General features: G+C 73.2%; 57 protein-coding genes, 1 tRNA gene, 1 pseudogene and 1 riboswitch (2 of these 60 cut by a window edge). Of the genes and pseudogenes, 25 read left to right on the top strand and 34 right to left on the bottom strand.

The genetic code is table 11. The features are described 5' to 3' along the window. Positions 1–426, top strand: partial view of a hypothetical protein gene (locus ABT345_RS28470; RefSeq protein WP_345079299.1) — the final stretch only. Its footprint begins 891 nt before the window's first position; only the last 426 of its 1,317 coding nucleotides appear in the window; its start codon lies beyond the left edge, outside the window; it ends in the stop codon at positions 424–426. Here the strand turns inward: ABT345_RS28470 and ABT345_RS28465 are convergent. Together ABT345_RS28465 and ABT345_RS28460 are read right to left on the bottom strand one after the other, a co-directional pair. Continuing rightward, positions 405–701: a hypothetical protein gene (locus ABT345_RS28465; protein ID WP_345079945.1), complete on the bottom strand. Its 297-nt coding sequence runs from the start codon at positions 699–701 to the stop codon at positions 405–407. The genes ABT345_RS28470 and ABT345_RS28465 overlap by 22 nt on opposite strands. Next, complete coding sequence (locus tag ABT345_RS28460; RefSeq protein WP_345079296.1) at positions 689–913, bottom strand: hypothetical protein; 225 nt, start codon at positions 911–913, stop codon at positions 689–691. The genes ABT345_RS28465 and ABT345_RS28460 overlap by 13 nt, the downstream gene beginning before the upstream one ends. 121 nt (positions 914–1,034) lie before the next feature. Between ABT345_RS28460 and ABT345_RS28455 the strand changes: the two genes are divergently transcribed. The 3 genes from ABT345_RS28455 (at position 1,035) to ABT345_RS28445 (ending at position 2,739) form a co-directional block, all read left to right on the top strand. After that, a complete protein-coding gene (locus ABT345_RS28455) occupies positions 1,035–1,868 on the top strand; it encodes a helix-turn-helix domain-containing protein (RefSeq protein WP_345079881.1) in 834 nt (277 codons plus the stop codon). After that, positions 1,858–2,151, top strand: coding sequence for a DUF397 domain-containing protein (locus ABT345_RS28450; RefSeq protein ID WP_345079293.1), 294 nt, complete (start codon positions 1,858–1,860; stop codon positions 2,149–2,151). The genes ABT345_RS28455 and ABT345_RS28450 overlap by 11 nt, the downstream gene beginning before the upstream one ends. A gap of 222 nt (positions 2,152–2,373) precedes the next feature. Then, complete coding sequence (locus ABT345_RS28445) at positions 2,374–2,739, top strand: hypothetical protein (RefSeq protein ID WP_345079290.1); 366 nt, start codon at positions 2,374–2,376, stop codon at positions 2,737–2,739. Positions 2,740–2,811: 72 nt separating this feature from the next. Here the strand turns inward: ABT345_RS28445 and ABT345_RS28440 are convergent, their stop codons facing one another. Together ABT345_RS28440 and ABT345_RS28435 are read right to left on the bottom strand one after the other, a co-directional pair. Next, the gene (locus tag ABT345_RS28440) at positions 2,812–3,384 is read right to left on the bottom strand and encodes a hypothetical protein (protein ID WP_345079287.1); all 573 of its coding nucleotides are present in this window, start codon (positions 3,382–3,384) and stop codon (positions 2,812–2,814) included. 79 nt (positions 3,385–3,463) lie between these two features. Beyond that, positions 3,464–4,411, bottom strand: a complete 948-nt coding sequence (locus ABT345_RS28435; RefSeq protein ID WP_345079284.1) for a helix-turn-helix domain-containing protein — start codon at positions 4,409–4,411, stop codon at positions 3,464–3,466. Positions 4,412–4,581: 170 nt separating this feature from the next. On the opposite strand from ABT345_RS28435, the gene ABT345_RS28430 reads away from it, so the two are divergent. Then, the gene (locus tag ABT345_RS28430; protein ID WP_345079281.1) at positions 4,582–6,342 is read left to right on the top strand and encodes an alpha/beta hydrolase; all 1,761 of its coding nucleotides are present in this window, start codon (positions 4,582–4,584) and stop codon (positions 6,340–6,342) included. A 165-nt stretch (positions 6,343–6,507) separates the two neighbouring features. Here the strand turns inward: ABT345_RS28430 and groL are convergent, their stop codons facing one another. From groL to thrC, 4 genes are all read right to left on the bottom strand, one after another. Then, positions 6,508–8,133 carry a chaperonin GroEL gene (gene groL, locus ABT345_RS28425; RefSeq protein ID WP_345079278.1) on the bottom strand — a complete coding sequence of 542 codons (1,626 nt, stop codon included), beginning with the start codon at positions 8,131–8,133 and terminating at the stop codon, positions 6,508–6,510. Between the two features lie 377 nt (positions 8,134–8,510). After that, positions 8,511–8,717 (bottom strand): cold-shock protein, encoded by a 207-nt coding sequence (locus tag ABT345_RS28420; protein WP_030285851.1) that lies wholly within the window; start codon positions 8,715–8,717, stop codon positions 8,511–8,513. A gap of 492 nt (positions 8,718–9,209) precedes the next feature. Next, a complete protein-coding gene (locus ABT345_RS28415; protein WP_345079273.1) occupies positions 9,210–9,488 on the bottom strand; it encodes a MoaD/ThiS family protein in 279 nt (92 codons plus the stop codon). 116 nt (positions 9,489–9,604) lie between these two features. Next, on the bottom strand, positions 9,605–10,921 hold the full coding sequence (gene thrC / locus ABT345_RS28410; RefSeq protein ID WP_345079270.1) for a threonine synthase: 1,317 nt from the start codon (positions 10,919–10,921) through the stop codon (positions 9,605–9,607). Continuing rightward, positions 10,915–11,063, bottom strand: a riboswitch (SAM riboswitch). Its footprint overlaps the gene before it by 7 nt. A 171-nt stretch (positions 11,064–11,234) precedes the next feature. On the opposite strand from thrC, the gene ABT345_RS28405 reads away from it, so the two are divergent. The 3 genes from ABT345_RS28405 (at position 11,235) to ABT345_RS28395 (ending at position 14,593) form a co-directional block, all read left to right on the top strand. Beyond that, on the top strand, positions 11,235–12,200 hold the full coding sequence (locus ABT345_RS28405) for a glucosyl-3-phosphoglycerate synthase (RefSeq protein ID WP_345079267.1): 966 nt from the start codon (positions 11,235–11,237) through the stop codon (positions 12,198–12,200). 94 nt (positions 12,201–12,294) lie between these two features. Then, positions 12,295–13,824, top strand: coding sequence for an alpha,alpha-trehalose-phosphate synthase (UDP-forming) (locus ABT345_RS28400; protein ID WP_345079264.1), 1,530 nt, complete (start codon positions 12,295–12,297; stop codon positions 13,822–13,824). 148 nt (positions 13,825–13,972) lie between these two features. Then, a complete protein-coding gene (locus ABT345_RS28395) occupies positions 13,973–14,593 on the top strand; it encodes a chloramphenicol phosphotransferase CPT family protein (RefSeq protein WP_345079261.1) in 621 nt (206 codons plus the stop codon). 83 nt (positions 14,594–14,676) lie between these two features. Here ABT345_RS28395 and otsB read toward each other — a convergent pair whose 3' ends face one another. From otsB to ABT345_RS28380, 3 genes are all read right to left on the bottom strand, one after another. After that, complete coding sequence (gene otsB / locus ABT345_RS28390) at positions 14,677–15,639, bottom strand: trehalose-phosphatase (RefSeq protein WP_345079258.1); 963 nt, start codon at positions 15,637–15,639, stop codon at positions 14,677–14,679. A 141-nt stretch (positions 15,640–15,780) separates the two neighbouring features. Further along, entirely contained in the window at positions 15,781–16,263 is a 483-nt protein-coding gene (locus tag ABT345_RS28385) for a DUF3263 domain-containing protein (protein WP_345079878.1), read from the bottom strand. A 110-nt stretch (positions 16,264–16,373) separates the two neighbouring features. Continuing rightward, positions 16,374–17,639: an extracellular solute-binding protein gene (locus ABT345_RS28380; RefSeq protein WP_345079255.1), complete on the bottom strand. Its 1,266-nt coding sequence runs from the start codon at positions 17,637–17,639 to the stop codon at positions 16,374–16,376. Between the two features lie 279 nt (positions 17,640–17,918). Between ABT345_RS28380 and ABT345_RS28375 the strand changes: the two genes are divergently transcribed. The 3 genes from ABT345_RS28375 to pfkB all read left to right on the top strand — a co-directional run bounded on the left by ABT345_RS28375 (position 17,919) and on the right by pfkB (position 21,245). Continuing rightward, positions 17,919–18,851: an ROK family protein gene (locus ABT345_RS28375; protein ID WP_345079252.1), complete on the top strand. Its 933-nt coding sequence runs from the start codon at positions 17,919–17,921 to the stop codon at positions 18,849–18,851. Further along, the gene (gene nagA / locus ABT345_RS28370) at positions 18,851–20,062 is read left to right on the top strand and encodes an N-acetylglucosamine-6-phosphate deacetylase (RefSeq protein ID WP_345079249.1); all 1,212 of its coding nucleotides are present in this window, start codon (positions 18,851–18,853) and stop codon (positions 20,060–20,062) included. The genes ABT345_RS28375 and nagA overlap by 1 nt, the downstream gene beginning before the upstream one ends. A 244-nt stretch (positions 20,063–20,306) precedes the next feature. Next, positions 20,307–21,245 carry a 1-phosphofructokinase gene (gene pfkB, locus ABT345_RS28365; protein ID WP_345079246.1) on the top strand — a complete coding sequence of 313 codons (939 nt, stop codon included), beginning with the start codon at positions 20,307–20,309 and terminating at the stop codon, positions 21,243–21,245. Between the two features lie 28 nt (positions 21,246–21,273). On the opposite strand, the gene ABT345_RS28360 is transcribed toward pfkB, so the two are convergent. Then, positions 21,274–22,167: a carbohydrate-binding protein gene (locus tag ABT345_RS28360; protein ID WP_345079243.1), complete on the bottom strand. Its 894-nt coding sequence runs from the start codon at positions 22,165–22,167 to the stop codon at positions 21,274–21,276. A gap of 223 nt (positions 22,168–22,390) precedes the next feature. Further along, the gene (gene cdgB, locus ABT345_RS28355) at positions 22,391–24,070 is read right to left on the bottom strand and encodes a diguanylate cyclase CdgB (protein ID WP_345079240.1); all 1,680 of its coding nucleotides are present in this window, start codon (positions 24,068–24,070) and stop codon (positions 22,391–22,393) included. 310 nt (positions 24,071–24,380) lie between these two features. On the opposite strand from cdgB, the gene ABT345_RS28350 reads away from it, so the two are divergent. Then, entirely contained in the window at positions 24,381–24,998 is a 618-nt protein-coding gene (locus ABT345_RS28350) for a flavin reductase family protein (RefSeq protein WP_345079237.1), read from the top strand. A gap of 60 nt (positions 24,999–25,058) precedes the next feature. Here ABT345_RS28350 and arfB read toward each other — a convergent pair whose 3' ends face one another. Continuing rightward, a complete protein-coding gene (gene arfB / locus ABT345_RS28345) occupies positions 25,059–25,487 on the bottom strand; it encodes an alternative ribosome rescue aminoacyl-tRNA hydrolase ArfB (RefSeq protein ID WP_030285880.1) in 429 nt (142 codons plus the stop codon). Positions 25,488–25,741: 254 nt separating this feature from the next. Here arfB and ABT345_RS28340 point away from each other — a divergent pair, with 254 nt between their 5' ends. The 3 genes from ABT345_RS28340 (at position 25,742) to ABT345_RS28330 (ending at position 27,851) form a co-directional block, all read left to right on the top strand. Continuing rightward, on the top strand, positions 25,742–26,317 hold the full coding sequence (locus tag ABT345_RS28340) for a TerD family protein (protein ID WP_345079232.1): 576 nt from the start codon (positions 25,742–25,744) through the stop codon (positions 26,315–26,317). A 121-nt stretch (positions 26,318–26,438) separates the two neighbouring features. Next, on the top strand, positions 26,439–27,119 hold the full coding sequence (locus tag ABT345_RS28335) for a GNAT family N-acetyltransferase (protein ID WP_345079229.1): 681 nt from the start codon (positions 26,439–26,441) through the stop codon (positions 27,117–27,119). Positions 27,120–27,353: 234 nt separating this feature from the next. Beyond that, positions 27,354–27,851 (top strand): hypothetical protein, encoded by a 498-nt coding sequence (locus ABT345_RS28330; protein ID WP_345079226.1) that lies wholly within the window; start codon positions 27,354–27,356, stop codon positions 27,849–27,851. A 170-nt stretch (positions 27,852–28,021) separates the two neighbouring features. On the opposite strand, the gene ABT345_RS28325 is transcribed toward ABT345_RS28330, so the two are convergent. From ABT345_RS28325 to ABT345_RS28305, 5 genes are all read right to left on the bottom strand, one after another. Then, complete coding sequence (locus ABT345_RS28325) at positions 28,022–28,588, bottom strand: nucleotidyltransferase domain-containing protein (protein ID WP_345079223.1); 567 nt, start codon at positions 28,586–28,588, stop codon at positions 28,022–28,024. 148 nt (positions 28,589–28,736) lie between these two features. Then, positions 28,737–29,405, bottom strand: a complete 669-nt coding sequence (locus ABT345_RS28320; RefSeq protein WP_345079220.1) for a pentapeptide repeat-containing protein — start codon at positions 29,403–29,405, stop codon at positions 28,737–28,739. Between the two features lie 258 nt (positions 29,406–29,663). Further along, positions 29,664–30,767, bottom strand: coding sequence for a M24 family metallopeptidase (locus ABT345_RS28315; protein ID WP_345079217.1), 1,104 nt, complete (start codon positions 30,765–30,767; stop codon positions 29,664–29,666). A gap of 124 nt (positions 30,768–30,891) precedes the next feature. Continuing rightward, positions 30,892–31,302: a VOC family protein gene (locus ABT345_RS28310; RefSeq protein WP_345079214.1), complete on the bottom strand. Its 411-nt coding sequence runs from the start codon at positions 31,300–31,302 to the stop codon at positions 30,892–30,894. Positions 31,303–31,411: 109 nt separating this feature from the next. Continuing rightward, a complete protein-coding gene (locus ABT345_RS28305) occupies positions 31,412–31,771 on the bottom strand; it encodes a helix-turn-helix domain-containing protein (RefSeq protein WP_386459649.1) in 360 nt (119 codons plus the stop codon). Between the two features lie 119 nt (positions 31,772–31,890). Between ABT345_RS28305 and ABT345_RS28300 the strand changes: the two genes are divergently transcribed. Continuing rightward, positions 31,891–32,733, top strand: coding sequence for a COG4705 family protein (locus ABT345_RS28300; RefSeq protein ID WP_345079209.1), 843 nt, complete (start codon positions 31,891–31,893; stop codon positions 32,731–32,733). 127 nt (positions 32,734–32,860) lie between these two features. Further along, entirely contained in the window at positions 32,861–33,748 is an 888-nt protein-coding gene (locus ABT345_RS28295) for a COG4705 family protein (RefSeq protein ID WP_345079206.1), read from the top strand. Between the two features lie 10 nt (positions 33,749–33,758). On the opposite strand, the gene ABT345_RS28290 is transcribed toward ABT345_RS28295, so the two are convergent. The 3 genes from ABT345_RS28290 to ABT345_RS28280 form a co-directional block, all read right to left on the bottom strand. Then, positions 33,759–35,174, bottom strand: coding sequence for a sensor histidine kinase (locus ABT345_RS28290; RefSeq protein ID WP_345079203.1), 1,416 nt, complete (start codon positions 35,172–35,174; stop codon positions 33,759–33,761). After that, a complete protein-coding gene (locus ABT345_RS28285; protein ID WP_345079200.1) occupies positions 35,171–35,836 on the bottom strand; it encodes a response regulator transcription factor in 666 nt (221 codons plus the stop codon). The genes ABT345_RS28290 and ABT345_RS28285 overlap by 4 nt, the downstream gene beginning before the upstream one ends. A 227-nt stretch (positions 35,837–36,063) precedes the next feature. Beyond that, on the bottom strand, positions 36,064–36,651 hold the full coding sequence (locus ABT345_RS28280) for a rhodanese-like domain-containing protein (protein WP_345079197.1): 588 nt from the start codon (positions 36,649–36,651) through the stop codon (positions 36,064–36,066). Positions 36,652–36,766: 115 nt separating this feature from the next. Here ABT345_RS28280 and ABT345_RS28275 point away from each other — a divergent pair, with 115 nt between their 5' ends. Then, complete coding sequence (locus ABT345_RS28275) at positions 36,767–37,054, top strand: metal-sensitive transcriptional regulator (RefSeq protein WP_345079194.1); 288 nt, start codon at positions 36,767–36,769, stop codon at positions 37,052–37,054. 111 nt (positions 37,055–37,165) lie between these two features. Here the strand turns inward: ABT345_RS28275 and ABT345_RS28270 are convergent, their stop codons facing one another. The 3 genes from ABT345_RS28270 to ABT345_RS28260 all read right to left on the bottom strand — a co-directional run bounded on the left by ABT345_RS28270 (position 37,166) and on the right by ABT345_RS28260 (position 40,769). Further along, positions 37,166–37,912 (bottom strand): sulfite exporter TauE/SafE family protein, encoded by a 747-nt coding sequence (locus ABT345_RS28270; RefSeq protein WP_345079191.1) that lies wholly within the window; start codon positions 37,910–37,912, stop codon positions 37,166–37,168. Positions 37,913–38,172: 260 nt separating this feature from the next. Beyond that, a complete protein-coding gene (locus ABT345_RS28265) occupies positions 38,173–39,546 on the bottom strand; it encodes a rhodanese-like domain-containing protein (RefSeq protein ID WP_345079188.1) in 1,374 nt (457 codons plus the stop codon). 674 nt (positions 39,547–40,220) lie between these two features. Further along, on the bottom strand, positions 40,221–40,769 hold the full coding sequence (locus ABT345_RS28260; RefSeq protein ID WP_345079185.1) for a GNAT family N-acetyltransferase: 549 nt from the start codon (positions 40,767–40,769) through the stop codon (positions 40,221–40,223). 240 nt (positions 40,770–41,009) lie between these two features. Here ABT345_RS28260 and ABT345_RS28255 point away from each other — a divergent pair, with 240 nt between their 5' ends. Beyond that, positions 41,010–41,321: a hypothetical protein gene (locus tag ABT345_RS28255; RefSeq protein WP_345079182.1), complete on the top strand. Its 312-nt coding sequence runs from the start codon at positions 41,010–41,012 to the stop codon at positions 41,319–41,321. Positions 41,322–41,522: 201 nt separating this feature from the next. After that, on the top strand, positions 41,523–42,572 hold the full coding sequence (locus ABT345_RS28250) for a methyltransferase (RefSeq protein ID WP_345079179.1): 1,050 nt from the start codon (positions 41,523–41,525) through the stop codon (positions 42,570–42,572). 34 nt (positions 42,573–42,606) lie between these two features. On the opposite strand, the gene ABT345_RS28245 is transcribed toward ABT345_RS28250, so the two are convergent. From ABT345_RS28245 to ABT345_RS28225, 5 genes are all read right to left on the bottom strand, one after another. Then, the gene (locus ABT345_RS28245) at positions 42,607–43,359 is read right to left on the bottom strand and encodes a tRNA-dependent cyclodipeptide synthase (protein ID WP_345079176.1); all 753 of its coding nucleotides are present in this window, start codon (positions 43,357–43,359) and stop codon (positions 42,607–42,609) included. Next, entirely contained in the window at positions 43,352–43,675 is a 324-nt protein-coding gene (locus tag ABT345_RS28240; protein WP_345079173.1) for a DUF6092 family protein, read from the bottom strand. The genes ABT345_RS28245 and ABT345_RS28240 overlap by 8 nt, the downstream gene beginning before the upstream one ends. Continuing rightward, positions 43,656–44,252, bottom strand: a complete 597-nt coding sequence (locus ABT345_RS28235) for a nitroreductase family protein (protein ID WP_345079170.1) — start codon at positions 44,250–44,252, stop codon at positions 43,656–43,658. Before ABT345_RS28235 ends, ABT345_RS28240 begins: the two co-directional genes overlap by 20 nt. A 962-nt stretch (positions 44,253–45,214) precedes the next feature. Further along, entirely contained in the window at positions 45,215–45,580 is a 366-nt protein-coding gene (locus tag ABT345_RS28230; RefSeq protein ID WP_345079167.1) for a hypothetical protein, read from the bottom strand. Positions 45,581–46,154: 574 nt separating this feature from the next. After that, a complete protein-coding gene (locus ABT345_RS28225; protein WP_345079164.1) occupies positions 46,155–46,340 on the bottom strand; it encodes a hypothetical protein in 186 nt (61 codons plus the stop codon). 79 nt (positions 46,341–46,419) lie between these two features. Here ABT345_RS28225 and ABT345_RS28220 point away from each other — a divergent pair. Next, a pseudogene (locus tag ABT345_RS28220) lies at positions 46,420–46,995 on the top strand (tyrosine-type recombinase/integrase); the annotation flags it as partial. An 87-nt stretch (positions 46,996–47,082) separates the two neighbouring features. Here ABT345_RS28220 and ABT345_RS28215 read toward each other — a convergent pair. Then, positions 47,083–47,156, bottom strand: a tRNA-Thr gene (locus ABT345_RS28215). A gap of 172 nt (positions 47,157–47,328) precedes the next feature. Between ABT345_RS28215 and ABT345_RS28210 the strand changes: the two genes are divergently transcribed. The 4 genes from ABT345_RS28210 (at position 47,329) to ABT345_RS28195 (ending at position 50,975) form a co-directional block, all read left to right on the top strand. Continuing rightward, positions 47,329–48,465 (top strand): ABC transporter ATP-binding protein, encoded by a 1,137-nt coding sequence (locus ABT345_RS28210; protein WP_345079161.1) that lies wholly within the window; start codon positions 47,329–47,331, stop codon positions 48,463–48,465. A gap of 234 nt (positions 48,466–48,699) precedes the next feature. Beyond that, positions 48,700–49,116 carry a hypothetical protein gene (locus tag ABT345_RS28205; RefSeq protein ID WP_345079158.1) on the top strand — a complete coding sequence of 139 codons (417 nt, stop codon included), beginning with the start codon at positions 48,700–48,702 and terminating at the stop codon, positions 49,114–49,116. A gap of 30 nt (positions 49,117–49,146) precedes the next feature. Next, positions 49,147–49,875 (top strand): nucleotidyltransferase family protein, encoded by a 729-nt coding sequence (locus tag ABT345_RS28200; protein WP_345079155.1) that lies wholly within the window; start codon positions 49,147–49,149, stop codon positions 49,873–49,875. 110 nt (positions 49,876–49,985) lie between these two features. After that, a complete protein-coding gene (locus ABT345_RS28195; RefSeq protein WP_345079152.1) occupies positions 49,986–50,975 on the top strand; it encodes an alpha/beta fold hydrolase in 990 nt (329 codons plus the stop codon). Between the two features lie 178 nt (positions 50,976–51,153). Here ABT345_RS28195 and ABT345_RS28190 read toward each other — a convergent pair whose 3' ends face one another. From ABT345_RS28190 to cysS, 3 genes are all read right to left on the bottom strand, one after another. Then, positions 51,154–52,746 (bottom strand): DoxX family protein, encoded by a 1,593-nt coding sequence (locus tag ABT345_RS28190; protein ID WP_345079149.1) that lies wholly within the window; start codon positions 52,744–52,746, stop codon positions 51,154–51,156. 204 nt (positions 52,747–52,950) lie between these two features. After that, positions 52,951–53,907, bottom strand: a complete 957-nt coding sequence (rlmB, locus tag ABT345_RS28185) for a 23S rRNA (guanosine(2251)-2'-O)-methyltransferase RlmB (protein ID WP_345079146.1) — start codon at positions 53,905–53,907, stop codon at positions 52,951–52,953. 186 nt (positions 53,908–54,093) lie between these two features. Next, on the bottom strand, positions 54,094–54,751 hold the 3' end of the coding sequence (gene cysS, locus ABT345_RS28180) for a cysteine--tRNA ligase (protein ID WP_345079143.1). The gene runs 734 nt beyond the window's last position; only the last 658 of its 1,392 coding nucleotides appear in the window; its start codon lies beyond the right edge, outside the window; its stop codon occupies positions 54,094–54,096.

Here is a 54,751-nt window from a genome sequence, read left to right as displayed (position 1 = left end):
GGCGAACCGCTGCTGGCCCGCTTCATGCGGCTCTACGCCTGGCAGGCGTTCCTGCTGCTCTTCGCCGCCGCCCACTTCATGGTCACGGCGCTCACCGACGCCCTGCCGCGCACCGCCCGCGCCGCCCTCGCCGGGCTGTGCGGCTACACGGCGGGCGCCATCGGATTCGGCGCGGTCACCGGCGCGGTCGCCGCCCTCTGGGCCTCCCCCACCCGCAGCCTGACGCTGGACCAGATCCTCTGCCTGCTCCTCCCGCCCACCGGCCTCAACCATGCCCTCTACGCCGCCCCGTTCGCCGCCCTCCTCTGCGCCGCCCTCGCCCGCCTGCGCGCCCGGAGGACGGAGGCGGCAGCCCCCGAGGACGGCGGAGCCGCCGCGCCCGACGAGGACGCGGCGGCCCCCGCTCACGGCAACCGGCTCGCCTGATTCACCTCCGCCACCCGCGCCCACAGCTCCTCCCGCAGCACCGGCTCACGCAGCTGCTCCGGCGGACAGTCCCACTCCCGTCCCCCGCCCGCCGGCCTGAGCTGCACATACGGCCCCTCGCGGCCCATGATCCGGCCGAGCCGCTCGTCCCGTACGTCGACGGCGTACCCGCCGGCCCGCAGCCACAGCGGCTCCCCGGCGGTCCGCCGCCACGCCTCGGTGCGCGGCGCCCCGTGCGGCCCCTCCGGCCGTCGTCCGCCGCTCACTTCGGGCACCGGCCCAGCAGTTCCACGAGCTGCCGCGCGGTGGCGAGGTTGCACCGGCCCAGCTCGATGAGCGGACGCGGGTCGACCATCGCGCACGACAACGGATCGACGCCCAGCGACGGCAGCGCGATGCCGTGCGCCCGCAGCCCCTCGTCCAGCGCCCGCACGGCGTCGTCCGCCTCCCAGAGCGCGTCGGCCGTCAGCCGCCGTCGTTCGCTCATCGCCATCGTTCTCCACCTTCCACGCTGTGTATGACATTCGCCACACAGCGTGGCCGGACTCGGCTAGCCTGGAAAAGGGGCGCAGACCCAACAACATCCCGTGTACGACCTGGAGTTCTTCATGGCAGGACCCAAGCGTCTCGATCCATCCTCCTCACCCCGCGCGATGCTCGGCGCGGAATTGCGGCACCAACGGGAGAAGGCGAATCTCTCCCAGGAAGAGCTGGGCACGCGGCTCTTCGTCAGCGGCTCGTTCATCGGCCAGCTCGAAGCCGGTACGCGCCGGATGCTGCCGGAGTACGCGCAGAAGATAGACGAAATCCTCAAGACGGACGGGTACTTCGCGCGGAACTGCGAGGCCGCCGCCAAGTCCAGGTACCCCGATCATTTCGCGGAAGCGGCCGAGGCGGAAGCGCAGGCCACGTCCATCAAGGAGTACGAACCCCAACTCATCCCGGGACTGCTCCAGACCGAGGCGTACGCGCGCTGCGTTTTCCGCGCGTACGAACCGACCACAACCGAGAGGGTTATCGACGAGCTGGTCGCCGCCCGACTCGAACGAGCCCGGATTCTGGACGACCCAACGAATCCGTTGCTGTGGGTCGTTCTGGACGAGGCGGTGCTGCGCCGGGTGACCGGAGGACCGCAGGTCATGGCGGAGGCGCTGCGCCATATCGCCTCCCTGGCCCGTCGCCGCCGGATCATCATGCAGGTCCTGCCGCTGGACGTTGGAGCCCACTCCTCAATGGAGGGCTCACTGAAGTTGCTGGCGTTCCCCGATGCCCCAACTCTGGCCTACATCCAGGGCTTGGGCACAGGCCAGTTGTTGGACGATCCGGCAACCGTCAACCGCCACTTGCTGACCTACGATCTGATTAGGGCCAGCGCATTGTCACCGGAAGCTTCTCTGGCCCTGATCGAATCAGTGGCGGAGGATTACACCCGTGACGAGTGATTACGACCTGAGTGCCGCGTACTGGCGCAAATCCAGCTACAGCGGCGGCAGCGGCGGCAACTGCCTGGAGGTCGCGCAGGATTTCCCGGGTGCGGCTCGCTGGCGCAAGTCCACGTACAGCGGCGGCGACGGCGGCAACTGCCTCGAAGTCGCCGACGGCATCCCCGGGATCGTCCCCGTACGGGATTCCAAGCGGCCCGAGGGTCCGGCGCTGACGTTCCGGGCCGCGTCGTGGGCGCGGTTCGTGGGCGGCGTCAACGGCGGGACGTTCGGCGACGCCTGAGCGAGAGGCGCGAACGCCGCGGCCCCGGTTCCCCGTTGGGGAGCCGGGGCCGCGGCACGTTGCCGACCAGGCCCGGCGCCCGACAGGCCGATCGCCTGGCGGGAATCAGATCTTCCTTTTCGTTGAAAGGTGAAGCAAAGTGACTCGGGCCGTTCCGGATCACCGGGCGCGCAGGATGCCGTCCCGGCACGCCTGCCCACGACGAGAAGAAGAGGTCCCCGCATGACGACGAACCGCCGACGCCTGAGCAGAGCCGCCGTCGCCTCCGCCGCCGCGGCCCTGTGCCTGGCCGGAGCGAGCCAGGCGCAGGCCGCCCCGCTCGGCAGCGCCACCCTCTACACGGGCGCCGACCGCACCGGGACCGCCGTCCCGCTCGACCTGGCGAAGACCGGCGTCTGCCAGAACCTCACCACCCCGGTCCGCTCCTTCTCCGTCGCCTCGAACCAGTCCGTGGACGTCTTCTTCAACAAGGACTGCACCACCGGCGCCCCGGGCAAGCCCGGCGACCTCTACTACCGCACGGGCACCCTCGGCCAGGGCAACTTCCCGTACGAGGCGGTCAGCTACCGCATCAACCCGGCGGGCTGACGGACTCCGCAGCGCTGCGCGCACGGCTTCCTGCCCCGGGGCTCCGCCGAGCCCCGGGGCGGCCGCCCGCCCTCACCGCAGCGCCAGCCCCAGTCCCTTCTCCAGCGCCGTGGCCTGCTCCGGCGTGACGAGGGCGACGATCGTGTCGTAGACGCCGTGCTTCTCGCGCGGGAAATCGACGTAGCGGAACGTCCGGGCGTCGTCGCCGCCGGGGTTGAGCGCATCTATCGCCTCCGCCGCCGCGAGGTGGTCGTAGTACTCGTCCGAGAAGTGCTCGGCGGGGACGGCGACCGCGATGCCGTTGCGCTCGAACTCCAGGGTGTCGTCCCGGGAGGCGCCGTCCGGCGAGCGGTCGCCCTCCACGAGGCGGACCTTGCCGACGGTGACGGCGCCGCCGGTCAGCTCCGCGGCGCGCTCCAGCAGATGGGTGTAGCCGGGCTCCAGGTAGTCGATGTCGTCGGCGTGGATCGACAGCGCGATCCCGAAGGACTCCAGCGCGCGGGCGACCTCGTACGGACGCAACGGGTCGTTCGCCCACTGCGCGTACTCCGCGAGCACCTGCCGGACCTGCTCCGGCGCCACCACCCCGGCCTCCTCCAGGACCGCTCCGACCCGCGCGTACGTCATCGTCTGCGTGTTCGACATACCGGCATCCTGCCAGAGGGGTACGACACGATGTGGCCCAACAGTGCGGGCAGTTGGGGAGCCCGGGGTCACACCGGGCTCAGGCGGCGCGGGCGGCCACCTCGTCCGTGAGGGCGGCCAGCAGCCAGTCGTGCGCGGTGCCCGGGGTCGGCACGAGGCGGCCCTCGCGCGAGCCCAGCACCTCGGCGGTGAGCGCCCAGTACGGGTCGATGCGCGGGTCCGCGGCGAGGTGGGCGGCGAGCCCGCGGCGGAAATCCGGGGTGTCCCGGGCGCCGCCGGCGGAGGCGGCGTACGCGGCGACGAAGCAGTCCAGCGCCTCCCCCGGGTGCGGCGCCCGGCCCCGCCGCAGCCGCGCCGCCGCCAACTCGTAGGCCTCGCCCAGCCCGTCGTAGAGGACCTCCGGGCGGAAGCCGGGGCCGGAGCGGTGGGCGGCGGGCTGCGGGCGGGCGGAGCCGTCGCAGGGGCGGGTCACCAGGGCGTGCAGCCGGGCGAAGGCGAGGACCTGCGCGGGCGTCGGATCGTCCGGCGGCGCGGGCACCGCCTGCTCCAGGAAGGCGGCGACCGCACGGGCGGACATCCGCGGCGGCAGCCACGCCCGCCAGAACCGGGCGAGCGGGGCGGTGCTGGGCGGCGCCGGCACCGCGCCGATGAGCCGCAGCCGGTCGGCGCGCTCCTGGGGCGGACACTCCTGGACGAGCCGCAGCCCGGCCTCCCGCCAGCGCAACGCGGCCATCCGGTCGCCCAGTTGCCGCAGCTGCCCGGCGACCGCGTCCTCCAGCACGCCGCCCGCGCCCGCCTCGTCGTCGACGATCCGCCGCACCTGGGGGACGGGCAGATCCAGGGCCCGCAGCGAACGGATCAGCCGCAGCCGGTCGAGGGCGTCGGGGCCGTACCGCCGGTGCCCGCCCGCGCTGCGCGACCGCTCCGGCAACAGCCCCCGGTCCGAGTAGAACCGCACGGTCTTGACCGTGACACCGCCGCGTTCGGCCAGCTCACCGATGCTCCACAGCCCGTCGGATGCCGTCACTTGAACCTCCCTCAGGGGGAGTTCCTACCGTACCGGCGGGCTCGGACGGACGGGCCGATCGGGGGACGGTCCGTCCGGCCGCCTGCCCGGCTTCGGGGGCGCGCCGCGATGCGCCGGGCACCCCCTGCGCACCCGGGGGGCACACCCCCACGACACACGAGGAGCGAACGATGAACGAGACGGAGCGGACCGACGGCGGGCTCGCCGGAACCCACTTCCTGCTGGTGGCAGGCGAATTCGTCGGCGGCTGGGTGTGGGAGGAGACGGCGGAGCAACTGCGGGCGGCGGGCGCGGGGGCGGGCGCGGTCATGCTCGCGGGGGCGCACGGGGACGGGCCCGCGCCGGATCTGGCAGCACACATCGAGGAGGTGGTGCGGGCGATCGATGGGGTATCGGGAGACGGGCCGACCGGGCGCGGAGCGGCCTCCGGGGCCGGTGAGGTTGCCGGTAGCACCTCCGGTTCCGCCGAGGCGGCCGGGTGCGGGGACTCGGGCGGTTCGTGCGGCGCGCCCAGGCCCGGTGACGTGCCCCGTTCCGCCGGCACGACCGCCACCGCCCCGGACATCGTCCTCGTCGGCCACGGCTACGGCCTGCACCCGGTCCTGGGCGCCGCCGACCGGCGGCCGGACCGCGTGGCGCGGATCATCGCCCTGGACACGGCCCCGCCACAGAACGGCCTCCCGGCCTGCGCCACCGTCCCCGACCAGGGCATACGACAGGAACTCGCGGCCCGGGCGAGCGCGGAGACGGCGGGCACAGGCGCGGCGCCCGGGGTCCGCGCGGAGGCGGCCGGACCCGGCGGCGGATCGCTCCCGGCGCCGGATTCGGCGGCCGAGTGGCGCCGCTGGGGCAGCACCGACGGCATCCCCGACGCGGCCCTGAACCGCCTGATCCGCAGCGCCGTCCCGCAACCACTCGGCACCCTCCTCCAGCCCCTGCACCTGACCGGCGCCGCCGACGCCGTCCCCACCACCGGCATCCTCTGCACCGACAACGGCGCGAGCATCGACCTCGTACAGATGCGGGTCGGCCTCGGCGACCCGGCGTTCGCGCCGCTCACCGCGCCCGGCGTGCGCTTCCTCGAACTGCCCACCGGCCACTGGCCGATGCTCTCCCGCCCGGACGCGCTCGCCGACGCCCTGCTGCGCGCGGCGGCGGGCGAGGGCCGCCGCCTCACCCCGCCGGGCAGCCAACCCCCGCCGCACCTGCGGCCGTTCCTCCTCGACGTACCCGAGGTGGAGCGCAAGCGGAACGAGACCGTCGATCTGTACCTCCCCGAGGGCGACGGGCCGCACCCGGCGATGATCTTCGTCCACGGCGGCCCGGTCCCCGAGGGCATCCGGCCGACGCCGCGCGACTGGCCGACGCTCACCGGATACGCCCGCCTCGCCGCGGCCCACGGCGCGATCGGCGTGACCTTCGACCACGGGCTGTACGACATCGACCGCTACCCGCGCGCCGCCGAGGACGTCGCGGCGGCCGTGGCCCGGGTCCGCGCCGACCCGCGGGTGGACGGCGACCGGATCGCGCTGTGGTTCTTCTCCGGCGGCGGACTGCTCGCCGCCGACTGGCTGAGCGCCCCGCCGCCGTGGCTGCGCTGCGTCGCCGCGAACTACCCGATCCTCGCACCGCTGCCCAACTGGGGCCTGGACGGCGACCGGTTCCGCCCGGCGGCGGCGGTCCGCGGCGCGGGCGCCCTGCCCCTCGTCGTGGTCCGGGCCGGCCGCGAACTGCCCGAGATCGCCGCCACCGTCACGGAGTTCCTGACCGCGGCCGAGGCCCACGGCGCCGCCCTGGAGGTGATCGACGTCCCCGAAGGCCACCACGGCTTCGAAACGGCCGACCACGACCCCGGCACCGACCTCGAAGCGCTCCGCACCGCCGTCCGCGCGGCGCTCCGCACCGTCCTGGGACACCTGACGGAACGGTAGACGGCGCCGGTCCACACGGCGTGTCCGGCGCCGGTCCACGCGCCCGGCCCCGGACACGCCGCAGGGGCGGCACCCCTCCGGAGAAATCCGGAGAAGGTGCCGCCCCTGCGAACCAGCGGACGGTGATCCGTCCGTCCCGCCGCGTGCGACGGAACGGGTCAGGGATCAGAAGTCCATGTCACCGCCGGGCATGCCGCCCGGAGCGCCCGCCGCGGCGGCCTTCTCCGGCTTGTCGGCGATGACGGCCTCGGTGGTGAGGAACAGCGCGGCGATGGAGGCGGCGTTCTGCAGCGCGGAACGGGTCACCTTCGCCGGGTCGATGATGCCCTCGGCGATCATGTCGACGTACTCGCCGGTGGCAGCGTTCAGACCGTGGCCGACGGCCAGGTTGCGCACCTTCTCCACGACAACGCCGCCCTCAAGGCCGCCGTTGACGGAGATCTGCTTCAGCGGGGCCTCCAGGGCCAGCTTCACAGCGGCGGCACCGGTGGCCTCGTCGCCCTCCAGCTCCAGCTTCTCGAAGACGCTGGAGGCCTGGAGCAGGGCGACGCCACCGCCGGCGACGATGCCCTCCTCGACGGCCGCCTTCGCGTTGCGAACGGCGTCCTCGATGCGGTGCTTGCGCTCCTTGAGCTCGACCTCGGTCGCGGCACCGGCCTTGATGACCGCAACACCGCCGGCGAGCTTCGCCAGGCGCTCCTGCAGCTTCTCGCGGTCGTAGTCGCTGTCCGAGTTCTCGATCTCGGCGCGGATCTGGTTGACGCGGCCCTGGACCTGGTCGCTGTCGCCGGCACCGTCGACGATGGTGGTCTCGTCCTTGGTGATGACGACCTTGCGGGCGCGGCCCAGCAGGTCGAGACCGGCGTTCTCCAGCTTGAGGCCGACCTCCTCGGAGATGACGGTGCCACCGGTGAGGATGGCGATGTCGCCGAGCATGGCCTTGCGGCGGTCACCGAAGCCCGGGGCCTTGACGGCGACGGACTTGAAGGTGCCACGGATCTTGTTGACGACCAGGGTCGACAGGGCCTCGCCCTCGACGTCCTCGGCGATGATCAGCAGCGGCTTGCCGGACTGCATGACCTTCTCCAGGAGCGGCAGCAGGTCCTTCACGTTGCCGATCTTGGAGTTGACGATCAGGATGTACGGGTCGTCGAGCGACGCCTCCATACGCTCCATGTCGGTGGCGAAGTACGCCGAGATGTAGCCCTTGTCGAAGCGCATACCCTCGGTGAGCTCCAGCTCCAGACCGAAGGTCTGGGACTCCTCGACGGTGATGACGCCTTCCTTGCCGACCTTGTCCATGGCCTCGGCGATCAGCTCGCCGATCTGGGTGTCGGCGGCGGAGATGGAGGCGGTCGAAGCGATCTGCTCCTTGGTCTCCACGTCCTTGGCCTGCTCCAGCAGGGCGGCGGAGACGGCCTCGACGGCGGTCTCGATGCCGCGCTTGAGGGCCATCGGGTTGGCGCCGGCGGCGACGTTGCGCAGACCCTCACGGACCAGCGCCTGGGCGAGGACGGTCGCGGTCGTCGTGCCGTCACCGGCGACGTCGTCCGTCTTCTTCGCGACCTCCTTGACCAGCTCGGCGCCGATCTTCTCGTACGGGTCCTCCAGCTCGATCTCCTTGGCGATGGACACACCATCGTTGGTGATCGTGGGGGCGCCCCACTTCTTCTCCAGGACGACGTTGCGACCCTTGGGGCCGAGGGTCACCTTGACGGCGTCGGCGAGCTGGTTCATACCGCGCTCAAGGCCGCGCCGCGCCTCCTCGTCGAACGCGATGATCTTGGCCATGTGAAGTGGTCCTCCCAGGACGAAGGGGGCACCTCCCGCGCCTTTGGGGCGTGGAGGCTCTTTCCTCCGGACCGCGCTGGCGCCCGCGACGGACGGCCCACCGTTGGAGCGGTTCCTTCCCGCCCCGCCTGCGGACCTCACCGACGGTCCAAAACTGTCACTCTCACTCGGAGAGTGCTAACGCAATGATTAGCACTCGACCCCCTTGAGTGCAAGGCGCCTTCCGAAGGGAGGCTCGATGAGGGGTGGTGGTCGGGCGACGGGCGGGCGCAAGCGCCCTCCGCAAGGAGGGCACGTTGAGGGGGTGCCCCACACACAACAGGAGGCCCGCGCCCCCTACGGGGCGCGGGCCTCCTTGACGCGCAGTCGGTCGGCGCTCAGCCGGCCGCCAACTTGACCATGTCGGCCTGCGGCCCCTTCTGGCCCTGCGAGATCTCGAAATCGACCCGCTGGCCCTCCTCGAGGGTGCGGTAGCCGTCCATCTGGATCGCGCTGTAGTGGACGAAAACATCCGCACCACCGTCGACCGCGATGAAGCCGTACCCCTTCTCCGCGTTGAACCACTTGACGGTGCCCTGAGCCATGCCTAACTCCCCTATTACTGGCCCTTCGCAGGACCGCACTCCGCGGACCCGGGTCAGACCTCACCCCGCGAATGGCCCGTGGGGTGTGCGCCGGAACGCGTCGACCGCCGCCGAATGTATCCGCACCGGTGCCCAGCGCAACAGGTCAATCGGACGAGAATTCTGACGGCGCGAGAAGTGGCGATATGCGCAGAACTGGCCATATTCCCGGGCAACTCGGGCCGGGCATAAGGAGCTTAGGGCGCAAACACCGCACACACTTTGCACACAACTCATCGCGATCCCGGGGCGTTCAGAAGGCCGCCACACCGCGCTCGACGAGCAGAAGAAGGGGATCGGCGAAATGGTATCGCGTTTTGCAGGACTGTTTCACAACGCGGAATCGCCCCGTCCGGATATCCGGACGGGGCGATTATCGGTCAGCGGGAGAAAGGAATGGCGAGAACCATTCGCCATCGGGGCGGAACGGCTCCCCCGGTCCCGGTGCGGGCGTCAGCAGCCGCCGGCCACCGCCGGGATGATCGAGACGCCCGCACCGTCCGGCGTCGGCGTCTGGAGGCCCTGCTCGAAGCGGACGTCGTCGTCGTTGACGTAGACGTTCACGAAGCGCCGCAGCTTGCCCGCGTCGTCCAGCACCCGGGCGGCGATGCCCTGGTGGTTCTTCTCCAGGTCGGTGATGACCTCGGACAGCGTCGCGCCCTCGGCGCTGACCTCGGACGCGCCGCCGGTGTACGTACGGAGGATGGTGGGGATGCGGACCTTGACGCTCATGGGTTCTGCCTTCCAACGACTGCGGATACGTCTGCGGAACCGGCCGCCGCGCCCCGGGCGGGACGACGGCGGACGGACCGGATCGGCCGGTTTCCGGCCGGGGGAACGACCGGGGTTCAGCCGGCCAGACCGGCCGAGCGGAACGCGTCCAGGCTCGGGCGGATGGTGGCCGTGGGGCCGGTGGTCGGAGCGACGGCGTCAAGCGTCTTGAGGCCGTCGCCGGTGTTGAGGATGACGGTGGACAGGGTCGGATCGAGCAGGCCCGCTTCGATGAGCTTCTTGGTGACGCCGACGGTCACCCCGCCGGCGGTCTCCGCGAAGATGCCCTCCGTCCGCGCCAGCAGCTTGATCGCGTCCACGACCTGCTCGTCGTTGACATCCTCCACCGCGCCGCCCGTACGGCGTGCGATGTCGAGGACGTACGGCCCGTCGGCGGGGTTGCCGATCGCCAGGGACTTGGCGATGGTGTCCGGCTTCTGCGGGCGGACCACGTCGTGGCCGGCCTTGAACGCCGTCGACACCGGGGAGCAGCCCTCGGCCTGGGCGCCGTAGATCCTGTAGGGCCGGTCCTCGACGAGGCCGAGGGTGATCAGCTCCTTCAGTCCCTTGTCGATCTTGGTGAGCTGGGAGCCGGAGGCCACCGGGATGACGATCTGGTCCGGCAGCCGCCAGCCGAGCTGTTCGCAGATCTCGTACGCCAGCGTCTTGGAGCCCTCGCCGTAATAGGGGCGGAGGTTGACGTTGACGAAGCCCCAGCCCTCGCCGAGCGGGTCGCCGATCAGCTCGGAGCAGAAGCGGTTGACGTCGTCGTAGTTGCCCTCGATGCCGACGAGGTCGCCGCCGTAGACCGCGGCCATGACGACCTTGCCCGCCTCCAGGTCGTGCGGGATGAAGACGCAGGAGCGGAATCCGGCGCGGCGGGCGGCGGCGCCGACGGCACCGGCGAGGTTGCCGGTCGAGGAGCAGGAGAGGGTGGTGAAGCCGAAGGCGCGCGCCGCCTCGACCGCGATGGCGACGACCCGGTCCTTGAAGGAGTGCGTCGGGTTGCCGGAGTCGTCCTTGACGTAGAGGCCGCCGGTGACGCCCAGCTCACGGGCGAGGTTGTCGGCCTTGACGAGCTTGGTGAAGCCGGGGTTGAGATTCGGCTTCCCGGCCACGTCCGCGGGGACGGGCAGCAGCGGTGCGTACCGCCAGATGTTGTGGGGACCGGCCTCGATCTGCTTCCGCAGGGCTTCCGGGTCACCGCCCGGCAGCTCGTACGCCACCTCCAGCGGACCGAAGCAGGTCGCGCAGGCGAAGATCGGGCCGAGCGGGAAACGCTCCCCGCATTCGCGACAGGAGAGACCTGCGGCGGGACCCAGAGTGACGGAGGAAGCGTTTTCGGTAACTTCAACAGCTTGCGCAGCCATGGAGGCGAGGCCCTTTCTCCTCATCTTCCTCGCGACGCATCTCGCCACGAGACGGATTTGGCACCTTCCCTAGCCGGGAGCCTCGCGCCGCGCGATGCGGTCGAGACCGGCTGGAGGGTTGCCGGGGCTTCAACGGGCCGTGTCCCTCTGCCCCTCTGGATGAGCGGTATGGCGCTGGGAAAACCCAGGCGTTTGTGGTGCGGTGACCCCCGGCATGCGACGGTCGTCCGCGTTGTTCAAGACTGTAACCGACGGCACTGACAGTGGTGAGAGTCGTCCGAACCGCGAGATGGATCACATGCGCCGCCGAGACGGCGCGCACCGAGGAGTCGTAGACGTGCTGGAAGAGGTGGAGCGCTGGCTGGGACGTCGCTCCTGGTCGGCGGAGGACCGGCCGCTGCCGCAGCTGCTGGAGGCCAAACGGCTCAGCGGCCGCACGGTCAGCGTCGTGCTGCCCGCGCTCGACGAGGAGGCGACGGTCGGCACGATCGTCACGGCCATCCGCGCCGCCCTGATGACCGAGGAGGTGCCGCTCGTCGACGAACTGGTGGTGCTCGATTCCGGGTCCACGGACCGGACGGCCGAGGTCGCGGCGGCCGCCGGGGCGCGGGTGGTGGCGCGGGACGCGGTGCTGCCGCGGCTGCCGGCGGTGCCCGGCAAGGGCGAGGTGCTGTGGCGGTCGCTGCTGGTCACCCGCGGCGACATCGTCTGCTTCGTCGACGCGGACCTGCGGGAGTTCTCGCCGACGTTCGTCTCCGGGATCGTCGGGCCGCTGCTGACCGACCCGGACGTGCAGTTCGTCAAGGCGATGTACGACCGGCCGCTGGAGACCGGCGGCGCGCCCGGGGGCGGTCCGGGCCAGGGCGGACGGGTCACCGAGCTGGTCGCCCGGCCGCTGCTCAACCTCCACTGGCCGCAGCTGGCCGGGTTCGTGCAGCCGCTGGGCGGGGAGTACGCGGCGCGGCGTTCGCTGCTGGAGCGGCTGCCGTTCCCGGTCGGTTACGGCGTCGAGCTGGGGCTGCTGGTCGACGCGTTGCACACGGCCGGTCTGGACGCGCTCGCGCAGGTGGACGTCGGGGTGCGCAAACACCGCCACCAGGACGGTCAGGCGCTGGGCCGGATGGCCGCGGCGATCTACCGCACCGCCCAACTCCGGCTGGCGCGCGGCCACTTGGTACGGCCGCGGCTGACGCAGTTCGTGCGCGGCGAGAGCGGATTCGTCCCCCGGACGAGCGATGTCGACACCGAGGAGCGGCCCCCGATGGCGGACGTTCCGGAGTACGCGGAGAGCCGGGCGGCCTGAGTTCTCCGCGGGCTGGGCCGGTGGAGCGGCGGGTGTCCCTCCCTTGGCCTCATTCGTACGTGTGCGCCGATCCGGTGCGGGCTAGGGTCGCGGCATGGCCTCCGAACACAGCGGTACCACCCCTGCCCGGACGCCCGCCGCGGGGCGCGGCGCCGAGGTGCTCGTCGCGTCCAACCGCGGCCCGGTCTCGTACGCCGTCGGCGCGGGCGGCGCGCTGAGCGCGAAGCGGGGCGGCGGCGGGCTGGTCTCGGGGCTGTCGGCGATCGGTCCGGAGACGGACGCGGTGTGGGTGTGCGCGGCGCTGGGCGACGGCGACCGGGAGGCGGTGCGGCGCGCGGACGGTGAGCTTCCGGTGGCCGATACCGGTGGACAGCGCGTCCGGATGCTGGACATCCCGGCGGAGACACACGCCGCTGCCTACAACGGCATCGCCAATTCGGTGCTCTGGTTCGTCCACCACATGCTCTACCAGACGCCGCTGGAGCCGTCGTTCGACACGGAGTTCCGGGGGCAGTGGACGGCGTACGAGGCGTACAACGCGGCGTTCGCGCAGGCGCTGGACCGGGCGGCGGCGCCGGGCGCGGCGGTGCTGATCCAGGACTACCACCTGGCGCTGGCCCCCGGGATGCTCCGCGAGCGCCGCCCCGACCTGCGGATCGGGCACTTCTCGCACACGCCGTGGGCGCCGCCGGAGTACTTCGCGCTGCTGCCCGACGACATCCGGGAGCGGCTGATCCGGGGGATGCTCGGCGCGGACCGGGCGGGCTTTTTGACCGAGCGGTGGGCGGCGGCGTTCGTGGCGTGCTGCACGGCCACCCTGGAGACCCGGTGCGCCGTCCACCATTCGGACAGCGAGGCGCCGCACGTGGTCACCGCGCCCCCGGGCCGGACGCCGCACACCACCCGGATCGGGGTGCACGGTCTGGGCGCGGACGCGGAGTTCCTGCGGGAGCGGGCGCACCGCCCGGACGTCGAGGAGCGGCTGACGGCGCTGCGCGCGCAGATCGGCGGCGGGGACGGGCCGGGTCGGCGCCGCACGATCGTGCGGGTGGACCGCACGGAGCTGTCGAAGAACATCGTCCGCGGGCTGCACGCCTACCGCCGGCTGCTGACGGACCGCCCCGAGTGGCGCGAGCGCGTCGTCCACGTCGCGTTCGCCTACCCCTCCCGCCAGGATCTGGCCGTCTACCGCGACTACACCGCCGAGGTGCGGCGCGTCGCCGAGGAGATCAACTCCACGTTCGGCATGCCGGGTTGGCAGCCGGTGGTGCTGCATGTCAAGGACGATTTCGCGCGTTCCCTGGCCGCGTACCGCCTCGCGGACGTCGCCCTCGTCAACCCCATCCGGGACGGGATGAACCTCGTCGCCAAGGAGGTCCCGGTGGTCTCCGACGCCGGGTGTGCGCTGGTCCTCTCGCGGGAGGCGGGCGCCCACGAGGAGCTGGGCGAGGACGCGTTGAGCGTCAACCCGTACGACATCAACGCGACGGCCGACGCGCTGCACGAGGCGCTGTCGATGCCCGGGGAGGAACGCGCGGCCCGCTCCGCCCGGTTGGCCACCGCGGCCACGGCGCTGCCGCCGGCCCGGTGGTTCACGGAGCAGCTGACGGCGCTGCGGGGGTGAGGGCGGGGCCCGCGGTCCGGGGCCCGGAGGCCGGGCGTCGGCGTGGGCCGGGGGCGGTGCGGGCGGACCCGGAGGCCTTCCCGCGGCGCGCCCCGGGGATCATGAGGGGCCGCCGACCGGCGTGCGTCCACCGGCCCCGAGGAGTCCGATGTCCGCCGAACGCCCCGCCGCCGCACCGCCGTTCCTCCCCGACGGCGAGGCGCCGCCGCCCCGCCGCGGGCGGATCATCTTCCTCAACGGGACCTCCAGCTCCGGCAAGTCGAGCATCGCGCGGGAGCTGCTGGAGATCCTGGACGAGCCCGCGTTCCATCTGCCCGTGGACGCCTTCCACGCCATGCGCGCCCGCCGCGAGATCGCCCCGGAGGCGCTGGGGACGGTGCTGCGGCGCACCTGGATGGGTTTCCACCGGGCCGTCGCGGGCATGGCGGCGGGCGGCAACGACGTGGTCGTCGACCATGTGCTGAGCGAGGAGTGGCGGCTGCGGGACTGCCTGGCGCTGTTCCCCGCCGAGGACGTGGTGCTGGTCGGCGTCCACTGCGCGCTGGAGGAGCTGGAGCGCCGCGAGGAGGCCCGCGGCGACCGCCCACCGGGCCTCGCCGCCCGCCAGTTCACCCGCGTCCACGCCCACGACGTCTACGACCTGACCTGCGACACGACGGCCACCCCGGCGGCCGAGTGCGCCCGGCTGATCAAGGAGTTCCTGCCGGGGCGGCCGATGCCTACGGCGTTCCAGCGGTTGGCGGCGGGGGCGGACGCGACGGGCGGCTGACGCGCCGCCGGGGACGGCCCGGCGCCGCGCCCGTCACCCCGTCAGCAGCCGGTCATCTCGCCGGCTGTCGTTCCGCCGACCGGTCATTTCGCCAACCGGTCCGCAAGGGCGTCGAGAAGAGCGACGACTCCGGTGGGGCCGTCGACCACCAGGTCGGCGCGGGCGGCGAGGTCGGGGACCTCGGTGCTGCCGCTGCACACCAGCAGGCCGGTGCGGTGGGGGGCGGCGGGGTCGGTGCGGAGGCGGTCGACGGTGTCGAAGGCGGCGAGGTCCCCGAGGTCGTCGCCGGCGTAGAGGACGGTACGGGCGCCGGTCTCGCGGAGCCAGGCGGCCAGGGCGACGCCCTTGTCGACGCCGGGCGGGCGCAGCTCCAGGACGTAGCGGCCCGGTTCGACGAGGAGACCGTGGCGGGTGGCGAGGGCGGTCAGGGGGGCGCGCAGGGCGTCGAGTGCGCCCTGCGGGTCGGGGGCGCGCCGGGTGTGGACGGCGAGGGCGCGGCCGCCCTTGCGCTCGACGGCAACGGCGGTCCAGGGGCCGTGCCAGACGCCGGATGCGGCGAGGGCGTCCGGGAGTTCGGCCTCGGCGGCGGCGACCTCGGGCGGCGGCCCGTCGGCGTGCAGGGCTCCCGTCGCCGCCTCCCAGCGCTCGGCGCCGTAGTGGCCGAGGACGGTGAGGCGGTCCAGGCCCGGGGCGCCGTCGATGCCGGCCAGCCGGACGGCGACGGCGGCGGGCCTGCCGGTGATCACGGCGGCGGCGCGCAACCGGGGCACCAGCCGCCCCAGTGCCCGCGCGGCCCCGGGGTGCGCCCGCGCCGCCTCCGGGTCGTCGACGATCTCCGCGAGCGTCCCGTCGAAGTCGACCGCGAGCGCGGCGTCCCCCGGCGCGGCCAGCAGCGCGGCCAGCGCGGCACGGCCCGCTTCGGTACGCGGGACGGGGAGGCCGGGGCGCGGTGGCGGGCCGGTGCCGGGGGTGCGGCCCGTAGTGGATGAGGGGCCGGCGCCCGATTCCGGGCCCGGCGGGGATGCGGCGTCCGGGGAACTGCCCATGGGGCGAGCGTACCGGGGCGGAGGCGGGCGGACCCGGCGTACGGCGAGGACGCCGGCGCCCGGGTTCGTCGACCTCGGCGGCGCCCGGGGCCATTGACCTCGGGTGACCTCAGCGGCGCCCGGCCACGCCCGCGGCGCTCCTCACCGCCGGCCCCGGCGGGCCTCCCGGCGCAGCCGGAGGCGGTGGACGGTGCCCGGGTCGTGGCGCAGCGCGCGCGCGTCGTCGAGCAGGGCGTTGAGGAGTTGGTAGTAGCGCGTCGGGGAGAGGTGGAGGCGCTCGCGGATGTAGCGCTCCTTGGGCCCGGACGAGGGCCAGGACCGGCGCTCCACGGCGAGCACCGCCTTGTCCAGGGCTGAGAGTTCACCGGGGGCGGGAGCCGCCGGGGCGGCGTGCGCGCCTTCGGGGGTGGCAGCCTCGGCACGGCTGTCCGGGGCGGCAGCCTCCGCGCCGCGTTCGGGAACGGAAGCCGCGCCACCGCCCGGCGCGGGCGCCGGGCCGCCTTCGGGGGCAGACGCCGGGCCGCCCCGGGGAGCCGCGCCTCCCTCGGCCGGGACCTCGGCCGGGACGCCCGCCCCCGTACCGCCGTCCGCCTCCCGGCCCGTGCCGTCCTCACCGTGCGTCATCACGCTTCCCACGATAAGCCCCTGGTAGGACGATCGGGCGGGTCCGGCCCGGGCTGCGGAGCCGGGCCCGGGCCGGGAAACCGGTACCGGCCCGGGCCCTGTTCAGGGGGTCAGCTGCCGGCCGTGTCCGCCGCGTCCGCGGTGTTCTGGAGGTCGGCCAGGATGCTCGACGGGTCGCCCTTGGGGCCGACCGCCTCGCCCATCTGCGACTTGACGGACCTGGCGACGTCCGGCCAGGACGTCTTGTTCGCGGGGTAGAAGTGCGCGTCGCGCAGCGGGCCGACGAAGTCCTGGAGATGGCCGAAGCGGTGGTCGCCGGCCATCTTCTGGGCGGCCGTCGAGGTGACCGGCAGCAGGCCGAAGTCGCGGGAGAAGGTCAGCACGTTGCTGTCGTTGTAGACGAAGTCGAGGAACTTCCCCGCCTGGGCGCGGTGGCCGTTGCGCTTGAACGCCATCATCCAGTCGGACACGCCCAGCGTCGACGCGGCCGGGCCGTGCACACCGGGCAGATCGGCGGTGCCGTAGTCGATGCCCTTCGCCTCGGCCTGCTTGATCAGCGCCGGGTGGCCGTTGAGCATGCCGACGTCGCCGTCGGCGAACCCGGCGAACGCCTCCGCGCGGTTGAGGCCGGCCGGGTCGCCGCCGGTCAGCCCCTTGCCGACGAGTTCGTCGCGCAGCCAGGTGAACGTCTTGACGTTGGCGGGCGAGTCGATCGCGTACTTGCCGATCTCGTCGGTGTAGCCGCCGCCCCCGCTGAGCAGCCAGTTCAGCGTTTCGGCCTGGGTCTCCTCCGGGCCGAGCGGCAGCGCGTACGGCGTCTTCACGCCGTGCTTCTTCAGCAGTTCCGCGTCCTCGGCGATGTCGTCCCAGGTCTTCGGGGCGTCGGTGATGCCCGCCTCGGCGAAGAGCTTCTTGTTGTAGAAGAGGCGGCGGGTACTGGCGGCGAAGGGGATGCCGTACTGCACCCGGTCCACCTCGCCCGGCTCGGCGAGCGCGGGCTGGAGGTCGGCCTGGACGGGGATGGAGAGCAGTTCGTCGGCGCTGTAGAGCTGGCCGTCGGCGGCGTAGTCGACGTACGCGCCGATCTGCGCGAGGTCGGGCGCCTGGTCCTTGCGGACCAGATCGGCGACCTTCTTGTCGACGTCCTTCCAGCTGTAGACGTCGACGTCGACCTTGATGCCGGGGTTCTTCTTCTCGAAGGCGCGGGTCAGCTGGTCCCAGTACTGCCGGGAGCCGGGACCCGTGCCGTCGCCGTAGTCCGCGGCGACGAGCTTGAGGGTGACGCGGTCGCCCTGGCCCACGCCGCAGCCGCTCAGGGTGAGGGTCAGGACGGTGGCGATTCCCGCCGCCGCCAGGCTCGTGTACCGCCGCTGCACTGCTGTTACCGCCCTTGTCCGGATAGATGGTGTTACCGGGTCCGCACGCGGCACCGGGGATCGCCCTGTGCCGCCACGGCGACACGCGCCGAAGCGCGCACCGTATGAGGTCTGGACCACAGTCCCCGCCGCTGCGCGGTGACCACAGGAATCCGCAGGTCACCATGGACAGACGGCGCATGAACCATGGGGTGGCACCAAGGATAAGGCGCGGGAACGAGCAGGCCACACCGCGAGTGGACTAGACCTTTAGGTACGGCTCGCGCGAAACTGTTCTCCGTGAGACACGTCATCGCCCTTGATGTGGGCGGCACCGGAATGAAGGCCGCCCTCGCGGGGGCGGACGGCACCCTGCTCTACGAGGCGCGCCGCCCGACCGGCCGCGAGCGCGGCACCGACGCCGTGATCGAGGCCGTCCTCGGCTTCGCCGCGGAGCTGCGCGACATCGGCCTGGCCCGCTTCGGCACCCCCGCGGCCGCCGCCGGCGTCGCGGTCCCCGGCATCGTCGACGAACGGGCCGGCATCGCCGCCTACTCCGCCAACCTCGGCTGGCGCGACCTGCCGCTGCGCGATCTGCTCTCGCGGCGGCTGGGCGGCGTCCCCGTCGCGCTCGGCCACGACGTCCGCACCGGCGGGCTCGCCGAGGGCCGCATCGGCGCCGGGCGCGACGCCGGACGCTTCCTCTTCGTCCCCCTGGGCACCGGCATCGCGGGTGCCATCGGCATCGAGGGCCGCATCGAGACCGGCGCGCACGGCAGCGCCGGCGAGATCGGCCACATCGTCGTCCGGCCCGGCGGGCGGCGCTGCGGCTGCGGGCAGCACGGCTGTCTGGAGACGGTGGCGTCCGCCGCCGCGGTCGGCCGCGCCTGGGCCGAGGCGTGCGGCGATCCGTCGGCGGGCGCGGCGGACGCGGCGAAGGCCGTGGCGTCCGGCGATCCGCGCGCCGCCGCGGTGTGGCAGGACGCGGTGGACGGCCTCGCCGACGGCCTGGTCACCGGCCTCACCCTGCTCGATCCGCAGACGCTGATCATCGGCGGCGGGCTCGCGGAGGCGGGCGACACGCTCTTCGTGCCGCTGCGCGAGGCGGTCGCCGCACGGGTGACGTTCCAGCGCCTGCCCTCGATCGTCCCGGCGGCTCTGGGGGACGCCGCCGGCTGCCTGGGCGCGGGTCTCCTCGCCTGGGATCTACTCTCCACGGAGGTATCCGCCTGATGGCACAGCAACGATCCGCGGGCCGTACCGGTGACCGGCGCACCGTCCTCGCCGGGGCCCGTGTCGCGACCCCGTCCGGCGTCGTCGAGGACGGCCGGATCACGGTCGCGGACGGCCGTATCGCCGAGGTGTCCGGCGGCCCCGCCCCGGACGGCCCCGGTGACGCCGGGGCGGAGCACGCCGATCTGACGGGCCATCTCGTCGTGCCCGGCTTCATCGACATGCATCTGCACGGCGGGGGCGGCGGCTCCTTCTCGTCCGCGGACCCCGAGGAGTGCCTGCGGGTCGTCGAGGCGCACCGCCGCCACGGCACCACCTCGATGATCGGCTCCACCGTCACCGGCGACCTCGACGACCTCGCCCGGCAGGCGGCGGTCCTGGCCGAGCTGACCGAGCAGGGCGACCTGGTCGGCATCCACTTCGAGGGCCCGTTCATCTCGCCGCACCGCTGCGGCGCCCACCAGCCCGAGCTGCTGCGCGACCCGGATCCGGCGGACGTCCGCACGCTCGTCGCCGCCGGCCGCGGCCGCACGAAGATGATGACGATCGCCCCCGAACTCCCCGGCGGCCTGGACTCCGTACGGCTGCTCGCCGACTCCGGCGTGCTCGCCGCCGTCGGCCACACCGACTCGACGTACGACGCCACCCGCGACGCCATCGACGCGGGCGCCCGGGTCGCCACCCACCTCTTCAACGCGATGCCCGCGCTGGCCCACCGCGCGCCGGGGCCGGTCCTCGCGCTGCTGGAGGACGAGCGGGTCACCGTCGAGATGATCAACGACGGCACCCATCTGCACCCGGCCGTCCTCCAGATGGCCTTCCGCGACGCGGGCGCCGGACGGGTCGCGTTCATCACCGACGCGATGGGCGCGGCGGGCATGTCCGACGGGATGTACCACCTCGGCCCGATGGGCGTGAGCGTCACCGACGGCGTCGCCCGGATCGCCGACGGCCCCACCGCGGGCTCCATCGCCGGCTCCACCCTCACTCTGGACCGGGCGTTCCGCCGCGCCTTGACCGTCGACGGCCTGACGATCGGCCAAGCTGTACAGGCGCTTTCGGCCAATCCGGCGCGTCTGCTGGGCATCGACGACCGGACCGGTTCGCTGACCGCCGGCAAGGACGCCGATCTGGTCGTCCTGGACGCCGCGTACCAGGTCGTCGGCGTGATGCGGCACGGTGCGTGGGTGGTCCGCCCGGCCGGCGTCTGACCCGCCGCGGGGCCGGGCCGCCACCGCGATCCGACATCCGGGCGGCGGCCCGGCGACGGCTCGGCGACGAGCGGGCGACGGCCCCGGGTCTGGGCCAACCACCGCCGACGATGGCATGATCGCTCGCGCACTTGTCCGTACGCGGCCGCCCGGGGGCGGTTGCCGGTCCGGTGGCCGCCGCGGTGGCCGCCCGGCCCACCACCGCCCGGCCACCGGCCGACCGGGCCCGGCGCGGGAGGGAAACATGATCCTCACGGTCACGCTCAACGCCGCCCTCGACCTGACCTACCGGGTGCCGCGCCTGACCCCGCACGCCACCCACCGCGTCACCGACGTGGCCGAACGCCCGGGCGGCAAAGGGCTGAACGTCTCGCGGGTGCTGGCCGCGCTCGGCCACCGCACCGTCGCCACCGGGTTCGCCGGGGGCGGCACCGGGGACGCGCTGCGCGCCCTGCTGACCCAGGAGAGCGAGGTCACCGACGCGCTGGTGCCGGTCGGCGGCGCCACCCGCCGCACCGTCGCCGTCGTCGACGCCGCGACCGGCGACACCACCCAGCTCAACGAACCGGGCCCGGTCGTCTCCCCCGCCGAGTGGCACACCTTCCTCGGCACCTACCGGGAGCTGCTGGCCGACGCGCGGGCGGTGGCGCTCTGCGGCAGCCTGCCGCCGGGCGTCCCGGTCGACGTCTACGCCCGCCTGACCCGCGCCGCGCGCAGCGCCGGGGTGCCGGTGGTGCTGGACACCAGCGGCGAACCGCTCCGCCGCGGGCTCGCCGCCCGCCCCGACCTCGCCAAGCCCAACGCCGACGAACTCGCCGCGCTCACCGGCACCACCGAACCGCAGCGCGCCGCCCGCGAGGCGCGCCGCCGCGGCGCCCACTCCGTCGTCGCGTCGCTGGGCCCGGACGGCATGCTCGCCGTCACCGCCGACGGCGCCTGGCAGGCCGCCCCGCCGCGCCGGATCGCCGGGAACCCGACGGGCGCCGGTGACTCCGCGGTGGCGGGCCTGCTCTCCGGCCTCGTCGAAGGCTTGTCATGGCCCGAACGGCTCGCCCGCGCGGTCGCGCTCTCCGCGGCGACGGTACGGGCCGCGGCCGCCGGCGAGTTCGACGCGGCGACCTACGCGGAGCTGCTGCCAAAGGTGGCGGTGACGGAACTGCCCGGGCCGGCGCCCGGCCGCTGACCGGCCCGGACCCGGGAAAGCGCGCCGGTCAGGCGATCTTCTTCTCCAGCCAGAGCTGGTCGATGTTGACGTCGCACTTGTTGCCGTCCTCGCAGGAGAGCATGACGGTGTTGGTGCCCTTGTTGAGCGGCACCCGCTGCCAGGTCCTCTGCCAGCCCTTCTCCCAGTTGCCTTCCTCGGAGCCCGCGAAGTTCTTCATGTTGAGCGGCCGCTCGTCCCGCTTGCCGTTGACCGTCAGCGTGAGGTTCTCGTCCTGACCGGGAATGCCGTAGCCGACCCACATCTTGTACGCGCCCTCCTCCTCGACGTTCAGCGTCCACGTCGCCGACGCGCCGGGGTTGTTCATCCCGGCCACGTAGACGCCGCCGGCCGAGCGCGCCCCGGGGATGTCCTTGGAGGTGGTGGCACCGCCACCGAGCTTCAGGCTGCCCGCGTCGTCCTTGGGCAGCGGCGCCTTGCTGGGCTTCTCGGCGGGCTTGTGCGCCGGCTCCTGCGACGTGCTGACCGTCTCGCTCGGCTGCGCCTGGTCGGTGGTCTCCTTGTCGGAGTTGTTGAGCATCGCGACGCCGATCGCTATGCACACCACGCCCACCACGGCGACCGCGCCGATCAGCAGGCCCTTGTGGTTGCGCTGCGGGGGCGCGGGCGGCCCGGCCTGCGGCGTACGGGCCCGCTCACCGCCGGGCAGCGTCTCCGGCGCCGCGTAGGAGGCGCTTTGCCGACCGTAACCGGACTGCTGGGACGCGCCGCCGTACTGCCGCTCGCCGACCGCGCGGACCTGGTTGTAGGAGGTCCGTGGCACGCCCTGCTGACGGGTCGCGCCGTCGCCGCCCGCGCCCTCCTCGCCGCCTTCCGAGCGGTAGAGGTACCCGAACGGGTCGTCGTTACCCGGCGTGTCCGAGCCCGTGTTGCCGGCCGTCATTGCGTGTCACTCCCCAGCGATCTGTATCGCGTCCGGATGCCCGCGCGGTCCCCCGCGCGCATCTGCACTTTGAGCCCCCGGCGGCGCCGCGCCTCGGCGCAGCCTACCCCGTTCGCCCCACCGCACGCCGGGCCCGTTCAGGGCACAAGATCGCTACGGATCGGTGAACGGCGGGTACGCCCGCCCGGGGCCCGCCGCCCGCGGCCCCGGGGGCGCCCGGCGGTCACCCGGCCCGGCGGTTCGCCTTGGCCCGGGACCGCTTCTCGACGTACATCCGCTGGTCGGCGGATTGCAGCACCTCTTCGGCGGTCATCCCGCACCCGGCCCAGCTGATGCCGAAGCTGGCGCCGACCCGGACCGCGCGGCCGTCCACCCGGATCGGCGGGATGATCGCGTTCCGTAGCCGTACCGCGAGGTCCTGGGCGTCGGCGGTGCCCAGACCGTCGGCGAGGACCACGAATTCGTCACCGCCGAGCCGGGCCACCGTGTCGCCGTCCCTGACGCCGCTGGTCAGCCGTCTGGCGACCTCGATGAGCACCGCGTCGCCGGTGTGGTGCCCGAACCGGTCGTTGATCGATTTGAAGCCGTCGAGGTCGCAGAAGAGCACCGCGAGCCCCTTGGAGCCGTCGTCCGCCGGGCCGTCCGAGGGCGCGACGGTGTGCACGTGGTGGTCGTACGGCAGCGCCCCGCCGACGCTGCGCTCCATGCCCGCCAGCCCCTCGTACGGCTCCGCGCCCTCCGCCGGATACGCGGCCGGATCACCGGCACCGGCGAAGACGGCGGCGGAGACCGCGTACGCGTCGGCGGCGTCGCCCGGCGCCCGCCCGCACAGCCGGGCGGAGAGGCGGGCGCGCAGCTCGGCGCTGTTGGGCAGGCCGGTCAGCGCGTCGTGGCTGGCGCGGTGGGCGAGCTGCAGCTCGTGCCGCTTGCGCTCCTCGATGTCCTCGACGTGGGTGAGCAGGAACCGCGGCCCGTCGGCGGTGTCGGCGACGACGGAGTTGCGCAGCGAGACCCAGATGTACGTGCCGTCCCGCCGGGCCAGCCGCAGCTCGGCGCGGCCGCCCTCGGCGGAGGTGCGCAGCAGGGTGCCGATGTCCTCGGGGTGGACGAGGTCGGAGAAGGAGTAGCGGCGCATCGCGGACGCCGGGCGGCCAAGCAGCCGGCACAGCGCGTCGTTGGTGCGCAGCAGCCGTCCGTGCTGGTCACCGCCCATCTCGGCGACGGCCATCCCGCTCGGCGCGTACTCGAAGGCCTGCCGGAAGGACTCCTCGCTGGCGCGCAGCGCCTGCTGCTCGCGCTCCAGCCGGACCAGCGCCCGCTGCATGTTGGCCCGCAGCCGGGAATTGCTGATCGCTATGGCGGACTGGAACGCGTACATCTGGAGCGCCTCACGGCTCCAGGCGCCCGGGCGGCGGCCGTTGCGGGGCCGGTCCACGGAGATCACGCCGAGCAGCTCGCCGCTGCCGTCGGGCGAGGTGTGCATGGGGGCGAAGAGGCGGTCCCTGGGGTGCCAGTCGCCGTTGAAGCCGGGGTCGGGCCCGGCGGTGTGCCACTGGGGGACGTCGTCGTCGTCCAGCACCCAGCCCTCGGTGTACGGCACGAAGCACAGCGTGCCCCAGCGCTCCCCCATGGACAGCCGCCGCTCCCAGGAGTCGCGCGAGCCGACCCGCCCGGCCATCAGCGCCTCGGCGCCCGCGCTCCCGGCGACCGCGGCCACCACGAGATCACCGTCCGGCCGTACGAGATTGACCGCCGCCAGCTCGAACCCGAGCCCGCTGGTCACCCCGTCCGCGACGGTCTGCAAGGTGTCCGCCAGGCTACGAGCGGTATTCAGCTCGGCGACCACCTTGTGCAGCTGCCGCAAGGTCGCCAGGCGGACGTACGGCTCCGACTCGGCCTCCATCGCTCGCTCTCCCTGAGACCTCGACAGCAACTCCACACTTCTTTGTCGTCCGTTTCCACGGCCACTGAATCACAGTGAGCTGCTCACTCGGTACACAGGGTCAACAATTACCGTGCGCTGTGACTCAAGTCACAAGCCGTGACGTGTAGTTGAGGTCCGCCGAGGGAAACGGGGAATCGCCTCTTCCGGGCTTTCTGAACGCAAATTCCGCGAAGCCCGTCGAACGGGCCGCCTCCGCCGCCGGACCTAGGGCGCGGGTGGTCCCGGGGCCCGATGCGCGACCGCGGCACCCGGAGTTAGCGTTCATGGCGTGTTCACGAAAAGCCCCACCGCCGCAGCTGCCGGCCTCCCCGCCCCCACCGATCCCGCCGCCACCGTCAGCCTCGCATCCGCGCCGGAGGGCGCCTCGGTCCCGCATTCTGGTGGGGTGAGCCACGACGAGTTCCGCGCCGCCCTGTCCCGCCTCGCCGCCGGCGTGGTGCTCATCACCGCGCACGATCCCGACAGCGGCGCGCACGGCGAGCCCGTCGGCATGACCGCCACCGCGTTCGTCTCGGTGTCCCTGGATCCGCCGCTGGTGATGGTGAGCGTTCGCAACGACTCCCGGATGGACGACCTGCTGGCGCAACAGCCGCTCTGGGCCGTTTCGGTGCTGTCGGAGGGTCAGCGCCACATTGCGGGACGGTTCGCGATGAAGGGCCGCATCAGCGATCAACTGCTCTTCGCGGACATCCCGCACACAACCGGCGAAGCGACCGGTGCACCGCTCATCGGCGGCGCACTCGCGAACCTGGAGTGCCGCACCGAGCAGCGCGTCGTGGCGGGCGACCACACCCTCGTCATCGGCCGCGTCCTGACCGCCGTCACCCCCACCGAGGACGACGGCCCGCTGACGTACTTCCGCGGGAAGTACCGGCACCTGGGCTGAGCCGCCGGCCGGCCCGGACGGCGGCGGGCGACCCGGACGGCGGCGGGCGGCACCGGGCCGTCAGTCCCAGCCGCGCCCGGAACGCCCCTTCTTGACGTCGCCGCGCTGCTTCTTCTCCCGCAGCCGCCGTTCGTTGACGCCACGGGGGACGCGCGCCTTCCGCCGCTGCTTGGGCGGCGGCGCGGTCGCCTCGGCGAGCAGCGAGGCGAGGCGTACGGCGGCGGTCTCGCGGTTGCGCCACTGGGAGCGGTGGTCGGAGGCGCGCACGGACAGCACGCCATCGGTCAGCCGGTGGGCCAGCCGCTCCAGGGCGCGCTCCTTCCACACCTCGGGCAGCGCCTGCGTGCGGCCGAGGTCGAAGCGCAGCTCGACCTGGCTGTCGCTGGTGTTGACGTGCTGGCCGCCCGGACCCGAGGACCGCGAGAAACGCCAGACGAGTTCGGCCTCGGGAAGAACGACCGCACCGCGGATGACATGGGGCCCGGACATGCCCCCATGGTCCCGCGTTCCGCGTCGCCGGTCACCCGCATTTCGCCACGGGCCGCAGCGCACCCTCCCGGGCGACGCGCCCGGGAGCCGCACGCACCCCCCGGCCGCCCCGGGTGCGCCGTCCCGGCGAAAACCGACCGCAAAGAAAGTAAAGGGAGCTGGAACCTCGCGGCCCCTTGCTCGCGTTGAGTGAGGAAACGGTAGCTTCGTGCGCAGTACGGAGCCCATGCATTCACGAGGGAAAGGGACATCCCATGGCTGTAAGCCTGTCCAAGGGCGGCAACGTCTCGCTCACCAAGGAGGCACCCGGTCTCACCGCCGTCACGGTCGGCCTCGGCTGGGACGTCCGCACCACCACCGGCACCGACTTCGACCTCGACGCCAGCGCCATCGCGGTCAACCCGAGCGGCAAGGTCTACTCCGACTCCCACTTCGTCTTCTTCAACAACAAGGCGACGCCGGACCAGTCCATCGTCCACACCGGTGACAACACCACCGGCCAGGGCGAGGGCGACGACGAGGCCATCAACGTCAACCTCGCCGCGCTGCCCGCCGACATCGACAAGATCGTCTTCCCGGTCTCGATCTACGACGCCGAGAGCCGCAGCCAGAACTTCGGCCAGGTGCGCAACGCCTACATCCGCATCGTCAACCAGGCAGGCGGCGCCGAGGTCGCCCGCTACGACCTGAGCGAGGACGCCGCCACCGAGACCGCCATGGTCTTCGGCGAGCTGTACCGCAACGGCGCCGACTGGAAGTTCCGCGCCGTGGGCCAGGGCTACGCCTCGGGCCTGGCGGGCATCGCCCAGGACTTCGGCGTCAACGTCTGACATGCCGGACGACGGCGGGCCGGGCCCACACGGCACCGGCCTGCCGCCGCGCCGGACTCCGGCGCGGCCGGATCCCGCGGGCCCATCTGCCGCGGGCCCGACCGCCGCGGGCCCGACCGCCGTGCGCCGGGCGTCCGTTCACTCCCTCGGCCCGGGCCGCCCCGAGGACGCCGCGGCGCTCGCCCGGATGCAGTTCGCGGCCTGGCTGGAGACCTATCCGGGCGCGGCCCCCGGCATCGACGAGCGGTGGGTCCGGGAGCAGCGCGGCGACCTGCTGACGGAGGACGGGGCCGCCGGGTGGCGCGCCTTCCTCGACAAGGCGTCACACCGCCCGCACACCGCCTTCTGCCACACCGCGCGCGCCGCTGACGGCGCCTTGACCGCCGTCCTGTGCGGCCTGCGCGAGGACACCGCCCCCGACACGGCAACGAAGGCACCAGCGACCGGCACGTCGTCGGCGAACGTTCCGACGGGCAGGTCGTCGGCGAGCGTCCCGACCGGCACATCCTCGGGAAGCGCCCCGACCGGCCCGCCATCGGGAAGCGTCACGCTCGGGCCGATGTATGTGCTGCGGCGGGCGCAGGGCCTGGGGATCGGCAGCCGTTTGATGGCCGCTTTCCTCGCCTGGGCCGGTGACGCCCCGATGCGCCTCTGGGTGACGTCCACCAACGAAGGCGCCATCCGCTTCTACCGCCGCCACGGCTTCGCCCCCACCGGCGAACACCAGCTCTGGCGTGGCCGCCTGCCCAACGTCCGGATGGTCCGGAGCGGCACGGGCGAGGGCTCACCGCCGACCGTATAGGGGCCCGCTTTCCCTTCTTTCCGCAGCCTGCGCGGCTGTGCGCCCGCGAGGGGCGATCGTCCGCGTCGGGCGGTGCCGGTGCCGCCTCGTCGTCCGGCGCGCTTCCGGGCGTGGCCGCGCGGACGACGGCTTCCCTCGGCAGGTCGCGCGCGCCGGCCCCGTCCCTGCCGCGTCCTTCCCGTCGACGTCCCTCCCCGCCGTCGGCTCCCGTCCGGCCATGACACCATCGGCGATGTGATCGACCTCGGCTACTCGCTCTCCCGCCGCTTCCCGGATCCGCCTCAGACGGACTACCGGACGGCGGATGTCCACACCCTGCGGCACGACCTCTTCTGCGGTGACGTCTATCTCGCCGACACCCGGGAGGACCGTGAGGTGTCCACGGCGTGGGGCTGGGTGCCGGTGCTCGACTTCGCTTGGGCGCTGTGCGACATCGTCGAGCAGCTGGACTCCGACCCGCGGGGCAACAGGTCGGCCCGGCCGGTCCACGCCGAGCTGGACTTCACGGAGTCCGCCGACCGGATGCTCTTCGAGCGGCGCTTCGGCTGGGTGGAGGTCACCGCCGACTGGATGGCGGCGGACGAACCGCCGCTCGTCCTCAACCACGGCGCCCTGCGCCGCGAGGCCCGCGACTTCCTGCACGACCTGATCGCCGACCTCGGCGACATGCACGACGGCCTCGCCGACAACCCCGCCATCTGGGCCCTCCAGGCCCGCTTCCCCCGGGTCTGACCGACCCGCGGCTCCTCTACGGGTGGGCCGTACGAGCACGGGTGGGCCGTACGGGCACCCGCGGCCGTTCCATACGGTCCGGTGGCCGGCGTTCCGTACGGTCCGGTGGCCGACCGGGCAAGGGGCGCACGGCCGGGCCGCGGCCGGGTGCGGTGCATGGCCCGCGCCCCTCATCCCGTGAGGCACGCGATCCATGGGTGCGGCGCCCCGTACGTCCGGGTGATCGCCGCGGCGAGCCAGTGCCGTTGCGGGGTGGTGAGGACGGGCAGGGCGGCGCGGAAGTCCGCCTCGTCCTTGGGGCGAGGGTCCTTGGCCTTGTAGTAGAGCTGCACCTCGGGGGTGAGGTACGGGATGCCGCCCGCGGCGGGGGATGCGCCGGTCAGCGCGTCGAGGGGGCGGCGCACGCCCGGGTCGCGCCGGGAGTTCCATTCGCCGCCGCGGGACTCGTCCAGCATCACCTGGAGACGCCAGGGCGCTCCTGGGTCCGGGCGGCACCAGATGTCGTGGACACGGGTGGGCAGGGTTTCGCCCGGCCGCCACGGGCGCAGCCGCCCCGGCGCATCGGCGGCCCACCACTCCCAGTCCGGCAGGGCCCGCTGCACCACGAGGTGATCGCGCCGCAGCACCAGGACATCGATATCGGCATGGCCGCGGAACCGCCGGCCCACCGCCCACTCGATCGCGTACCCGCCGGCCACCCACCAGCGGCTGCCGTGTCCGTCGAACGCGGCGGCCACCTCGGCGGGCGAGGCGGGATCCCAGCGGGTCAGGTCGCCGGGGGTGGGGGGCGCTTCGTCGTCGTTGTTGATGCTTCCCTCCCCTCCCCCCCCGGCCCACCCACCCCGCCCATCCGCCTCTCCCCGCCCCTCCTCTCCCCGCCTCTCCTCACTCCACCCGGACGCCCAGTTGGGACGCGAACGACGGGGCCAGGTCGAGGAGTTGGGTGGGGCTGATGACGGCGCCGGCGAGGCCGTCGATGCCGCGGGTCACGTCGAGGGCGGCGGCGCCGCGCAGGTCGACGTCCTTCATCCGGGCGCCGGTGAAGTCGGCGCGGGCGAGCGTGCAGTCCTCGAAGGTGACGCGCGCCAGCTCCGCGCCGGAGAAGTCCGCCTCGACCAGGACGCAGCCCTCGAAGACCACGTCCCGCAGCTTCGCGGTGCGCAGATTCGGGAAGTCGATCTTCCCGCCGCGCACCACGACCCGCTCCAGCACCGCGCCGTGCAGCTGCGTCCCGCCCAGCCGGGCGTCGGTGATCTCCACATCGCGCAGCGACGCCTGCGAGAGGTCCGTGCCGACGCCCCGTATGCCGCTCAGGACGGTGTCGAGGAACCGCGCGCGGCTCAGCTCCGTCTCGTCGAGCGCGCAGCGGCGGAGCGCGCAGTCCATGAACCGGGCGCCACGGGCCGACTGGCCCGCCGCATCGGTGTCCGTGAACTCCAGCCCGTCGTAATCCCCTTCGGGCTCCAGCTCACCGCCCTCGAACGCCGTCAGCTGAGGCAGTCTCACCTCCGCCCGGCGCACCGCCCGGACCGTCCCCGCTCGCCGCCCTGCCACGCTCCACCGCCTTCCGTTCGCCGCCACCGCGACCGCGACCGCCGCCCGGCCGCGGCGACACCCCCGTGCCCGCCGCGGCGGAACGACCGGCCGCGCGCACCGTCCGTGCGCGCCACCGTCATCTGCTCACCCATCGTGAACCACACCACTGACAATTCCGGTCGGCGACGGCTCCCCCGCGGCGGCTCCCGCCCGTCGCCGACGGCTCCGGCACCCGCTTCCACCTGCGAAGACGCCGCGCGGAAAAAGTTTTTGACCTCACCGCACCAGCGCCATCCGGTGCTCCGTGGTGTTGAGCCGGCGGCCGCCCGTCTCCGTGCAGGTGACGATGTCCTCGATGCGTACGCCGAAGCGGCCCGGCAGGTAGATGCCGGGCTCGATCGAGAAGCACATGCCGGGGACGAGGGGCAGGTGTTCGCCCTCGACCATGTACGGCGGTTCGTGGGTGGTGACGCCGATGCCGTGGCCGGTGCGGTGGATGAAGTACTCGCCGTATCCGGCGGCCTTGATGACCCGGCGGGCGACCCGGTCGATCTCCTGGCACGCCACCCCGGGGCGCACCGCCTCGAACGCCGCCTGCTGCGCCTCGCGGACGATGTCGTGCACCGTGCGTTCCTCGGCGGTCGGCTCGCCGACGTGGACGGTGCGGGTGGTGTCGGAGCCGTAGCCGTCCTTGAGGCCGCCGAAGTCCAGGACGACCATGTCGCCGTCCTGGATGAGCCGGTCGCCCGCCTCGTGGTGCGGGTTGGCGCCGTTGGGGCCGGAGCCGACGATGGTGAAGTCGACCTGGCTGTGGCCGTGCCGGATCAGCAGCCGGCTGAGGTCCGCGGCCACCTCGTGCTCGCGGCGGCCGGCGAACGGCAGGCCCAGGATGTCGTCGTACGTCGCATCGGCCGCGGCGCCCGCCGCCGCCATCCGCTCCACCTCGTACGCGTCCTTCACGGCCCGCAGCATCGGCAGCGCCTCGGACAGCGCGCCGTAGCCGCTGTCCGGCAGGGTCCGCTGGAGGCCGAGGAGGTGCAGCGCCCAGGTGGAGTCCGAGACGCCGTACCGGCCCTTCGGGTCGAGCCAGGCCGCCAGCTGCCCGTAGGGGTCGGTGCCGTCGCCCCATCCGGTGATGTCCAGCGCCCCGGCGCCCGGGGCCGCCTCGGCGTCCGGCCGTTCCAGGGCGGGGACCAGCAGCCGCGGCCGGGCGCCGGGGGCGAGGACGAGGGCGGTCAGCCGCTCCGTGACCGCCGTGACCTGGTAGCCGCACAGCCAGCCCAGGTCCGGGCCCGGCGTCACGATCAGGCCGTCGAGTCCCGCCGCGGCGGCCGCGGCGGCGGCCCGTTCCATCCGTTGCTCGTAAGCGTCACGTGTCATGGAGGTCGCCATGGCCGCAATGTACGCCCGCCGCTCCGGCAGCCGCACCCGTTCCGGGCGGACGGATTCCGAGGGCGCCGTCCGCCCGGCCACCGGCGCACCCGCCCGGCGGCGCGCCCCGGCGCTACCCCTTCGGCTGGGTGAAGCGGAGGTTGTTGCCGAAGGGGTCGCGCAGCCCGCAGTCGATGCCGTACGGGCGCTCCGTCGGCTCCTGGGTGAACTCGACGCCGCGCTCGCGGAGCGTCTCGTAGGTCCGGCGGCAGTCGTCGGTGGCGAGGATGAGCCAGCCGCCCATCGCCCCCTTGGTGACCAGGTCACGGACCTGGGCGGCGGTCTCCTCGGACATCGCCGGGGAGCCCGGCTTCTCCAGCAGGATCTGCCGTTCCGGGTGGCCGGGGACGGCGACGGTCAGCCACCGCATGAACCCCATGTCGATGTCGGCGGTGACCTCCAGACCGAGGGTGCCGACGTAGAAGTCGAGGGCCTTGTCCTGGTCGAGGACGTAGAGCTGTGAGTGAGTGATGGCGGTGAACATGTCGCCCAACCTACGGGCGGGCCCGGCGGAAAACTTCTCCGGAACTGCTCTTCTCCCCGGCTGCACACGGGTGCCACGCCCCGCCTCCCCCCGGGAAGGGCGGCCCTCCTCACGCGCTGGGCCGTGTCCACGCCATGGTGAAACAGGTCGGCACGCGCGCCGCCACCGCTTCCCTGCGGTAGGTCCGCGGCGAGCGGCCGACGATCTCGTGGAAGGTCCGGCTGAACGTGCCGAGGCTGGCGAAGCCGACCTCGTAGCAGATGTCCGTGACGCTGCGGTCGGTCTCCCGCAGCAGCGACATCGCCCGTTCGACGCGGCGTCGTTGCAGGTAGCGGTGGGGGGTCTCGCCGAAGGTGGTCCGGAAGGTGCGGGCGAAGTGGGCGGGCGAGACATGCGCGATGCGCGCCAGCGCCGGGACGTCCAGCGGCTGTGCGTACGCCCGGTCCATCGCGTCCCGCGCCCGCAGCATCCGCCGGTTGCGCTCCTCCACCGCCTCGTTCACGGCGCCATCAGACCACGGGGGCGCGCGGGGTCCGCCGCCGGGGCGTTCAGGATGTGTTCAGACCGCGGGTGGCACGGTCGGGCACCATGACTGCTGACATCTCCGAAGCCGTCGGGGCCCACGGGCCGGCCGGTACGACCCCCGCCCGTCCCCGCCGCCGCCCCCGCCGGAACAAGGTTCCCGAGGTCACCCCGTACTTCTGGGTGATCAAGATCCTGTGCACCACGGTCGGCGAGACCGCCGCCGATCTGCTGAACGAGAAGCTGGGGCTCGGGCTGACCGGGGTGTCGCTGCTGATGAGCGCGGTGCTGGCCGGGGTGCTCGTGGCGCAGCTGCGCACCGCCGCCTACCGGCCCGCCGTCTACTGGTCGGCGGTGGCGATGATCAGCGTCGTCGGCACGCTGCTCAGCGACAATCTGACCGACAACCTCGGCGTGCCCCTGGAAGCCTCCACCGTCGCCTTCGCGCTCGTCCTCGCCGCGGTGTTCGCCGTCTGGTTCCGCAGCGAGCGGACGCTCTCCATCCACCACGTCGACAGCGCCCGCCGCGAGTCCTTCTACTGGCTCGCCGTGCTGTTCACCTTCGCCCTGGGCACCGCCGCGGGCGATCTGGTCGCCGAGCGTCTTGACCTGGGGTACTCGCTCTCCGCCGTGCTGTTCGCCGCCGCCCTCGCCGTGGTGGCGGCGGCGCGCTCCACCCGCGCACTGGGTGCGGTGGTGGGCTTCTGGACCGCCTACGTCCTGACCCGGCCGCTGGGCGCGTCGCTCGGGGACTACCTCGCGCAGCCGGTCACCGACGGCGGGCTGGGCATCGGAACCGTGGTCACGAGCGTGCTGTTCCTGACGGTCGTCCTGATCCTGGTGGTGTTCTTGACCGTGACCCGGCGCGATGCCTCCGGGGTGGACGACGGGAGCCCGCGGGAGGGCTGAGGCGGGTCCGCGGCGGCGTTCAGGATGTGTTCAGGAAGCGGCTGGGAGGGTCGGTCGGCGCGTGCCGCCGCCCGACCCGGACGCGGCGCGGAACCCCCTGCCGGCATTCCCTCGGAGAGTACGAGAAGTGGACAACACCCAGGCCCTGACCGGTCCGGACGCCGCCGTCACCGCCCCGCCACCGGCGCCACCGGCGCCCACCGCCCCCGCCGCGACGAAGAAGCTGCCGGAGGTCACCCCGGCCTTCTGGATCATGAAGATCGCGGCGACCACCCTCGGCGAGACGGCCGGTGACCTCTTCGCCCAGACTCTCAAGCTGGGCTACTTCCTCACCACCGTCCTGCTGTTCCTGATCTTCGTGGTCACGCTGGCCGTCCAGCTCCGCTCCCGGCGCTACAACCCGTTCTTCTACTGGACCGTCATCCTGTCCACCAGCACGGCGGGCACCACGATGTCCGACTTCATGAACCGGGACGCGAGCACCAAATACCTCTCCGGCGGCGCCACGTCGCTGGGCTGGGGGCCGCAGGGCCTGGGTCTGGGGTACCCGGTCGGCGCCGCGATCCTGATCACGCTGCTGCTCGCGATCTTCGCCGTCTGGAAGGGCACCGGGCTGACGTTCGCCCTCCGCGACATCGTCACCTTCCGCGCGGAGGCGCTGTTCTGGGCGGCGATCCTGGTGTCGAACACGCTCGGCACCTCGATGGGCGACTTCCTCTCCGACAGCTCCGGGCTCGGCTACGCGGGCGGCGCGCTTCTGGTCACCGGTGCGCTCGCGGTGCTGGTGGCGCTGATGAAGGTGCCCGCCGTGCCGAACGTGCTGCTGTTCTGGATCGCCTTCGTCCTCACCCGCCCGCTCGGGGCGACCGCCGGCGACTTCCTCACCAAGCCGCTGGCCAAGGGCGGTCTCGACCTCGGCACCGCCGGTTCGTCGGCCGTGCTCCTCGCCGTCCTGATCGGCTTCACGGTCCGTGCGCAGCTGCGGGAACGCCGGTACGCTCCCCAGGCGCAGTGACGGCGGCCGGTCAGCCGCCCGGCAAGGTGACCACGAACCGCGCCCCGGACGAGTCCTGGGCCTCGTGGGCCACCTCGCCGCCCGCGGTGCGGGCCAGCCGCCGGGCCAGCGGCAGGCCCAGCCCCGCGCCGCCGTGCCCGTCCGCCGGATCGGCCCGGCTACCCGGCCGGAACAGCTCGGCGACGAAGGCGGGCGGCACCCCGGGCCCGTCGTCGGCGACCTCCACCCGGATCGCGCCGTCCGCCCGCCCGATCCGGATGCCGACCCCGGTGCGCGCGTAGCGCAGGGCGTTGTCGGCGAGTGGGCCGACGATGCGTTCCAGCAGCGCGGCGGGCACCCCGCAGGCCGCCGCGTCCGGGCCGGTGACCGTGACGGCGGGGCCGTCCGGGCGGCTGAGCCGGTCCGCGAGCCGCCGCAGCACGGCCACCGCGTCGGCGGTCCCCGGGGCGGCGTCGGCGGTGGCGCGCGCGTCGTCGAGGAGGGTGTCGCAGATGGAGCGCATGGAGTCGGCGGCGTCGGCGAGGACCGTGTGCGTCGCCGCGGTCTCGGCGGCGGAGCGCGGACGCGCCCGCCACCAGTCGAGTTCGGCGGTGATCCGCGCCAGGGGCGTGCGCAGCTCGTGCGACAGCTCCCTGGTGAGCTGCTGCTCGTGGCGGAGCACGGCGCGGATCCGGTCCAGCAGCTCGTCCAGCGAGGTTCCCAGGCGGGTCAGTTCGGCGGGGCGGCCGGTGCCGGCCATCCGGTGCGGGGAGGAGACCGCGCTCCACCGGGTGGCCTGGTCGGTCATCTCCGTCACGGGGCGCAGCGCCCGCCCCACGGCCAGCCAGGTCAGCGCGTACGCGCCCGCCAGCACGGCGCCGTCCAGGGCGAGGGAGGCCCACAGCAAGGTGGCGGCCGAGGCGCGGTAGGGGCGCAGGTCCAACGCGGCCACCACGGCGGCGACGGGCCGGCCGCGCGCGTCGGCGTCGCCCACCGGGGCCGCGCACAGGCCTATCGGGGCCCCGGCGTCGTGGACCGCGCACCGCTTGTCGCCGTGGGCGGCGAGGCGGGCCGCGGCGCGGCTGAGCGGGGCGCCGTCCGGGGCGGACGCGGGGTGTTCGAGGAGCCGGCGGCCCGCGTAGATCCACACGTTGGTGTCGAGCGGCGCGTCGTCGGTCGTCTCCAGGACGCGTACCGGGGTGTGACGGGTGTCGACGGTGGCGGCGACCGCGGTGACCCGGGTGTGCAGTTCGTCGTCCGCCTGCCGTTGCAGGTGGTGGCGGACGACCGTGTTGCACACGACGGTGAGCAGCACCATGACGGACGCGGCGCAGGTCAGCGCGGCCAGGGACAGCCGGCCGCGCAGGGTGCGGGGGCCGCGCCCGCGGAGCGCCGCGGCGAGGCGGGAGCGGCCGGGCGGGGCGGTTTCGGTCCGGCGGCCGGTCATGACAGGCGGTGACCGATGCCGCGGGCGGTGCCGATCGTCAGGGCGCTGCCGGCGTCCCGGAGCTTGCGGCGCAGACGGCTCAGGTACTGATCGAGGGTGTTGTCGCTGACCTGCGCGCCGGCCGGCCAGCCGGCGCGGATCAGCTCCCGGCGGCGCACCACCGCCCCCGGTTCGGCCAGCAGCGCGGCCAGCAGCCGGAACTCGGTGGGCGTCAGCGCCGTCTCGGTGCCGCGGACGGACAGCCCGTGCCGGACCGGGTCGAGGGTGAGGTCGCCGGTGGCGAGGCCGGTCGCGGCGCCGGACCGGCGGAGGGCGGCGCGCAGCCGCGCGGTGAGTTCGGCGAGGTGGAACGGCTTGGGCAGATAGTCGTCGCCGCCCGAGGAGAAGCCGCTCAGCCGGTCGGCGAGCCCGCCGTGCGCGGTGAGGAACACGACCGGGCGAAGGAATCCGCGCGCCCGCATCGCCTGGCACACGTCCCGTCCGTCCGCGTCCGGCAGCCCGATGTCCAGCACCACCGCGTCGACGCCGTCCCCGACGAGCCGCAGCGCACCGGCGCCGTCCCGGGCGGCGGCCGTCTCGAACCCCTCCTCCCGCAGCCCGCGCACCAGTACGTCGCGCAGGGCGGGATCGTCCTCGACGACCAGGATCGTGGCGGGATGCAACGGCGATCACCTCACGGGCCCGGGCTCCGCCGCGCCCCGCGCCGCCATGGGGGCGGCGCCGGGCGCGGGCGGTACGGCCTCGGGCGGCCAGGGACGGGCAAAGTACCCGCAGCGATGTCCACGGAGATATCTACGGAGATCTCCGCGGAGACACCCACGGAGACACTCACGAAAATGTCTACAACACTGTAGACGATACGTCGGCCCCGGGGCGCGCCCCGCTCCGCTCAGCGTTCGCGCAGCGCCGCCAGCGTCGCGTCCAGGTCCGCGCCGCGCGGGCGGTTGTGCGGCAGCTTGGCGAGGATCGCCGCCATTCCGCAGGTGTCGGTGAGGGCGGAGAAGACCAGACCGCCCGCGACCCCGGCGGAGAGCAGCTGGAAGGCGGGGTGCACGAGCAGGCCGAGGAGCAGCCCCAGCAGGACGAGCGAGCCCGCGGCGAGCCGCACCTGCCGCTCCATGCTCCAGCCCGCGCGGATGTCGCAGGCGACGGGCCGCTCCACGTCGTATCCGGCGGCGGTCCACGCCGCGGTGCCGCCGTCGAGGGTGGCCGCCGGGATGCCCGATTCGGCGAGGAGCGCGCAGGCGCGGGCCGAACGGGCACCGGAGGCGCAGACGATCAGCAGGTCGCGGCGGGCGGCCGCGTCCCGGATCCCGGGCAGCGCGCGGCCGAGGTGGTCGAGCGGAATGTTCAGGGCGCCCGGCAGATGCCCGCCGGCGAACTCACCGGGCGTCCGGACGTCGATCACGGCCAGCTGGGGCAGCCGGGCCCGGGCCCGGGCGATGTCGAGAGTGGTGGGGGTGGGAGAGCTGGTCATGGTGGAGATCCTCCGGTGGTCGCCACCGTCCCGAACCGGGACGTACAGTACCCCTAGGGGTATTACAGAAGAGCGGTCGGGAACGGCGGCCTGGTCAGGGAACGGGAGCGTGGTCGTGGAACTGGAGCTTGAGGGCGCCTCGTTGAAGGCGGTGCTGAACCGGCTGCGGCGGGCGCAGGGCCAGATCTCCGGGGTGATCCGGATGATCGAGGAGGGCCGCGACTGCGAGGACGTCGTCACCCAGTTGGCCGCCGCCTCCCGGGCGCTGGACCGGGCCGGTTTCGCGATCATCGCGACGGGCCTGCAGCAGTGCGTGGCGGACATCGAGTCCGGCGCGAAGAGCGGCGAGGACACCGAGCAGATGCGGGCCCGGCTGGAGAAGCTGTTCCTGTCGCTGGCGTGAGCCGGTCCGCCGGTCCGCTCCCCGGAGCGGCGGGGCCCGTACGGCGCCCGGGGGCCGGCGGCCGCCGGGACGCGAGGGCTGCCGAGCCGGCGACGCCCTTCGGATGGCGGCTCATACGACCGCATCCACGAGCATGAACGCCGCCACCGCGAGCAGGACGACGGCGAAGACGCGCTGCAGGGCCGGGCCGGACACCTTCGCCGCCAGCCGCTTGCCGTCCCAGGCGCCCAGGATCGCCGCCCCGGCGAACGGCCCGATGACGGCCCAGTTCAGACCGGTCGTCGTCCCGGCGCGCAGCCCCAGCGCGGCGAGCGAGTTGACGGTGATGACCAGCAGGCTGGTGCCCACCGCCGCCCGCATCCGCATGCCGAGCACATTGACCAGCGCCGGAACGGCGAGGAACCCGCCGCCGACACCGAGCACCCCGGTGACCGCCCCGAGCCCGGCACCGACGGCCGCCGCCCGGCCCGGCCGTATCTCCCCGGAACCCTCCCTGACGGCCGGCTTCCGGAGCATCCGGAACGCCGCGGTGCCCGCGAGCGCCGCGAACGCGACGGTCAGCAGCGCGGTCGGCAACCGCCCCGCGAGCGCACCGCCCAGCATCGCCGGCCCGATCCCCGCCGCCGCGAACAGCAGCCCCGTACGCCACTTCACCTGCCCGTCACGGGCGTGCGCGAGCAGCGCGGTGGCCGAGGTGGCGGCCACGATGATCAGGCTCGCGGTGGTGGCCGCGACCGGCGTGAAGCCGAGCAGATAGATCAGCGCCGGCACGGCCAGCACACTGCCGCCCCCGCCGAGCGCCCCCAGCGCGACACCGATGACCCCGCCCGCGACCAGCGCGAAGATGACCGCACTCATGCCGACCACCCACCGGCGCCACACAGGCCCACGGCACCGGCGCCGGCACCGGCCACCGGATGCGGTACGGGAACGGCGTACCCGGGGACGGCACCCGTACGGGTACGCATACGGATACGGCCACGGGCGTCGTCGGCCCACGGGGCGGTCCCGCGCGCCGGGGCGGCGGGGCCGCGTCTGCCGGACGTCATGCTGAAGGTGCTCACAGGAAGCTGCTCACTCTCGGATCACGGTCGGATCGCTCGCGGATCGCGGTCGGGTCAGGCGGGGCGGACGGTGAGTCCGGCGCGTTCGGCCGCGTCGAAGGAGTCGTCGACGGCCACGACGTCGCGGCCCGCCGCGTCGAGCAGGGAGGCGGCGATGGCCGCCCGCATGCCGCCGGCGCAGTGCACCCAGACCTGACCTGCGGGAACGTCATGGATCCGCTGGTGCAGCAGATGGAGCGGAAGGTGGACCGAGCCCTCGATGAAACCTTTCGCCCGCTCGGCGTCCCGGCGGACGTCGAGGACGACGACACCGTCCCCGGCACCGCCGGCCCGCTCCGCGAGATCGGCGAAGGCGGCCCGGGGGAAGGAGGCGAGGGCCTCGCCGTCACGCACCCAGTCCGCCGGGTCGCCGGTGGCCGCGGCGGCCGGGCGCTCGATGCCGACCCGCACCAACTCGCGCTGCGCGTCGGCCAGTTGCTCGGCCGACTCGGCGAGCAGCGTCACCGGCTTCCCCCACGGGATCAGCCAGGCCAGATACGTGGCGAGCTGCCCGGCACCCTCGAAGTTGAATGCGCCGGCCACATGCCCCTCGGCGAAGGCGACGCGGTGCCGCAGATCGACCACCCACTCCCCGGCGGCCAGCCGGTCGGCGATCTCCGCGGCGTCGGCGACGGCGGGCGGGGTGAGGTCGACGGGCGCGGGCCCGGCGGCGTTGGCCGGCCCCATGTGCGCGTAATAGGCGGGGATGTCGTCCAGTTCCGCCAGCAGATCGGCGACGAACGCGCCCACCTCGCGGGTCAGCGCCGCGTTGGACGCCTTCTCCGCACCGATCGTGGTGGCCTCCCCGGTCGTCCCCCCTGCCGCGCAGAAGCTGCCGAACCCGTGCGTCGGCAGCACCGCCGCCTCGTCCGGCAGTTCGTCGGCCAGCCGGTGCGCGGACGCGTGCTGCGCCCGCGCCAGCTCCTCGGTCAGCCGCGGTTCGACCAGGTCGGGCCGCCCGACGGTCCCGATCAGCAGCGACCCGCCGGTGAACACGGCCACATCCGTGCCGTTCTCCTCCAGCACGTACGAGGTGTGGTGCGGCGTGTGCCCCGGAGTGGCCAGCGCCCGCAGCGCGAGCCCCGCGGCGGCGTCGATCTCCGTACGGTCCCCGTCCCGCACCGGCGTCCGCGCGAACGCCACCGACGCCCCGGCGGGCACGAGATAGGCGGCACCGGCGATCCGGGCGAGCTCCAGCCCACCGCTGACGTAGTCGTTGTGCAGGTGCGTCTCGACCACATGGGATATCCGCACCCCCCGCCGAGCCGCCGCCGCGATCACCTGCTCGACGTCCCGCGGCGGATCCACCACCACAGCGGTCCGCCCGCCACCGGCCAGATAGCTGCGATTACCCAGCCCGGCAATCTCAAGGGTGTCGACGAAGAACACGGGGCACTTCCTTCCGTTGCGTTTACCCCCCGGGGTATATCGACGTTAACACGGGTACCCCTGGGGGTATTCCGGAGTGCTGTCGGGGCGGGGGCGCTTGGGGGTACCTGGGGTGCCTGGGGGCCTGGGGGTGCGCGCTTGAGGGGGCGGCGCCGCGGGGTGGGGGCCGGGCGTGACCAGAGGGGACACGAGGCCGGAGTCGGCACACGGCCGCGGGGGGGCGAAGGGCCGAGCCGGGTGCGGGGCGGTCGGCGGCAAGCGGCATGCCCGGAGAGTCCGCGCGGACCCTGACCCCAGGGGCGCGCGGCGCGAGGCTCCGGCAGCAGAAGGCCGCCCCCAGGAAGCGGAGGGCGACGATAAAGACGCGACGTCGAGCCCCGAAGGGGCGAGGCCCGGCCACACGGGATCACCGGGCGGGGGCGGCCGCCCGGTGATCCTGCCGAGCCGAGGCGCGCCCCGGACCCGCCGGGCCGCCAAGCGGCAAACGGTCACACCCGGGCCGCCGAACCGGCAGCGGAGCGCCCGGCCACATCACTCCGACCGCCCCGAACCGGCTCCGGAGCCCAGGCGCGCCCGTAAAAGATCAAGAAAATCCGCAGAGTTCAGTCGCAGGGTTCAAAGGTGTGCGCAGCGCTCAGGCATGCCTCGGCCAAGCCCTCGGCGCACCTCACACCTCACACCTGCTCGCGGTCCAACCCCCACGTCTGCAGCTCATAAGCCCGCCCCTTCTCCTCCCCCGTGATCAGCGGCACGTCGAGCAGCCGGAAGCCGGCCTTGACGGCCACCGCCATGCTCGCCGCGTTCTCCGCCTCCAGCTCCAGGATCACCTGCTCCGCGCCCAGTTCCTCGAAGGCGTACGCGGCCATCACCCGCACCGCCCGCGCCGCCAGGCCCTGCCCGCGGTGCGCCGGGCCGATCGCGTAGCCCAGCTCCGTCCCCTCGGGGGCGCGCCGCAGCATCACCTCGCCGAGCGGCGCACCGCCGTCGACGGTGACGGCGAGCATGATGACCTTGCCCTCGGCCCGCAGCTGCCGGGCCCGGTCGAGGCGCGCATCGGCGGCCGCCTCGTCGAAGGGCGAGACGATCGGGGTCCAGTACGCGATGTCGGGGTGGTCGAACAGCGCCGGCATCGCGCCCCGATCCTCCTCGGTCCAGTCCCGAAGGACGAGCCCCTCCCCCGTAAGCTCCATCCGCTCGGGAAAGGGCGACACACTGCTGCTCATGGCGGCAACCTCCTGGCCTGGTCAGAACGAGGCAGGGTAACCGGCGCCCCATCACCCCGCCGAAATCCCGCACGGACCGCTACGCGGCCCCCACGCCGCGTAGGCGACCACCACGTAGGCGACCACCCCGTAGGCGAACGGCCAGCCGTCCGACGGGCGCAGGCCGCGACGGGGAGGAGACCGATCAGGAAACTCCTGCGGGACGCACTCCCCCACCTCCCCCGCTGACACGATGCACCCATGGCTGACCAGGCACGCATCGCAGAGACCGTGGCGTACTACCGAGCGCTCGACGAGAACGCCACCGTGCGCCGGCACTTCCGGCACGCCGACGAGGACGGCGGACTCTGGCACTTCGAAGCCGTACCCGACCGCGGCGAGTTGATCGTCGTCAAGCAGGCCGAACTGACTCCCGCCGGCCGACTCCACCGCTACAGCTGGCAGCACCTGGAGGACGACCACGGCTTCCTCACGGACCAACCGATCGATCTCGACGAGGACCCCGTGGAGGCCGTCCCGGCCGAAGAGTTCCAGCAGGCGTGGACACGGTGAGCGCGCCGGCGGGCAGCCTCCGGAGCCGGGTTGGGCGGGTGCTGCGGTAAGCCATGCAGCCCGCGCCTCGCGGAGGTGGCGATCCCGGTCTTCCCGAGCGGCGCCGTGCGGGCGCCCGCATCCCGCACGGCGAAGCGCGAAGATCGGGACTTATGCGACATTCGATCGTTGACAGATCATGACAGATACGCAGGAGTCGTCATGACAGATACGCAGGAGTCGCAGGCAGGTCGGGAGCCGGCGGGAGACGGGACGGCGGCGCACGTGCGGCTGGCGGGTACCGCGGGGGTGGGCTGGAGCGTGATGGCCCTGGCAGCACTGGCGGGGAGGGGGGTGCTGGCGGAGCTGGCGCGGGGGCGCCGGTCGGTGGACGCGCTGGCCCGCCGCTGTGACTGCGACGCCGGGACGCTGCTGCGGTTTCTGCGGGCGGCGGTGGTGACGGGGGCTGTCACCGAGGCGGAGCCGGGCACGTTCGAGGCCACCGAGCTGGGGCGGAGCGCGCTGCCCGGAAGCCCGGGATCGGCCGAGGGCATGCTGCGCCTGTCGCTCACGCCGGAGTTCCTGCTCCCGTGGAGCGCGGCCGAGCAGGTCCTGCGTACGGGACGCTCCGGCTTCGAGGCGGTGTTCGGGAGCCCGTTCTACGACTACCTCAAGGAACGTCCCGAGCTGGCGGGGCTGTTCCAGGAGGCGATGCGCACCACCTCGTCGGCGCCCGCGCTGCTCGCGGCGTACGACTTCCCCGCGACCGGAACGGTGGCGGACATCGGCGGCGGACAGGGGGCCGTACTGGCGGAACTGCTCGCCTGTCACCGCGGGTTGACCGGGGTGCTGGTCGACCTCCCGAACGTGGTCGAGGGCGCGGCGGCGTGCCTGGCACGCGCCGGGATCGCCGACCGGGTCACCGTGGTGCCGGGGAGCTTCTTCGCCCCGCTCCCCGAGGGCGCCGACATCTATGTGCTGGGCCGGGTACTCCACAACTGGCCCGACGCGGACGCGGTGCGGATCCTCACCCGCGTACGCGACGCGATGTCGCCGGCCGCACGGCTGCTGATCGCCGAGCCGATGGCGCGTCCGGACGAGGCGGACGCCGGGGCACCGCCGGGGCACGACCTGCTGATGCTGGTGCTGCTCGGCGGGCGCACCCGCACCCCGGAGGAGATGCGGGTGCTGCTGAGGAACGCGGGCCTGCGCGAGGAGAGCAGCTGCGCCGACCCCCGCGGGGACACGGTCGTCGTCGCCACCCGCGACTGATCCGTCGCGCCGTCAGGCGGCCTCCGCTGTCCCGTCAGGCGGCCTCCGCCGCCCGCGGCGGGAGGTGGACGGCGGCATGCGCCTGCTCCGGGTGCCAGTAGCCGCCGAGGCGGCGCAGCCCGTGGAGGATGGGCATGAACGTGTGATAGCAGCAGACCGAGGACGGGGTGTCGAGCACCTCGGGCGTGGCGGCGAGCAGGGGCAGTTCGGCCATGAGGTAGGCGAGCCCGGCCCGGTGCCGGGCGTCGTAGCCGTCGGAGCGCGCGGCGGCGGTCTGGCTGTCCGAGTCGAGCCACCGGGCCACGTGGTCGTCGCAGATCTGCGCCAGTTCCCGGTCGCGGCCGCGCGCGGACTCCAACCGCGCGTGGACCTCCCGGTAGCCGGGCAGCGTGGCGCAATCGGACAGCGAGCGGACCCGGACGGCCGCGGTGGACGGCAGCTGTTCCACCGCCCGCCTGATGCGCCGGCGGGTGTCGCGAGCCGTTTTTGTCGCCCGTGAGGCGGCGTGCTGGGACGTGTACCCGTCGGCCGCGTAGATATCGGCCAGGTGCAGGTCGGCGAAGACGACATCGACGAGGTCGAACCGGCCCGTGGCCCACTTCAGCAGCATCGCCAGATTGTGCTGCGTGAAGTAGCTGTTTCCGGTGCTGACACCGATCAGGGCGTGCTCGCTGCGCTCCAGCACCTGCCGGCAGGCCGGACTGAACGCCTCGACCTCGACCTCGGTCTGCTCCGGGCCGGTGGCGCGAGCGGTGCCCGCGGCATCGGTGCGGTCCGGTTCACTCATGGGATATCAGCTCCTCCTCGTGGAGCAGGTGTGCCAGGCGCGTGCACAGCGAGTCGAGGAATCCCTTCAGATCCCGGTCCCCGTGCATCGCGCCGCAGATGAAGTCCTCCACCTCCGCCCGCAGGTCCTCCAGGCCCTGGCTGGTGGCGCCGGCCTCGGCGGCCAGGGCGAAGGTTCTGCGCGCCGCGTCCAGGCAGCGCATCGGCGCGTAGGACGGGGGCTCGTCCAGCAGGCCGCGTCCGCTGCTGATCAGGTACGTGGCGAGCAGCAGCAACTCCTCGCCCGTCCGCCTCTGCTCAACGGCTCCAGACGTCATGGCGGATCACCTCGCTCGCGTCGCGGCGCCGGGACGGCTCAAGAGGCCGGGCGGGGTGGCCGATGGGCACCACCAGCACCGGTTCCAGGTGCGGCGGGAGCCCGAGGAGCGCGCCGACGGGGTCCTTGCGGACGCTTGCGACGGGGCAGCCGCCCAGGCCCAGGGCGTGGGAGGCCAGCAGAAGGTTCTGCACGGCCATGGCGACGCACAGCAGGCCCTCGTCCCAGCCGCCGCGCTCCGATTCCTCCGGCCGCGCCGCACGCGAGCGGTCGAAACAGGCCGCGACGATGAGCGAGGGAAGGCCGATGATGCCCGGTGCGAACGCGCGGAGCAGCCGCCGCATCCGCCTCTCGCGCACCGCGACGAACGCCCATGCCTGCCGGTTGGACGCCGTGGGCGCGGCCAGCATCGCCTGCATCAGCACGTCCAGCTCTGCGTCCGTGACCGGTTCGTCCGTGTACTCCCGCACGACATGGCGGGTCATCAGTACCCGCAGCGCCTCATCGGCCGCCCGGCGGGTGGCCTTCCCATCCGTCCCCGAAAACGCCCCGTCGATCACCTGTAGTGGTTCGGGCACTGTCAGCTCTCCTCCCGCGACGCTCTGTCCGGCGCTCAGCAGCGGATCGGGACTCTGATCGCCCCGACCGTTCACCCGGCGCTCCGGCACCATGCCGCGGGGGCGGGCGTCGCTTTCGGCACGTGCCTGTCCGGTCCGGTCCGGGAAGCCCGAGCGGGACCACGCCCGACGGGGTCGCCCGGCACGCCGCTCATCGGCGCGGGAAGCAGGCACAGTTTTCAGTGCAGCAGCGGCAGTCCCCACCCGCCGCCGCACGTCCGCCGAACGGGTGAACACCGCGCCCACCGGTTGCGGGCCTGGCCGACGGTGATTCCTTCGAGAAAGCCCAGGTCGAGGGGGTCGAGGCCGCGGGCTGCGGGCTCGGGCAGAAAGCCGACGCCGCTGATTCCGAGGTAGCGGGAGCCGCGACCGAAGCGGCTTGGCACGCCGGTGAACTGGCCCGGATCACGTCCGGCGTTGCCGGTGCGGCGGGTGTTTCCTCGCTGCGGCGATTCGCTTCACGCCCTGGGCGATCGCACGGGGCGCTCGCACGGTGCTCCGACACGGGGCGCTGCCGCCTCCGGCGCCCGGTCCACGGCCCGGCTCGCACCACGAACACGTTCGGCTGCGCCCGGGGGGGCACAAACGCTGCCGAAGAGTCCACCACGGCGCCGGACCTCGGTGGCCCGTCCCCTCACGCAAAAGGCCCCGGACCAGAAGCCCGAGGCCGATCACAGCACCCCCACGCAACAAAACCGCAGGCCATAAGACCCAAACCAAGATCCCCCTGTCGGATTCGAACCGACGAACTTCGCTCTACAAGTTCGATCAAAGGGGGAGACGCAAAGGTCTGCCTGGTGGGAGCCGAGTTATGCCTGGGCGCCTATGGCTGTTGCCGTTCTTCGTCGTTGATTTCAGCGGTGGATGTCAGATCCAGCGGGCTGCGCCCTTGGCGAGATCCTGGCAGCCCGAAGCTTCGGAGGCTATTCCTCATGGGGGTTCAAGTGAATCCAGCGTCGGCCCTCGTGCCGCATCTCCATTCCCTGATAGGGCTGGCGAGGGCCGGACGCAGTCGACTGAGCCGTACTTACTTCAGTCACGACGATCGCTGCTGGGTGTACCTCATAGGTGACGGTCAGGCGGTGATCACCGCCTGACCGCCACACTCCGCCGCGGTTCGCTTCCTGGGCGATCGTCAGCAAAGCCTTTCCGGCATCAGCCTTGCGCCTCTCGGTCAGCGCATCGAACTGCATTCGCGCGGCCTCGACGAAGATCAGGTCCCTAATCGCGCACTCCCATCCGAAGAACGTGGACCGGGAGCCCCAAAGGGCTCCCGGCCTGCTCGCCACACCATCTCCTCCGAGCTACCGCTTTTCACGAATGATCATGAAGATAACCGCGATCAGCAGCAGCGACATCGGTTCCATTCGTTCGGTCTCCCTCGACTCTCATGCCCCTCAGGGCGGCGGGTTGCAGGGAGACCGGTACTTGGCGCTTCGAGCAGCCCCATTCTCCATCAACATCCCACGTCTCGCAGCCAGTTCGAGAACTTCTCAAGCATCACGCAGCGGCGGTGACCACGCGGCTGGCGGAGCGGCTCTGGGCTGGAGCTGCTTGGGGCGAATGATCACGGCCCCGTAAGCTGATGGCGCGTCGGGCAGGTTGTGGACCTGCCCGGTAAAGCACGACGTTGGGGCCGTGATCGTAGAGGCTCGCCCCAAAGTGGCTGCCTAAAGCCGTGGAGCCGACCGCCCCAGCCACGACGTGCCCCTTCTCTGACATCAGGCGGCTGATCGCCAACGCGCGGCACGGGCGCCGGCCGGGCTGGAGCGGGGCGGAGACAGGAGCGCAGGCCCGGGCGGGGGCCGGGCCGCGCGCGGGGAGCGGAGCGAGCCGCCTTGAACTCGTAGAGAAGGTTTCTACTCAGTACGGCATGGGGACCTTGAGGCGGGGCGTGAACGTCTCGGTGCAAGCGGGGAGTTCGGTGGCTGTGCGGTGGGCCAGATCAAGGAAGAGCACAGGGCGGGCGGTCCACTCGATGCGGGTGTCGCGGTGGCCGACGGCGAAGGCGTAGGGCGTGTTGTACGCCAGAGCCTCGGTGGCGCTCACATAACCGCCGGCCATCCACCTCCGGGCGTGCGCCGCGGCTTCGGCTTCGAGCGCCGAGGTGATCGTGCGGAGTGAACAAGCCCGCCGCGATCCGCTCTACGCGGCCTTCGCGCTCGCCATCGCGATGGGACTGCGGCGCGGTGAGGTGCTGGACCTGCGGTGGTCGGACGTCGACCTGAACGACCGCGTGATCCGCATCAGCAACCAGGTGCAGCGCATCGGCGGCGAGCTGTACCAGGACACCACCAAGACCGGGAAGATCCGCCCCGTACCGCTGCCCCTGATCTGCCTGGCCGCGCTCCGCCGGCACCGGCTCCGTCAGCGCCACGAGGCAGCGAAGCGGGGTACGGAGCTGGACGCGGGCGGGCTCGTGTTCACCACCCGCTCCGGCCGCCCGATCGAGCCACGGAACCTGAACCGCTCCTTCTCCCGCCTCACGGCCTCGGCCGGCCTCCGCACCATCCGCCTCCACGACGCCCGGCACGGCTGCGCCACCCTGCTCACCGCGGCCGGCGTTCCCCCGCGCGTCCTGATGGAGATCCTCGGGCACAGCCAGATCAGCATGACCACGGACGTCTACACCCACGTCGCGCAGGACACCCAGCGCGAAGCGATCAGCAACATGGACCGGCTGCCGAGGCGCCGGATCAACCGGGACCGACCGCCGCCGTTGATGTCACCCGTAGATGTCAGAAGCCCCGAGCCATCACCGGCCCGGGGCTTCTTCCCTGATCAGATTGAGAGCCCCCTGTCGGATTCGAACCGACGACCTTCGCTTTACAAGAGCGGTGCTCTGGCCAGCTGAGCTAAGGAGGCGTGCGGGAGCAGTGTACCCAGGTGGGGTGGATGCCGGTCGCCATTTCGTGACCTCTGGGGTGCTGACAGCGGGCATCGCCGCAGGTAGCGTCGCGCCCGGCCCGCGGTTGTGGGCCACGCCACTCCTTTACTCGGATCGTCCGGCACGTTCCTGCCGGTGAAGGGACACATCATGGCTACGGTCACGTACGACCAGGCAACCCGTATCTACCCGGGTTCCGACAAGCCCGCCGTCGACAAGCTCGACATCGCCATCGAGGACGGCGAGTTCCTCGTGCTGGTCGGCCCGTCCGGCTGCGGGAAGTCCACCTCGTTGCGGATGCTGGCGGGGCTTGAGGACGTCGACGGCGGCGCGATCCGCATCGGCGACCGCGATGTCACGCACCTGCCGCCCAAGGACCGGGACATCGCCATGGTGTTCCAGAACTACGCGCTGTACCCGCACATGACCGTCGCCGACAACATGGGCTTCGCGCTCAAGATCGCCGGAGTGCCGAAGGCGGAGATCCGGCAGAAGGTCGAGGACGCGGCGAAGATCCTGGACCTCACGGAGTACCTGGGGCGCAAGCCGAAGGCTCTCTCCGGTGGTCAGCGCCAGCGCGTCGCGATGGGCCGGGCGATCGTCCGGGAGCCGCAGGTCTTCCTGATGGACGAGCCGCTGTCCAACCTCGACGCCAAGCTCCGCGTCCAGACCCGTACGCAGATCGCCGGGCTCCAGCGCCGCCTGGGCATCACGACGGTGTACGTCACCCACGACCAGGTCGAGGCGATGACGATGGGCGACCGGGTCGCGGTCCTCAAGGACGGGCTGCTCCAGCAGGTCGACTCGCCGCGGAACATGTACGACCGGCCGGCGAACCTCTTCGTCGCGGGCTTCATCGGCTCGCCGGCGATGAACCTCATCGAGGTGCCGATCGCCGACGGCGGCGTGAAGTTCGGCAACAGCGTGGTGCCGGTCGGCCGGGACGCGCTGGCCACGGCGGCGGACAAGGGCGACACGACGGTCACCGTCGGCGTCCGGCCCGAGCACTTCGAGATCGTCGAGCAGAACGGCGCCGCCGCGGCGACGCTGTCGAAGACGGCGTCGGACTCCCCCGCCGGTCTGGCCGTCACGGTCAACGTCGTCGAGGAGCTGGGCGCCGACGCGTACGTCTACGGGACCGTCGAGGTCGGCGGCGCGCCCAAGGACCTGGTCGTCCGGGTGGGCGGCCGTCAGGTGCCGCAGAAGGGTGCCACCTTGCACGTCGTCCCGCAGCCGGGCGAGACGCATGTCTTCTCGACGTCGTCGGGCGAGCGTCTGGCGGATTGATTCAACTCCGCTACGTATAAGACCAGTTGGCCGGTCGTGGCAGTCGTCTGCCGCGGCCGGTCAACTCGCTTCCGGGCCCTGCGGGAACGAGCCCCGGCGGCCGGACCACGCCGCGCGCGGCGGAACGGCCGCGCGCCCCCTCGTCAACATCGCGCCCTCCCCGACGGCCCATCTCGTCGCTCGATGAGGTGACGCAATGTCGCCATATCATCACCGCTCGCTACCATCGCGTCCGTGAACTCCGCAGCCCGCCGTATCGGCAGAACTCTCGCCCTTGTCCTCCCCGTCGTCCTCGTGCTCTCCGGGACGCTCGCCGTCACCAGCGTGCCGTGGGCCTCGAAGTCCACGGACACGCAGCTGCTGACCGCGTCCAGCGGGAAGACCCTCGCCAAGTCCGCACCCCGGGCCCCGCAGGACGTCCTGCGCGACCGCCTGCTGCTCGAACTCCGGGAGAAGGACCCGGGGGTGGCGCTGACCCACCTCCAGCGGGCCACCACGGAGCGGCCGTCGCTCGCCAAGCACTGCACGTCCATCGCGCGGGCGCTGGGCCGGGCGGCCGTCGCCAAGTACGGCGCCGGGCACCGCGCACAGGCGTTCTCCCGCCCGGTGTGCGACACCTCCTTCGCCTCCGGCGTCGCCACCGCCCCGTGACCCGCCCTCGCACCGCATAGGGTGCGAACCATGACAGTCGCCCCGTATCCCTATCCGACACAGGCCGTTGTCCTGGCCGGTGGCCAGGGCTCGCGCCTGCGGCCGTACACCGATGACCGGCCCAAGCCGATGGTCGAGATTCCCGGCACGGGAACCCCGATCATCGGCCATCAGCTCACCTGGCTCGCCGCCGAGGGCGTCACCGACGCGGTGGTCTCCTGCGGCCACCTCGCCCATGTCCTCCAGGACTGGCTGGCCGATGCCGAACTCCCGTTGAACGTCACGACCGTCGTCGAAACCGAACCCCTCGGCCGCGGCGGCGGTCTCAAGTACGCGGCGGCGTCGCTGCCCCGCCCGGACGAGCCCTGGTACGCCACCAACGGCGACATCTGGACCCGCTTCCCGCTGACCGAGATGGCCGCCTTCCACCTCGAACGCGGCGCCGAGGCCACGCTGGCGCTGGCCCGGCCGCGGATTCCCTGGGGCGTCGTGGAGACCGACGAGTTCGGCCATGTCCTCGACTTCATCGAGGCGCCGCCGTCGCCGTACCTCATCAACGCCGGGGTGTACGTCTTCTCCGCCGCCTTCACCGCGCTGCTGCCGGACCGCGGCGATCACGAACGCACCACCTTCCCCCGGCTCGCCCGCGAGCGGCGGCTCGCCGGCTACCCCCTCCCGCACGGCTCCTACTGGCGCGCCATCGACACCACCAAGGACCTCACCGAGGCCGCCAAGGAGCTGGGCGCCACGGAGAGTTGAGCCGCGGCCGGTTTTGAGCCGCGGCCGGTTTGCCGGAACGGCAAATCCGTGTACGGGCCGCCGGACCGGTGCCGCATCCTGGCGCGACCCACGCACCCCCGGGAGGACCGATGCCCCAGCCCGCACCGACACCGCAGTGGACCCACCGCCTGGTGGACACCCCCGACGGCCCCCTCCACGTCGTCGAGCAGGGCAGCGGACCGCTCGTCCTGCTGCTGCACGGCTTCCCGGAGTCCTGGTACTCCTGGCGCCACCAGCTCCCGGCGCTCGCCGCGGCGGGCTACCGCGCCGCCGCCCTCGACCTGCGCGGCTACGGCCGCTCCGTCCGGCCCGCGGCCGTCGAGGCGTACGACATGGCGGCGCACGTCGCCGACAACGCCGCCGTGATCCACGCCCTCGGCGCCCGCGACGCCGTCGTCGTCGGCCACGACTGGGGCTCCCCGATCGCCGCGCACACCGCGCTGCTGCGGCCCGACGTCTGCTCCGCCGTCGCCCTGCTGAGCGTCCCGTACGCACCGCGCGGGCCGGTCCGGCCGTCCGACGCCTTCGCGGCGCTCGGCGGCGACGAGGAGTTCTACGTCAGCTATTTCCAGGAGCCGGGCCGCGCCGAGGCGGAGATCGAGCCGGACGTCCGCTCCTGGCTCGCCGGTTTCTACGCCTCGCTCTCCGGCGACACGATGCCGCCGGACGGCTCCGCCGGCCACTACTTCGTTCCCGAGGGCGGCCGCCTGAGCGACCGCTTCGTCCGCGACCGCACCCCGTCCTGGCTCGGCGAGGCCGAACTCGACTTCTACGCCGGCGAGTTCGCCCGTACGGGACTGACCGGTGCGCTGAACCGCTACCGCAACGCCGACCGCGACTGGGCCGCCACCGCCGACCTGGCGGGCGCCCCGATCCCCCAGCCGTCGCTCTTCATCGGCGGCACCCGGGACGCCTCCACGACCTGGCTCGCCGACGCCATCGCGGCGTTCCCCACCACACTGCCGGGCCTGACCGCCACCCACCTCCTCGGCGACTGCGGCCACTGGGTCCAGCAGGAACGGCCGGACGAGGTCAACCGCCTGCTCATCGAGTGGCTGCGGGGGCTGAACCTCGTCTGACGGGCGCCGCGCGCGACGTCCAACGTCCGACACCCAACGTCCGACACCTAACGTCCGATGCCCGACACCCGACGCTCAACATCCGATGTCTGACACGGAGCGGCCCCCGCGGACGGAGATGCTCCGTCCGCGGGGGCCGTCGTCACAGGGCCCGGTCGCCGACCGGGCCCCTACCGGATCACCCCAGGAGACCGCCCAGGGTCCCGGTGTGCTCCTTCGGCTTGTCGGACGCGCCGCCGTCACCGGAGCCGGTGGCCCCGCCGCCCGTGCCGCCGGACGTCTGCGCCGGGGTCGGCGCCGGGGCGCGGGTCGAGGCGGAGTGCCGCGGGGCGCCGGTCGTGGCGCCCGCGCCGGGCTCGCGGCCGGTGCCGCTGGTCGCCCCGGCCGTCGGGGAGCTGCTGCCCGCGGGCGAGGACGGCGTGCCCGTCGGGCCCGCGGTGTGCGCGGTGTCCGGCACCGGCGTGCCGGGGCGCTGCGGGGCGGCGGTGCGGGTCTGCTGCGGGCGGGTCGCCTGCCGGTGCGGGCTGGGCAGCGGCCGGCCGGGCAGGTTGTTGATCGCCGGTTCGCCGGGCCGCGGCACGGAGGTGACCGTCGCCGACCGTACGGCACCGCCGAGCACCGAGCCGATCAGCAGCGTCAGCCCGGCGATCACCGCGGTCATCGCGGCGCCGCGGCGCAGCACCCGGCGCCGCAGGTCGATGACGTCGACGCGGGGGCCGAGCCGCCGCCACGCCTCGCCGGCCAGCCGGGCGTCGAGGGAGTACACCGGGGCGCCCGCGATGACCAGCGGGCTCCAGGCGGCGAGGTAGATGATGTCGGGCGCGTCGTACGCCGGGACGCTGTGCCAGGTGACGGTCATCAGCAACACCGCGGAGAGCAGTGCGCCGACCGACGCGGCGAGCCGCTGCCACAGGCCGCAGATGGTCAGCACACCGACCACGACCTGGAGGAACGCGACGGTGAGCCCGGCGCCCACCGGGTGCGCCAGCGCGAAGTCGCGCAGCGGGACGGCGAGCGCCCACGGCTCCAGAGACGACAGCCACTTCACCATCGAGCCGCGCTCGCCGCCGTCGAAGTAGACGGGGTCGCAGAGCTTGCCCATGCCCGCGTAGATCGAGATGAGGCCGAGGAAGATGCGCAGCGGCAGCAGGACGACGCCGAGGTTCATCCGGCGGCCCGGGTAGTACGCATGGCGGACGCCGTCGCCGCCGCGGCGCCGCTCGGCGTAGCTCTCGCGCGCCTCGAAGCGGTCCGCGTCGCCGCCGCCCGCGTAGGCGTCGTCGTACGCGGCACCGTGCCCGTCCCCGAACGCCTCCCGGTCGGCGCCGTACGGGTCGTACGGGCCGCCGGGGCGCACCGGGCGCAGCAGCGTGGTGTCGGCGTCGGCGGGGGTGCGCTGGCCGATGACGGTGGGGCCGGGGTCGGCGGTCACCCGCGGCAGGATCTGCGTCGCCGCGAGGTCGTCGCCCTCGTCGGCGTCCAGACCGACGCCGGAGGTGCGGACGGCGCGCAGGAGCTGGGTGGTGGCGCCGGCCGAGCCGCCCGGGTCGGTGCGGCCGCTCCACACCACGGGCGCCCGGCGGCCGCCGCCCCGCGCGCCGAGGACGGGGGCCCGGGCGGCGGCGGCCCTGACCCGGCTCACGACGGGCTCGGCGAGCTGTACGCGGAAGCTGGCGTGGTTGACGATGACCTGCGCGGGATCGCACGGCACCTTGACCGAGCTCAGCGGCGGCTCGTCATCGAAGCCCGGCGAGCGTCCCCCCGTAGGCATGCGGGGTGTTCTGGTGTCCACGCTCATCTAACCGAGTGACGAGCGGTTAAGACACTGCCTTGACCTGGTCGATCTGTCCGAGACCCGTCAAAAAATCACAGGATCGCCGGATGCCGCACGGAGCGTCACGCCTTGCCCTGTGACTCCGTGCGACGGGTCCGCCGGGCGCGGGCGCCTCGCGGCCCGGCGCCCGGCGGTACGCGCTCAGCCGCGGCGGCGGGCCGCCTCCCACAGGACGACACCGGCGGCGACACCGGCGTTCAGCGACTCGGCGCCGCCCGGCATCGGGATCCGCACCCGCACGTCGCAGGTCTCGCCGACCAGCCGCGACAGGCCCTTGCCCTCGCTGCCGACGACGATCACGACCGGGCCGTCCAGCGCCTCGACGTCCTGCAGCTCCATCTCGCCGTCGGCGGCCAGCCCGACGACCATGAGACCGGCCTTCTGGTACTGCTCCAGCGTCCGGGTCAGGTTGGTGGCGCGGGCGACCGGCGTACGGGCCGCGGTGCCCGCCGAGGTCTTCCACGCACCGGCGGTCATGCCGGCCGCGCGGCGCTCCGGCACGACCACGCCGTGGCCGCCGAACGCGCAGACGGAGCGGACGACCGCGCCGAGGTTGCGCGGGTCGGTGACGCCGTCCAGCGCCACGATCAGCGGCTCCTCGCCGTCGTCGAACGCGGCGGCCGCCAGGTCCTCGGGGTGCGCGTAGTCGTACGGCGGCACCTGGAGGACGAGGCCCTGGTGGTTGAGGCCGTTGGTCATCCGGTCCAGCTCCGGGCGGGGCGCCTCCATCAGGTTGATGTCGCCGCGCTGCGTGGCGAGCTGGAGCGCCTCGCGGACCCGCTCGTCGGAGTCGATGAACTGCTGGACGTAGAGGGTGGTCGCGGGCACGCCGTCGCGCAGCGCCTCGAAGACCGGGTTACGGCCGACGACCAGCTCGGCCGTGCCCTTCGCGCCGCCGCGCCGCGGGGCGGGACGGCGCGCCGCCACCTGCTTCGCCTTGGCGTTGGCGATGCGGTTCTTGACATGTCCCTTGCGGGCGGAGGCGGGCGGGGTCGGGCCCTTGCCTTCGAGGCCCTTGCGCCGCTGGCCGCCGCTGCCCATCTGCGCGCCCTTCTTGTTGGACGTGCGGCGGTTCCTGCGCTGGCTGTTGCCGGCCATGGGTCACCCGTTTCTTCACTGCGCTCGACGTCTCGCGACGTGGAGTGGATACGTACGTATGGATTGAGTGTCGCCCGCGGCCGCCGGGGAGGGCGAATCCGGACGGCGGCCGGGGGCCACGGCGGCGGTGCCGCCGTGGTGTGCGACGAGGTCAGGGCAGCGCGGCGGTGCGGTGCCCGGGGGCGGTCACGACAGCGACCAGCGCGGACCCGACGGGGTGTCCTCGATGGCCAGGCCGGACTGCTGGAGCTGGTCGCGGATGGCGTCGGCGGTGGCGTAGTCCTTCCGCCCCCGGGCGGCCTGCCGCTGGTCGAGCACGAGGCGGACCAGCGAGTCGACCACGCCGTGCAGATCCTCGCCGCGCTCCGCGCCACCGGACCAGCCCTCGTCGAGCGGGTCGAGGCCGAGCACGCCGAGCATCGCCCGCAGCTCCGCGAGGCGGGCGACCGCCGCCTCCTTGTCGTCGGCGGTCAGCGCGGAATTGCCCTGCCGGACGGTGGTGTGCACGATCGCCAGCGCCTGCGGGACGCCCAGGTCGTCGTCCATCGCCTCGGCGAAGGCCGGCGGCACCTCGGCGGCGGGCTCGACGGTCCCGGCCTTCTCCACGACGCGCTGGACGAAGCCCTCGATCCGCGCGAACGCGGCCTCGGCCTCGTGCAGCGCCTCCTCGCTGTACTCGATCATCGAGCGGTAGTGCGGGGTGCCGAGGTAGTAGCGCAGCACGATCGGACGCCAGCGCTTGACCATCTCGCTGACCAGCACGGAGTTGCCCAGCGACTTGGACATCTTCTCGCCGCTCATGGTCACCCAGGCGTTGTGGGCCCAGTACATGGCGAAGTCGTCG

The sequence above is a fragment of the Streptomyces sp. NPDC000404 genome, assembly GCF_040300365.1.
GTDB classification, from domain to species: domain Bacteria; phylum Actinomycetota; class Actinomycetes; order Streptomycetales; family Streptomycetaceae; genus Streptomyces; species Streptomyces ramulosus.
Note: the sequence above shows the minus strand (reverse complement) of the source record. Positions and strands in the feature narration are given on the sequence as shown.

What these genes read in the sequence shown, in the direction of transcription:
- ABT345_RS28280 (WP_345079197.1), bottom strand. Translation starts at nt 36,651, where the DNA reads ATGACCAGCTCTCCCACCCCCACCACTCTCGACATCGCCCGGGCCCGG.
- ABT345_RS28460 (WP_345079296.1), bottom strand. Translation starts at nt 913, where the DNA reads ATGAGCGAACGACGGCGGCTGACGGCCGACGCGCTCTGGGAGGCGGAC.
- ABT345_RS28310 (WP_345079214.1), bottom strand. Translation starts at nt 31,302, where the DNA reads ATGTTCACCGCCATCACTCACTCACAGCTCTACGTCCTCGACCAGGAC.
- ABT345_RS28395 (WP_345079261.1), top strand. Translation starts at nt 13,973, where the DNA reads ATGTCCGCCGAACGCCCCGCCGCCGCACCGCCGTTCCTCCCCGACGGC.
- ABT345_RS28400 (WP_345079264.1), top strand. Translation starts at nt 12,295, where the DNA reads ATGGCCTCCGAACACAGCGGTACCACCCCTGCCCGGACGCCCGCCGCG.
- ABT345_RS28255 (WP_345079182.1), top strand. Translation starts at nt 41,010, where the DNA reads ATGGCTGACCAGGCACGCATCGCAGAGACCGTGGCGTACTACCGAGCG.
- ABT345_RS28245 (WP_345079176.1), bottom strand. Translation starts at nt 43,359, where the DNA reads ATGAGTGAACCGGACCGCACCGATGCCGCGGGCACCGCTCGCGCCACC.
- groL (WP_345079278.1), bottom strand. Translation starts at nt 8,133, where the DNA reads ATGGCCAAGATCATCGCGTTCGACGAGGAGGCGCGGCGCGGCCTTGAG.
- nagA (WP_345079249.1), top strand. Translation starts at nt 18,851, where the DNA reads ATGGCACAGCAACGATCCGCGGGCCGTACCGGTGACCGGCGCACCGTC.
- ABT345_RS28455 (WP_345079881.1), top strand. Translation starts at nt 1,035, where the DNA reads ATGGCAGGACCCAAGCGTCTCGATCCATCCTCCTCACCCCGCGCGATG.
- arfB (WP_030285880.1), bottom strand. Translation starts at nt 25,487, where the DNA reads ATGTCCGGGCCCCATGTCATCCGCGGTGCGGTCGTTCTTCCCGAGGCC.
- ABT345_RS28415 (WP_345079273.1), bottom strand. Translation starts at nt 9,488, where the DNA reads ATGAGCGTCAAGGTCCGCATCCCCACCATCCTCCGTACGTACACCGGC.
- ABT345_RS28440 (WP_345079287.1), bottom strand. Translation starts at nt 3,384, where the DNA reads ATGTCGAACACGCAGACGATGACGTACGCGCGGGTCGGAGCGGTCCTG.
- ABT345_RS28430 (WP_345079281.1), top strand. Translation starts at nt 4,582, where the DNA reads ATGAACGAGACGGAGCGGACCGACGGCGGGCTCGCCGGAACCCACTTC.
- ABT345_RS28300 (WP_345079209.1), top strand. Translation starts at nt 31,891, where the DNA reads ATGACTGCTGACATCTCCGAAGCCGTCGGGGCCCACGGGCCGGCCGGT.
- ABT345_RS28250 (WP_345079179.1), top strand. Translation starts at nt 41,523, where the DNA reads ATGACAGATACGCAGGAGTCGCAGGCAGGTCGGGAGCCGGCGGGAGAC.
- ABT345_RS28190 (WP_345079149.1), bottom strand. Translation starts at nt 52,746, where the DNA reads ATGCCTACGGGGGGACGCTCGCCGGGCTTCGATGACGAGCCGCCGCTG.
- ABT345_RS28290 (WP_345079203.1), bottom strand. Translation starts at nt 35,174, where the DNA reads ATGACCGGCCGCCGGACCGAAACCGCCCCGCCCGGCCGCTCCCGCCTC.
- thrC (WP_345079270.1), bottom strand. Translation starts at nt 10,921, where the DNA reads ATGAGGAGAAAGGGCCTCGCCTCCATGGCTGCGCAAGCTGTTGAAGTT.
- pfkB (WP_345079246.1), top strand. Translation starts at nt 20,307, where the DNA reads ATGATCCTCACGGTCACGCTCAACGCCGCCCTCGACCTGACCTACCGG.
- ABT345_RS28315 (WP_345079217.1), bottom strand. Translation starts at nt 30,767, where the DNA reads ATGACACGTGACGCTTACGAGCAACGGATGGAACGGGCCGCCGCCGCG.
- ABT345_RS28340 (WP_345079232.1), top strand. Translation starts at nt 25,742, where the DNA reads ATGGCTGTAAGCCTGTCCAAGGGCGGCAACGTCTCGCTCACCAAGGAG.
- ABT345_RS28445 (WP_345079290.1), top strand. Translation starts at nt 2,374, where the DNA reads ATGACGACGAACCGCCGACGCCTGAGCAGAGCCGCCGTCGCCTCCGCC.
- ABT345_RS28270 (WP_345079191.1), bottom strand. Translation starts at nt 37,912, where the DNA reads ATGAGTGCGGTCATCTTCGCGCTGGTCGCGGGCGGGGTCATCGGTGTC.
- ABT345_RS28240 (WP_345079173.1), bottom strand. Translation starts at nt 43,675, where the DNA reads ATGACGTCTGGAGCCGTTGAGCAGAGGCGGACGGGCGAGGAGTTGCTG.
- rlmB (WP_345079146.1), bottom strand. Translation starts at nt 53,907, where the DNA reads ATGGCCGGCAACAGCCAGCGCAGGAACCGCCGCACGTCCAACAAGAAG.
- ABT345_RS28195 (WP_345079152.1), top strand. Translation starts at nt 49,986, where the DNA reads ATGCCCCAGCCCGCACCGACACCGCAGTGGACCCACCGCCTGGTGGAC.
- ABT345_RS28305 (WP_386459649.1), bottom strand. Translation starts at nt 31,771, where the DNA reads ATGCTGCGGGCGCGGGACGCGATGGACCGGGCGTACGCACAGCCGCTG.
- cdgB (WP_345079240.1), bottom strand. Translation starts at nt 24,070, where the DNA reads ATGGAGGCCGAGTCGGAGCCGTACGTCCGCCTGGCGACCTTGCGGCAG.
- ABT345_RS28420 (WP_030285851.1), bottom strand. Translation starts at nt 8,717, where the DNA reads ATGGCTCAGGGCACCGTCAAGTGGTTCAACGCGGAGAAGGGGTACGGC.
- ABT345_RS28360 (WP_345079243.1), bottom strand. Translation starts at nt 22,167, where the DNA reads ATGACGGCCGGCAACACGGGCTCGGACACGCCGGGTAACGACGACCCG.
- otsB (WP_345079258.1), bottom strand. Translation starts at nt 15,639, where the DNA reads ATGGGCAGTTCCCCGGACGCCGCATCCCCGCCGGGCCCGGAATCGGGC.
- ABT345_RS28260 (WP_345079185.1), bottom strand. Translation starts at nt 40,769, where the DNA reads ATGAGCAGCAGTGTGTCGCCCTTTCCCGAGCGGATGGAGCTTACGGGG.
- ABT345_RS28200 (WP_345079155.1), top strand. Translation starts at nt 49,147, where the DNA reads ATGACAGTCGCCCCGTATCCCTATCCGACACAGGCCGTTGTCCTGGCC.
- ABT345_RS28385 (WP_345079878.1), bottom strand. Translation starts at nt 16,263, where the DNA reads ATGACGCACGGTGAGGACGGCACGGGCCGGGAGGCGGACGGCGGTACG.
- ABT345_RS28210 (WP_345079161.1), top strand. Translation starts at nt 47,329, where the DNA reads ATGGCTACGGTCACGTACGACCAGGCAACCCGTATCTACCCGGGTTCC.